Source organism: Microbacterium aerolatum (assembly GCF_007988825.1).
Taxonomy (GTDB): domain Bacteria; phylum Actinomycetota; class Actinomycetes; order Actinomycetales; family Microbacteriaceae; genus Microbacterium; species Microbacterium aerolatum.
Window position 1 is genome coordinate 170,308 of the sequence record NZ_BJUW01000004.1, and the last position, 56,182, is coordinate 226,489.

Sequence of the window (56,182 nt, forward strand, 5' to 3'; positions counted from 1 at the left end):
TCTCCACGAGCGCCGGCGAGTCGAGGTCGTCGGCGTCGTAGGCGACGATCGTGCCGTACAGGCCGCCCTGCAGCAGCACCTTCGCGCCGGGGACGGTCTTCGTCGCCTTCTCCTCCTGCTCGGCCTTCATCTGCTTCTGACGCTTGCGCGTGTTGATGAACATGAAGACGAGAAGGACGGCGAGGAGGCCGAAGAGGACGATTTCCATCAGGCGGGGCCTTTCAAAATGCGCACGCCGGAAATACGACGCGCCAGTGGGTTCGGGGGTGAAGTCTTCAGCGATTATAGGTCATCGAACAATGCGGCGACCTCGGGGTGCGGCATGCCGAGATGCCGGTACGCCTCAGGCATCGCCACTCGGCCCCGCGGTGTGCGGCCGAGGAACCCGATCCGCACCAGGTACGGCTCGACGACGCTCTCCACGGTCTCGGCCTCTTCGCCGACCGCCACGGCGAGGGTGCTGAGCCCGACGGGGCCTCCGCGAAATCGCCGCACGAGCGTGTCGAGCACGGCCCGGTCCAGGCGATCCAGCCCGATCGGATCGACGTCGTACAGTTCGAGAGCCGCGTTGACGTCCTCGATGGTCGCCGCGCCTTGGTGCTGGCCGTGTACCAGCGCGTAGTCGCGCACCCGCCGCAGCAGGCGGTTGGCGATACGGGGTGTCCCGCGCGAGCGCCTGGCGATCTCGTGACGGGCGTCTTCGGGCATCGTGACGTCGAGCACGCGGGACGATCGTTCGATGACCTTCTCCAGATCGCTGTCCTCGTAGAACTCGAGGTGCCCGGTGAAGCCGAAGCGGTCGCGCAGCGGATTGGGCAGCAGGCCGGATCGCGTCGTGGCGCCCACGAGCGTGAACGGGGCGAGATCGAGAGGGATGCTGGTGGCGCCGGCGCCCTTGCCGACCATGATGTCGATGCGGAAGTCCTCCATCGCGAGATAGAGCATCTCCTCGGCCGACCGCGCCATGCGGTGGATCTCGTCGATGAACAGCACCTCACCGGGGACGAGGCTGGACAGCAGCGCGGCGAGATCGCCGGCGTGCTGGATGGCGGGGCCGCTTGAGAGTCGGAGCGGACGCTCGCTCTCGTGGGCGACGATCATCGCCAGGGTGGTCTTGCCGAGTCCCGGAGGGCCCGCGAGGAGAATGTGGTCCGGTGGGCGATTCTGGATGCGGGCGGCGTCGAGCAGCAGCTGCAGCTGACCGCGCACCTTGGGCTGTCCGACGAACTCGCCGAGACTGCCAGGGCGCAGGGCGCCCTCGATCGCGAGTTCCGCTTCGTCGATCGGCTCTGCGGGGTTCCTGCCGTCTGCGAAGTCGTCAGCCACGCGCGCCGCCTGCCTTCGCGGGCCCCAGTGCCGCAAGCGTCTGGCGCAGCAGCGCCGGCACCGATTCGCGGTCGGCTTCGCTGGCGGAGTCGGCTGTCTCGGTCGCGGCCTCACCGGCCACCTTCTCGGACCACCCCAGCCCGACGAGCGCAGCGGTGACCTGTGCGACGACGGCATCGGCGGCGGATGCCGGGCGGCCCGCGGGCGCTGCGGCGGGAGGCTGGAGCTTGCCGGCGAGCTGCACGACGATGAGTTTCGCGGTCTTGGGGCCGATGCCGGACACCCGTCGGAACGGCGCATCGTCATCGTCGGCGACAGCGCCGGCGATCTGGTCGACCGTGAGGTGGCCGAGCACGCCGAGTGCGGACTTCGGCCCGACACCGGTGACGCTGAGCAGCTGGGTGAACACCTCGAGTTCGAGGGGCTCGGCGAAGCCGAACAGCGTGAGCGCGTCCTCGCGGACGATCAGGCTCGTGTGCAGGCGCAGCTGCTCCCCCGTCCGTGCGGTGTGTGCGACATCGGCGGGGACGAAGACGAAGAAACCCACACCGCCGACCTCGACGACGACGTGATCGGCGCCGGTGGACAGCACGGTGCCGCGCAGGGAGGAGATCATGGCTCCAGCCTATGTCGCGGATCGTATCTATGTTCGAGCGACACGCTCGGCGTCCGCCCACGCACGCTGCGCGGGGGTGAGCGAAGCGCCGCCTCCGGGGGCTGAGGCACCCCGTCGCCAGGCGTGGCACAGCGCGATGGCCAGGGCATCGGCGGCATCCGCCGGCTGAGGCGGGGCATCCAGCCGCAGGATCCGCGCGATCATCGCCTGCACCTGCTTCTTGTCCGCCGACCCGTAGCCCGTGACCGCGGCCTTCACCTCGCTGGGCGTATGGGTGGCTGCGGGCAGGCCGGCTTCGGCCGCCAGCAGCAGCGCGATACCGCTCGCCTGTGCTGTCCCCATGACGGTGTGGCTGTTGTGCTGGGCGAACACGCGCTCCACCGCGACGGCATCCGGTCCGTGCTGCCCGAGGACCGCGCGGATCCCCTCGGCCACGGCAGCCAGCCGCTCGCCGATCGGGGCATCGCTGGGGGTGCGGATCACGCCGACGTGCACCAGGTTCGCGCGTCGCGAGCGATCGACGTCGACGATGCCGACGCCGCACCGGGTCAGTCCCGGGTCGATGCCGAGTACGCGCAGAGAAGAAGCCGCCACTCCCCCAGGTTATGCGTCAGAGGAGTGACGGCTTCGACGGCGCGCTCTTACTCGTCGTTCTCGAGCTCGGCCTGCACCTCGGGTGTGAGGTCGAAATTGCTGTAGACGTTCTGCACGTCCTCGCTGTCTTCGAGGGCATCGATGAGGCGGAAGATCTTGCGCGCCGTGGCGGCATCGACCTCGACCTTGAGGTTCGGCACGAACTCGACATCGGCGGATTCGTAGTCGATGCCGGCGTCCTGCAGAGCCGTGCGGACGGTGACCAGGTCGGTGGCCTCGGTGATCACTCCGAAGCCGTCACCATGCGGCTCGACCTCCTCAGCACCGGCCTCCAGCACAGCTTCCATCACGTCGTCTTCCGTGGTTCCCTCGGAACCCACGACGATGACGCCCTTGCGCTCGAAGTTGTAAGCGACGCTGCCCGGGTCGGCGAGGTTCCCGCCGTTCCGGCTGAGAGCGGTGCGCACCTCTGCGGCCGCACGGTTCTTGTTGTCGGTCAGACACTCGATCATGAGGGCGACGCCGTTCGGTCCGTAGCCCTCGTACATGATCGAGGTGTACTCGACCGCTTCGCCGCCGATGCCGGCACCGCGCTTGACGGCCCGGTCGATGTTGTCCTTCGGGACGGACATCTTCTTCGCCTTGAACACAGCGTCGTACAGGGTCGGGTTGCCAGCCAGGTCGGGACCGCCGAGCTTCGCGGCCACTTCGATGTTCTTGATGAGCTTGGCCCACGACTTCGCGCGCCTGGAGTCGATGACGGCTTTCTTGTGCTTCGTCGTCGCCCACTTGGAATGCCCGGACATATGTCTCCGCTCGTCTCGCGTTTTGCGCGCTTCATTCTACGCGGTTCCTGCGCGGCACCCCACGCAGATCGCATCACCCCTCGAGGCTGGTGCGCCCAGACCTCTTGCGTGCGGCATCCATCTCGGCACTGTCGGGCAAGCCCACGGGCACATCCGCCTCGGGGTCCGGCGACCACCGCTCCCAGGCCTCGTCGAGCGGCCATGCGCCGGGGACGATGAGATCGTGACCGGCGTGGTCGGCGAGAACGCGCACCGCCTCGGCCTGCTCGGTGGTGAAATGGCCCTGCGCGACGACGGCATCGAGCTCGTCGGCATCCTTGAGCCAGACATCCTCTGTGACAGCGTGCTCCGCGTCGATCCAGATGTCGAGCACGAGATCGCGGGAGAAGATGCCGGGCGCGGCACCGGCGACTCTCCGGTGCGGCAGTTCCAGGTTGACGTACGTGCCGGCGGGGCCGCCGTCGGGACGCCGGAAGAACCACAGCGACCAGGGCCGCCCTGCGGGCGCGATGCGCAGGATGCCAGGACCCGTCCAGGCGGTCTCCGCCATCACCCAGGGGGTGAGGAACCGTTCGTCCAGGGGCACGTCGCGATGCCGTCGCCCGTCCGCGGGCACCGGTTCCAGGCGCGCGGACCCGGAGGGGATCCAGACCACCAGACCCCGGTCGTCATCCCGCACCACCCGCGCGGCCTCGACGTGCCTGCCGTATCGCCACAGGATCTCGTCCCCCGAGGCGAATCGGGGTGCGTGCTCACTGTCCGAGGCGACGGCATCCTCGAAGGCGGGATCCAGGTGCGACCCGTCCTGCCCGGTCGGCTCGAGCAGTGCGATCGCGCGCTGCAGGGACATCTCCCGGGTCGACACGTTCTGCCAGCGGTCACCGCGCCGGCCGATGAGGGTGACGGTCCCGCCGCTCGCACTGACGTCCATCGATCCGATCGGAAGGCGCATACGGTCACGCTATCGCGCGGACAAGCCTTGTCCGTCATGGCACACGGTGGAAGACTTCGCTCATGGATGAGCGGGAGCGCGCTCTCGACGCCGCTCACCGACACGCCGCCGGGTTCCTGGAGAGCCTCGACGACCGACCGGTGTGGCCGCGAGCGAGCCTGGATGAGATGGTGGCGGCGTTCGGCGGGCCTCTCGCCGAAGAAGGCCTGGATCCTGCGGCGGTGGTCGACGAGATCGCTGAGCGGGCGGATCCCGGGCTCGTGGCGATCCCCGGCGGACGCTTCTTCGGCTTCGTGATCGGCGGCACGCATCCGGCGGCTCTCGCCGCCGACTGGCTGGTATCCGCGTGGGATCAGAACTCCGGGTCGTCACTGCTGACGCCTGCGACCGTGGCCATGGAGCGCGTCGCCGGCAAGTGGATGCTGGAACTGTTCGGCCTGCCCTCGACGGCCAGCGTCGGGTTCGTCACCGGCGGTCAGCTCGCGAACTTCACCTGCCTCGCGACCGCGCGCACCGCCGTCCTCGCCCGGGCCGGATGGGATCTTGCCGAGCGGGGGCTGCGATCGGCGCCGCCGATCCGCTTCGTCGTCGGAGCCGACCGGCACGGGTCGGTGGACCGCGCCGCACGGTTCCTCGGCATCGGTCGTGCGGAACTCACGGTCGTCGAATCGGACGATCAGGGCCGGATGCGCCCCGACGCACTCGAAAGCGCGCTCGACTACGGGCGCGGGCCGCTGATCGTGTGCCTGCAGGCCGGGGAAGTCCACACCGGCGCCTTCGACGACTTCGGGATACTGATCCCGATCGCCCGGCGACACGAAGCCTGGGTGCACGTGGACGGCGCGTTCGGCCTGTGGGCGGCCGCCTCCCCGTCGCTGCGACCGCTGACCGCAGGGGCTGAGGCGGCGGATTCCTGGGCGACCGACGCACACAAGACGCTCAACGTGCCCTACGACTGCGGCATGGCGATCGTCCGCGATCCCCAGGACTCCATCGCCGCATTCCGGACCGGAGGCGACTATCTGATCTACTCCGGCCTCGATCCCTGGGACGTCACACCGGAGCTCTCCAGGCGCGCACGCGGCGTGCCCGCGTGGGCGGCGCTGCGCAGTCTCGGCAGGGTGGGAATCGCTCGATTGCTGGACGGCCTGCATGCGAACGCCGTGGCGATGGCGAAGGGCCTGACGTCGGTCGACGGCGTCGAAGTGCTCAACGACGTCGACTACACGCAGGTCATGTTCTGCCTCGGCGAGGATGACGCCACTCGGGCGCTCGGGGAAGCGATCCTTGCGGACGGCACCGCGGCGGTCACCGGCGCCGAGTGGCGCGGCCGTGCGGTGCTCCGCTGCTCGATGTCGTCCTGGGCGACCACCGCCGAGGACATCGACCGGACCGTCACTGCGATCCGACGCCTCGTCGCCGCCTAAGCAGCAGATCGCACGGACGCCCTGACGCGGGCCAGGAAGTGCGCGTGGAAGCGGGAGTCGCCGCCGACCTCGGGATGGAAGCTCGTGCCGAGCAGGTTCCCCTGCTGCACCGCCACGATCGCGCCGTCGGGCAGCGCCGACAGCACCTCGACGCCGGCGCCGACGCGCTCGACGATCGGTGCGCGGATGAAGGTCGCGTGAACGGGCTCATCGCCGAGAACGGGTACGGCGAGGTCCGCTTCGAACGATTCGGTCTGACGTCCGAAGGCGTTCCGCCGCACGTCGATGTCCATCCCGCCGAACGACTGCTGCCCCTCGATCCCGTCGATCACGGTGTCGGCGAGCAGGATCAGTCCGGCACACGTGCCGTACACCGGCAGCCCTGCGGCGATGGCGTCGCGCAACGGCTGCTGCAGCCCGAACTGACGCGACAGCTTGTCGATCACCGTCGACTCGCCGCCGGGGATCACCAGCCCCTGCACCTGGGCCAGCTCCTCGGCGCGTCGCACGCGCAGTGTTTCGGCGCCGAGCCCCTGCAGGACGTTCTCGTGCTCGCGCACGTCGCCCTGCAGGGAGAGGATGCCGACGAGCGGACTACCAGCCACGCTCGGCGAGCCGGTGCGGTGCGGGCAGATCGGAGACGTTGATGCCGACCATCGCCTCCCCGAGACCGCGAGAGACCTCGGCGATCACGGCGGGATCGTCGTGGAAGGTCGTTGCCTTGACGATCGCGGCAGCGCGAGCAGCGGGGTTGCCGGACTTGAAGATGCCGGAGCCGACGAAGACGCCGTCCGCACCGAGCTGCATCATCATGGCGGCATCCGCCGGGGTGGCCACGCCGCCCGCGACGAACAGGACGACAGGGAGCTTTCCTGTCTCCGCGATCTCGGCGACCAGTTCGTACGGTGCCTGCAGTTCCTTGGCCGCGACGTAGAGCTCGTCCTTGGGGAGCGCGGTGAGCGAGGCGATCTCGCCCCGGATCCTGCGGATGTGCTTCATCGCCTCCGAGACGTCGCCGGTTCCGGCCTCGCCCTTGGAGCGGATCATGGCCGCGCCCTCGTTGATGCGCCGCAGGGCCTCGCCGAGGTTCGTCGCACCGCACACGAACGGCACGGTGAAGTCGTACTTGTCGATGTGGTTGACGTAGTCGGCCGGTGAGAGCACCTCCGACTCGTCGATGTAGTCGACGCCGAGCTCCTGCAGCACCTGCGCCTCGACGAAGTGCCCGATGCGCGCCTTCGCCATGACGGGGATGGAGACGGCCTCGATGATGCTGTCGATCATGTCGGGGTCGCTCATGCGGGACACCCCGCCCTGTGCGCGGATATCGGCGGGCACTCGCTCGAGCGCCATGACGGCGACGGCACCGGCATCCTCGGCGATCTTCGCCTGCTCTGCGGTGACCACGTCCATGATCACACCGCCCTTGAGCATCTCGGCGAGACCGCGCTTCACGCGCGCCGATCCGGTGGTGGGCTTCTCGTCTGCGACCATCGTGAATCCTTCCGTGCATCCAATGCTGTTTTTGATCTATGCCAAAAGATAGCACTGCTCCCCCGCCCCCTAGACTCGGATGTCGGGAGGTGTCATGAATGATGAGATCACCGGTCGGACGGCGGCCGAGATCGTCGGCAGCGTGCGGGCGCTGCGCGAGCGCGGCGCGCTGGCACCGGGCGACCTTCTCCCCCCGGTCCGCGAGCTCGCCGCCCGCCTCGGCGTCAATCGCAACACCACGGTCGCCGCCTACCGGCAGCTCTCGCAGGCCGGGCTCGTCGTCAGCCGCGGTCGGGCGGGCACGATGCTCGTCGAGCATGACGCGGTCGCTCAGGAAGGGTACGCACAGAACACCGTGCTGCGCGACGTCGGCACGGGCAACCCGGACCCCGCGCTCATCCCCGATCCATCCGGCATCCTGGCAGGCGTCGCCGGACGGCCGGTGCTCTACGGCGAGCCGGTGATCGACCCGTCCCTGGAGGCCTGGGCGCGCGAGTGGGTCGCACCAGACCTCCCGGCATCCGACTTCCGGATCACCATCACGAGCGGCGCGGTGGATGCCGTCGAGCGTCTGCTCGCACAGGCGCTGATGCGCGACGACGCCGTGGCACTGGAGGATCCCTGTTTCCTCGCCAGCATCCACACCGTCCGCCTCGGCGGCTATCGCGCGATTCCCGTTCCGGTCGACGACGAGGGCATGACGGTCGACGGTCTGCGCGCAGCACTGGATGCCGGCGTGCGCGCGATCATCTGCACGCCAAGAGCGCAGAATCCGACCGGGGTGAGCCTCTCCCCCGCATGCGCTACGGCGCTGCGCGCACTGCTCGCGGAGCATCCGTACGTCCTCATCATCGAGGACGATCACTTCTCGATGCTCTCCGAGCGACCGTACGAGAGCCTCATCGGCTCAGGGCACCGCCGGTTCGCGATGCTGCGTTCGGTCTCGAAGTTCCTCGGCCCGGACATGTGCCTGGCCGTCGCCGCGACCGACCCGGAGACGGCCGACCGGCTCGCCATGCGGTTGAGCCCCGGCACCACCTGGGTGAGCCACCTGCTGCAGCGGCTGGCGCTCGGCATGCTCACAGACGACTCCGCGCTGGCGACGATCCGGACCGCCGGCGCGCACTACGCAGAACGCAACCGCGCCTTCGCCGAGCGACTGCGAGCGCACGGGATCGACGCCGAGTACGTCGACGGGATGAACCTGTGGGTGCGGCTCACGCAGCCGGCGCGCGTCGCCTCGCAGCAACTGATGCGCCGAGGCTGGCTCGTGCGCACGGGCGACGAGTTCCTGCTCGATGAGACCGCCGGCCCCTCGCATCACGCGCGGCTGACCGTGCACGATCTGAACGATGAGGATGCCGCGCAGCTCGCCGCGGACATCAGTTCCGCCATCGGGTGAGAAGATCGGAAGATGAAGATCCTCTCGATCCAGTCCGCCGTCGCCTACGGACACGTCGGCAACTCGGCCGCGGTGTTCCCGCTGCAGCGCATCGGTGTCGATGTGCTGCCGGTCTACACGGTGAACTTCTCCAACCACACCGGCTACGGTGCGTGGCGCGGCCCGCTCATCGACCCGAGCGACGTGCGCGACGTCATCACCGGCATCGAGGAGCGCGGGGTCTTCGGACAGGTGGATGCGATCCTCTCCGGATATCAGGGCGGCGAGGGCATCGGCGACGTCATCATCGACGCCGTCGCGCGTGTGAAGGCCGCCAATCCCGCGGCTCTCTACGCATGCGACCCGGTCATGGGCAACGCGAAGTCCGGATGCTTCGTGGCGCCGGCGATCCCGGAGCTGCTGCGCGAGCGCGTGGTGCCCGCGGCCGACATCATCACCCCGAACCAGTTCGAGCTGGGCTTCCTCACGCGCACGGAGCCGGACACACTGGAGTCGACGCTCGCGTCGGTCGATCTCGCGATGGCCATGGGCCCGAGCACGGTGCTGGTGACAAGTGTCGAGCGGCCCGATCGTGAAGAGGGCACCATCGAGATGCTCGCCGCCGACGGCGAAGGCGCCTGGATCGTGCAGACCCCGTTCCTTCCCATGAAGGCGAACGGATCCGGCGACGTCACGGCGGCGCTGTTCACCGCGCACTACGTCGAGACGGGCAGCGCGCAGGTCGCGCTCGAGCGCACGGCATCGAGCATCTTCGACCTTCTGAAGCTGACGCTGGACTCGGGTGCGCGCGAGCTGCAGCTCGTCGAGGCGCAGGAGTCCTACGCCCACCCGAGGATGCAGTTCAGCGCACGCCAGGTGCGCTGACCGCGCCCGCGCGCACGTACCTTCTCCGATCAAGCCGAGATCGCGCTCAGACACGCCGCGGGTTGCCGACGCCGCACATTCTCGTTAGCGTCGTGCCCGCATGCTCCCCTTCAACGAAGTACCCCATGCCCCTGTCCCCGACATCTCGAGGACGAGGATCCTCGCCCCTGCCGCATCGCATGGTGCAGGCATGTGGCGGGTCGCCGCAGCATCCGGCGAACTCGATCTGAACTCCTCGTACATGTATCTGGTCTTCGCGCGAGATTTCGCGGAGACGTGTCGCGTCGCGCTGGTCGATGACGAAGTCGTCGCCTTCGTGCTCGGCTACCGCCGCCCCGCGATCCCGGATCGCCTGTTCGTCTGGCAGGTGGCGGTCGACGAGCGCCACCGCGGTGCCGGACTCGCCGGTCGTCTGCTGGACGATCTCGTCTCGGCGCCCGGCGACGGGCACGCGGCCGTCGCGTACGTGGAGACGACGATCACGGACGACAACACGGCGTCCCGGCGGCTCTTCGCGAGCTTCGCGGGGCGCTGGGGCGCAGAGCTGGAGACGAGCGGACTGTTCGAGGCGCAGGACTTCCCTGATCGCCACGACGCGGAGCCGCTGCATCGGATCGGGCCGTTCCCCGCGCTCGCGCGGGCCTGACGTCCGATCCAGTCTGGGAATCCTTCCCAGCCTCGGTGTCCGCAACGACGCCGAGCTGCCGCGTACGCCGGAGCGTACGCATGCCTCAGGAGGCGATATGTCCATCAGCACCACCGCACCCACCAGTGCAGACATCGGAATCTTCGACGCCCTCGAATCTCAGGTCAGGAGCTACTCGCGATCCTGGCCGGTCGTGTTCGACCGTGCCGTCGGCAGCACGCTTTACGACGAGGACGGCCGGGGCTACCTCGACTTCTTCGCCGGCGCCGGTGCGCTCAACTACGGTCACAACAACCCGGCGCTCAAGGAGGTGCTGATCCGTTACCTGGCCGACGATCGCATCATCCACTCGCTCGACATGTTCACCACCGCGCGCCGCGACTTCCTGCAGACCTTCTCCGAGAGCATCCTCGCACCTCGCGACCTCGACTATCGCGTCGTCTTCCCCGGCCCCGGCGGCGCCAATGCCGTCGAGGCCGCACTGAAGCTCGCCAGGAAGGTCACCGGACGCGAGTCGGTCATCAACTTCACGAATGCGTTCCACGGGATGACGCTGGGCGCGCTGTCCGTGACGGGCAACTCGCTCAAGCGCGGCGGTGCCGGCGTGCCACTCGTGCACGCGACGCCTATGCCGTACGACGACTACTTCAACCAGGACTATCCGGACTTCTTCTACCTCGAGCGGCTGCTGACCGACAGCGGCAGCGGGCTGAACCTTCCGGCGGCCGTCATCGTGGAGTCCGTCCAGGGCGAGGGCGGCATCAACGCGGCCCGTGCCGAGTGGCTGCGCGGGCTGGCGGACCTCTGCCGTCGGCACGAGATCCTGCTGATCGTCGATGACGTGCAGATGGGCTGCGGCCGCACGGGCGGATTCTTCAGCTTCGAAGAGGCCGGTATCGTGCCCGACATGGTCTGTCTCTCGAAGTCGATCAGCGGTTCAGGATTGCCCATGGCGCTGACCCTCGTGCGACCGGACCTCGACATCTGGGAACCGGGCGAGCACAACGGCACCTTCCGCGGGATCGCGCCCGCATTCGCCACGGCCACCGAGGCGATCCGGACCTACTGGCAGGACGACGCGCTCGAGCGATCGACGATCCTCAAGGGAGCGCGCGTCGAGAGCCGGTTCAACGCCATCGTGTCGGAGTTCGGCGACGCCGGCATCGTCTCCAAGGGGCGTGGGCTCGCGCGCGGGCTGCAGTTCGCCGACGGCGCCACGGCCGATGCGGTCTGCCATGCCGCGTTCGAGCGCGGTCTGCTCATGGAGACCTCGGGTCCGAGCGGCGAGGTCATGAAGATCCTGCCCGCACTCACGATCACCGATGAGGAGCTCGACCGCGGTCTCGACATCATTGCCGCCTCCGTCGACGAGGCGCTCACGGCCTGAGTCCATCCCCCGCACGTTCACTTCCAGAAGAAGGGCATTCCATGCTGATTCGCACCATCGATGAGATCACCGACACCGACGCAGACATCCAGTCCGAGAACTGGCGCAGCAAGCGCATCGTCCTCGCCCGCGAGGGCGTCGGATTCTCCGTGCACGAGACCACCCTGTACGCCGGGACGGAGTCCGAGTTCTGCTACCAGAACCACATCGAGGCGGTCTTCATCGTCGAAGGCGAGGGTGAGATCGAAGACCTGGCGACCGGCGAGGTGCACCAGCTCTCCCCCGGCTCGCTGTACCTGCTGAACGACCATGATCGCCACCGGGTGCGTCCGCGCACTCAGATGCGCACCGTGTGCGTGTTCAATCCCCCGGTCACCGGTCGCGAGGTGCACGACGAGAACGGCGTGTACCCGCTGGTCACCGAACCGGTCGGCTGACACCGGCCCCATGCGGGCCGCGATCTCCGCGGCCCGCACAAGAAAGAACAGGAGAATGACGATGACGATGACAGGCACCGAGCAGGACCTGTACCCGACCCGGCTCAGCGAGGCCAGTGCTCCGCTCACCCGGCAGCATCCGACGGTCTGGGGCGACGCCGCCTCTGGGCCGTTCACCCAGGAGGAGCTCGACGCGCACGAGTCGCGCGGCTACACCGTGCTCGACGACTTCCTCGACGCCGACGAGGTCGCCCGCTACACCGCTGAGCTCGAACGGCTCTCGGAGGCGCCGGAGCTCGCGAACGACCCCCGAGTCATCCGCGAGCGGGGCACCGGCGCCGTGCGCTCGATCTTCGCCGTGCCGGCGCTCAGCGACGCGGTGGACCGGCTCACGCGCGATCCGCGTCTGCTGGATCGCGCTCGTCAGCTACTGGGCGGCGACGTCTATCTGCACCAGACGCGCATCAACTACATGCCGGGCTTCCGCGGCACCGGGTTCTATTGGCATTCGGACTTCGAGACCTGGCACGCGGAGGACGGCATGCCGATCCCCCGCGCGGTCAGCTGCTCGATCGCCCTCACCGACAACTACCCGTTCAACGGCGGGCTGATGGTGATGCCGGGTTCTCACCGGACCTACATCTCCAGCGTCGGCGAGACCCCGGCCGACAACCACACCTCATCGCTGCAGGCGCAGGAGGTGGGCGTGCCGAGCGAGGACGACATCTCGCTGCTGGCCGCGCAGCACGGCATCGACCAGTTCACCGGTGCCGCAGGCTCCGCCCTCTGGTTCGACGCGAACATCATGCACGGCTCGGGGAACAACATCACGCCGTTCCCGCGCTCGAACATCTTCATGGTGTTCAACAGCGTGGACAACGCGCTGGTCGAGCCGTACGCGGCGCCGGCGCCGCGGCCGGAGCACATCGCGCACCGCGAGAGCTTCGCCCCGCTGCGCTGAGCTCGGATGCCGCGCGTCAGGCCTCCGGCCAGGCGTGGGCGACGGTCTCCCGCACCTCGCCGAGCAGCTGCGGGAGCGCCTTCGTCTTGGCGATGATCGGAAAGAAGTTCGCATCGGACTTCCACCGCGGCACGATGTGCTGGTGGAGGTGCGCGTCGACGCCTGCACCGGCCACCGCGCCCTGATTCATGCCCAGGTTGAAGCCGTCGCAGCCGGACACTTCGCGCAGCACCCGCATCCCGGTCTGGGTGAGCGCACCGATCTCGGCGACCTCCTCGGCCGTGGCCTGGTCGTAGGTTGCGATGTGACGGTACGGGCACACGAGCAGGTGGCCGGAGTTGTACGGGAACAGGTTCAGCAGCACGTACGCCGTCTCGCCGCGGGCGACGATGAGCCGCTCGGGGTCGGCGTGCTTCGGCGCCTCGCAGAAGGGGCACTCCTCGCGCAGCGGCTCGGGCCCCGCCTGGATGTAGGCCATCCGGTGCGGGGTCCACAGTCGCTGGAACTCGTCGGGGACGCCGGCGAGGTGCCCGGCATCCTCCACCTCAGCCATTGATCGGTCCCTGAGCCTGTCGAAGGGTCATGCCAGATCCCCGGCCTTCAGCACGAGGGCGTGCGTCGCGATCGCCTGACGGATGCGGGCGACGGCATCCGCCACCGGCACACCGTTCTCCTGCGTGCCGTCGCGGAAACGGAACGAGACGGTGCCTGCCTCCCTGTCCTGCTCGCCGGCGATGAGGATCAGCGGCACCTTGTGCGTGGTGTGGTTGCGGATCTTCTTCTGCATGCGGTCGTCGGAGTGGTCGACCTCGGCGCGCACATCGCTCTGGCGCAGCTCGGCGATGATGCCGTCGAGGTACTCGCCGTACTGCTCGGCAACGGGCACGCCGACCACCTGGACGGGCGCGAGCCACACCGGGAAGTCACCGGCGTAATGCTCGAGCAGGATCGCGAAGAAGCGCTCGACCGAACCGAGCAGCGCGCGGTGGATCATGACCGGGCGGTGCTTCTGGCCGTCGGGGCCGGTGTACTCGAGCTCGAACCGCTCTGGCTGGTTGAAGTCGAGCTGGATCGTCGACATCTGCCAGGTGCGGCCGATCGCGTCGCGGGCCTGCACGGAGATCTTCGGGCCGTAGAAAGCGGCTCCGCCCGGGTCGGCGACGAGCTCGAGACCGGATGCCACGGCGACCTCGCGCAGCGTCTCGATGGCGCTCGTCCACTGCTCGGGCTCTCCGAGGAACTTCGGGTTGCCCTCCTCGTTGGTCGACAGCTCGAGGTAGAAGTCGTTCAGACCGTAGTCGCGCAGCAGATCGAGGACGAGGTTGAGGTTCGTCTCCAGCTCCTGCTTGACCTGGTCCTGGGCGACGTAGATGTGCGCGTCGTCCTGGGTCAGCCCGCGCACGCGAGTCAGACCCGAGAGCGTTCCGCTCTTCTCATACCGGTAGACCGTGCCGAACTCGGCAAGGCGCAGCGGCAGCTCACGGTAGGAGCGGCCGCGGGCCCGGTAGATGAGGTTGTGGAACGGGCAGTTCATGGGCTTCAGGTAGTAGTCCTGGCCCTGACGGGTGATGTTGCCGTCCTCGTCGACAGTCTCGTCGAGGTGCATCGGCGGGAACATGCCGTCGGCGTAGGTCTGCAGATGCCCGGAGGTCTGGAACAGATCCTTCTTGGTGATGTGCGGGGAGTTGACGACGTCGTAGCCGTTGCGCAGCAGGTGGCGGCGCAAGTTCTCCTCGATCTCGTAGCGGATGATGCCGCCCTTGGGGTGGAAGACCGCCAGTCCCGAGCCGATCTCGTCGGGGAACGAGAACAGGTCCATCTCGACGCCGAGCTTGCGGTGGTCGCGGCGCTCCGCCTCGGCGATGCGCTCCTTGTAGGCCTTAAGCTCGTCCTTGGTCGGCCACGCGGTGCCGTAGATGCGCTGGAGCTGAGGGTTCTTCTCGCTGCCGCGCCAGTAGGCGGCCGCGACGCGGGTGAGGTCCCACCCGTTGCCGATCATGCGGGTGCTGGGCAGGTGCGGCCCGCGGCAGAGGTCCTTCCAGGCGACCTCGCCGTCCTTGGTGACGTTGTCGTAGATCGTAAGCTCGCCCGCGCCGACCTCGACGGATGCGCCCTCGGCGGCATCCGCTCCGGAACCGGGACCGCCGGCGAGGTCGATGAGCTCGAGCTTGAACGGCTCGCCGGCCATCTCGGCGCGTGCCTCGTCCTCGGTGACGACGCGACGCGTGAAGCGCTGGCCTTCACGGATGATGCGCTGCATCTCCTTGTTGATGGCCTTGAGGTCTTCGGGGGTGAACGGGGTGTCCACACCGAAGTCGTAGTAGAAACCGTCGGTGACGGGCGGGCCGATGCCGAGGTTCGCCTGCGGGTTGATGCGCTGCACTGCCTGGGCGAGGACGTGCGCGGCGGAGTGTCGCAGGATCGAGAGGCCGTCGGCGCTGTCGATCGTCACGGGCTCGACCTCATCGGTCTCGGTCACAGTCGCCGCGAGATCCTTGAGTTCGCCGTTCACGCGCATCGCGACGACGGATCGGTCAGAGAACAGGGCGAAGCCGTCGCGTGCGGCGGCGTTCGACTCGTCGATTTCAGGCACAGGTCACTCCATCTGGGTCGCCCTCTAGGCTACTCGCCCCGCGGTGGTCGACTGCGCCGTTCAGGCGACGACGAAGTCCTCGGATGCCAGCACGATCCGGCGTACGCAGACAGCGGCGGCGTACGCGTACGCCGTGGTGTATCGCGAATCCGTGTCTCGACGCCGGCCGAGCTCTTCCAGCAGCGCGTTCAGCGCGTCGGATGCGCCGGCGAGTTTCTCCTCCGCGTGCGGGTCGTCTGTGGCGGCTCCGACGATGTCCGCGCAGGTACGGACCGCTCGTGCGAGAGCGCCGCGGATCGCGGCATCCGGCACGATGTCCTCATCGGCCACCTGAACGAGCGCCGCGGCGAGATCGCGTGTGGCGTTCGCCGTGCGCTCCAGCGCCCTCATCCGACGCTCGTTGAGCTCTTTGTCCGCGAGTCGGCGCCTGCCGCGAGGGTTCGCTCGGCTGCTCTCATCAGCCTGCTGCACCTCTTCTTCGACGGTCGAGAGCATGGTGGGCAGGTCGCTGGTGGCGTCCGTGATCCGCCGTGGATCGACCGGATCCTCTTCAAGCGCATCGGCAAGCTCATCGAGCGTGCCGCGCACCCGCTCCCTCAGCATCGTCAGCTGCTCGGATGCCCGTCGCAGATACAGCGGTGGGACGACGATCAGGTTCATCCCGATACCCACCACGACGCCGAACGCCATGGTGAGCAGGTAAGACAGTGTGAACTCGTCGCCGGCGGGGCCGCCGATCAGCAGGACGAAGAGGCCCGCGATGGCAACCCAGTCCCGGCCGTCGCCCAGCGCTTCGATGCCACCTAGCGCGATGCCCACCGCGATGACCATGGCGACCGCGACGATCCCAGGCGCACCGGCGGCGACCAGGGTCAGCCCGCCGAGGCCCAGCACGATGCCGAGTGCCAGTCCTACGAGTGCCTGTAATCCGGCTCGTGCGGAGCCCACCACCGTCGGATACATGCTGACCAGGACGCCGAGCGGGGCGTAGTAAGAGTACTCGCTGTCGGCGAAGGGGACGAACGGCGCGAGATACCAGGCGATCGCGGCGGCTACCGCGGTCTTTGCCGCGAGGATCAGCCGGTCGCCGTTTGTCGCCTCCTTGCCCCATCCGATGACGGTGCGCCCACGAGCGAGCAATCCGTTACGGAAGGTCCTCGATGTCGATCTCATCGGCGTCCGAGTCATCCTCTTCGTCCGCGCGCTCCTCCGAGGCGGGAGCTTCATCGCCGATGTTCATGTCGGGGTCGGTGCCGACGATGGTCGGACGTTCCTCATTCTGCGCATCCATGGGGTTCGACATCTCTGCTCCGATCGTTGTCTTCCGTGCGACGTTAGAACACCCACCGAACATCTGCGCGAGGGTGGCGCACCGCGTGGAGGCGGCGTATGCTCAGCCGCCTTCTTCGACGATCGCGAGGACGTCCTCGAACCTGCGCGGCGTTCGTCCGACGGGTTGCTGAGGCGGAGGCCCGGGGTCCGCCGACGGCGGTGTGTCGACGACCACGGGGCGACCGGGCTCGAGGCTCAGCTCCTCGTCGAAGTGACGCACCGTCAATGGGCGCTCGCCCCGCAGCAGGTATGTCGTGCGGGCAGGTGTGATGGTCAGTCGCAGGGTCTGCCCACGGACCTGGAGACCGAAGCTCATACTCGGCACCTGCGGTGGTAGCCGCGGGCGGAACCGAAGCCCCTCCTCGCTGTCGCGCAGACCGCCGAAACCGGCTGTGAGCGCCGTCCACACTCCTGCCAGGGCTGCGATGTGCAGCCCCTGTTCGGTGTTGTCGTGCAGGTCATCGAGGTCGATCATGGCGGACTCGGCGAGGTAGTCGGAAGCCAGCCCGAGATGGCCGACCTCCGCCGCGATCACTGCCTGCGGTGTCGACGACAGCGACGAGTCGCGGACGGTGATCGCCTCGTAGTAGCGGAATGCGGCCGCCTTCTCGGGAAGACTGAACATGTCCGGTGCGAAATACAGTGCGAGGACGAGGTCTGCTTGCTTCACGACCTGCTTGCGATACAGGTCGAAGTAGGGGAAGTGATCCTGCAGCGGGTAGTCCTCCGAGCCGGTGTGCTCGAAGTCCCAGCGGGCATGATCGGTGTAGCCGACCGACTGCGAGTGCACGCCCCGTCGCTGGTTGTATGGCACGGTCATGGCGGCTGCTGCGTCGTCCCATGCAGTGGTCTCAGCGTCTGTCACCCCGAGGCTGCTGGCGATGTCGGCGTGCCGGCGCGCCGCCGCCGCCGCGCCGCGCAGGTTCATGCCGGCCATCACGTTGGTGTAGAGATTGTCGTCTGCGATCGCCGAGTACTCGTCGGGGCCGGTGACGCCGTCGATGTGGAACTTCCCGAGCTCATCCCAGCGGCCGAGAGATGTCCAGAGCCGTGCGGTCTCGACGAGGATCTCGACCCCGGCTTCCCGCTCGAACGGCTCATCGCCGGTCATGCGCACGTAGTGGATCACTGCACCGGCGACCGCGGAGTTGACGTGGAACGCGGCCGTGCTCGCGGGCCAGTACCCCGAGCTCTCCCGCCCGTCGATCGTCCGCCACGCGAACGCGGCGCCCTTCAGATGCAGCTGCCTGGCCCGCTCGCGGGCATGCTCCAGCGTCGAGTGGCGCCATCGCAGCGCCTCCTTCGCCGCGTCCGGCGACGTCGCCGTCAGCACCGGCAGCACGAAGGCCTCGAAATCCCAGAACGTATGACCTTCGTAGCCGGCACCGGTGAGTCCCTTGCCAGGGACCGAACGCCGTTCGGCCCGCACGGACGCCTGGAAGACCTGGAACAGCGCGAACCGCACCGCCTGCTGAAGACGCAGGGCCCCCTCCAGCTGCACGTCAGCACAAGCCCAGTACTCCGCGAGACGCTCGCGCTGCATGCCGAGGAGCCGCACCCATCCGACGCGGAGCGCGTCGGCCACGGCCGTCTCCGCCCGGTCGCGGAGCGTGGACGCCCCGAGCGTGTCAGACCACTCGTGTCCGACCATCTTGACGACCTCCAGGTGTTCGCCGCGCTCCAGCGTCACCGTGATCGTCGTCCGGGCGAGGTCATCACCGGCTTCGGTCCGGATCTGCGGCTCCCCCGTTCCAGAAGCGGCCACGATGTGGTCCATCGAGACGGCCGCGAGGATGCCGCTGGCCTTGGTGCGGTGTGAGACCGTGGCCATAGTTCCGAGCACGGCGGCATCGACGCTCGTCCACGGAGCAGCCAGCAGTTCCTGCACCCGCGGGTCGTCATGGGTGATCGGGAGCGGTTCGTTGGCGAGGATCTCGGAGAGGAGCGTGATCGTGACAGGCTCATCGATGGCGTGCACTCGATAGCGGATGGCTGCCACCGAGCGATGACTGAACGAGACGATCCGCGAAGACTCGATGTGCACGCTGCGTCCGGCGGGAGAGGTCCATCGGACTGAGCGCGTCAGCGCTCCGTCGCGCAGATCCAGCGTCCGCGTGTGTTCGTTCATCTCGCCGTGTCCGACATCGAAGGCTTCATCGTCGACGAGGAGTCGCATGATCTGGCCGTTCGCGACGTTGATGACGGCTTGGCCCTTCTCGGGATATCCATATCCTTCTTCGGCGTACGGCATCGGATGCTCCTCGAAGACGCCGTTGAGATAGCTTCCGGCAACCCCGCGCGGATCTCCCTCGTCGAGATTTCCGCGCCAGCCGATGTGACCGTTGGACAGGCCGAACACCGACTCCTCCTGGGCGAGATGCTCGATGTTCAGGCCGCGGACCCCGACTGTCCACGGATCCGCATCGAACTGCGCGCCGCTCACAGGAGGTCCCGCAGCGCCGGCAGCAGCTCGGCTTCGCAACGGCGCAGGAAGGCGCGCTGGTCCTGACCCACATGATTGAGATAGATGTGATCGAACCCCTCGGCGAGGCGAGCCAGGCGCTCCGCCATCCGCTCAGTTGAGGAGTCGATCACCACGGCCTCGCGGAGGGCCTCGTCGGACGCACCGATTCGCGCCTCGAACTCCTCAGGCTCGTCGAGTTCTGGCAACAGCTCCTCCGGGATGGTCGAGTGCGCCCACTGGGCGCGTGCAGCGGCGAGAGCCTCATCATCGCTGTCCCCGAGGCTGAGGTGAATCTGCAGGCGGGCTTCGCCGGCTCCGCGCGCTGCTCGATAGCGCCCGAGGACCGCGCGGGCCCTCTCCGGCGTCGCCCCGACGGTGATCAGCCCTTCGCTCCAGCCGGCGACCCAGCCGGCAGTCTCAGGGCTCACCGCAGCCCCCAGGAGCGGTGAGGTTCGCACAGGCAGGCTCCAGATCCGCGCGTCATGCGCTCGAATCGCGCCGTCGACACTGACTCGCTCGCCTGCCAGGAGGGACCGGATCAGCGCGACGGATTCGACGAGCCGCTGCTGCCGCTCGACCTTCGCCGGCCATGCGTCGCCCGTGACGTGTTCGTTGAGCGCCTCACCGCTCCCGAATGCGACCCAGAACCGTCTCGGGAACATCTGCTCGACGGTGGCGATCGCCTGGGCGATGATCACCGGGTGATACCGCTGCCCGGGTGCGTTGACGACGCCGAACGGAATCGAGGTCGTCGCCATCGCCGCTCCGAGCCAGGTCCACGCGAAGCCGGAGTGTCCCTGGCCGCGCGTCCACGGGGCGAGGTGATCGGAGCACATCGCCGACTCGAAGCCCGCCGCTTCAGCGAGCTGCGCCAGGGTCAGCAGCTCCCCCGGAGAATGCTGTTCATGCGATGCGTGATAGCCGATGACGACCACGGGATGACCTCGCTACGGCTCGATCGGCGGGTCCGGAAGATCTTCGTCGTGCAGCAGGTGACTGGCCTGCTCATCCTCGTCGTGCTTCTCACGACGTTCTTCGTCGACCACGTCGGAATGTTCGGCGTCGACGGGCTGCGCATCTGGTGGTGTGTTCGGATCGGACATGACCGATAGCCTCACAGCATCGACGCCGCTCGTCGCACCCTTTGACACTCCGCCGACTGGATGCCAGAATCGCGCATCTTCAGGGACGACGTCTACGAAGAAAGCCCCCGGAAATCCGGGGGCTTCATGCTGTGCGCGATACTGGGATCGAACCAGTGACCTCTTCCGTGTCAGGGAAGCGCGCTACCGCTGCGCCAATCGCGCCCGTTGGGGCTTTTCAGTTGTGCGGTGAGGTGGCGACGGGATTCGAACCCGTGTAAACGGCTTTGCAGGCCGGTGCCTAGCCGCTCGGCCACGCCACCGTGTGGATTGACCCCACGTGCCGTGAGCCTCTCGGAGGAGACTCTCTGCACTCGAGCGGATGACGAGATTCGAACTCGCGACCCTCACCTTGGCAAGGTGATGCGCTACCACTGCGCTACATCCGCATTTCGTGTTCCGGCGTCCCGGGCACTTGTAAAACATTAGCCGAAGATTCCCGACGAGCAAAACTCGACACGGATCTCGCGCGTGTCCTCGGGATTGGTCAGGACCGGCTCGATCGTTCCGGTAGTATCGATTCTCGACCCCAGGTCACCTGGGCGATTGGCGCAGTTGGTAGCGCGCTTCCTTCACACGGAAGAGGTCATCGGTTCGAGTCCGGTATCGCCCACCACACCATCACCTCTCACGGCGTTCGAATGTCGGCATCCGCGGGTATCGTTCACCGCGTGTCCAACGCCCACACCTTGCCGGGATCATGCCACCTCTGCGGCGGCAGTCGGGGCACACGCGTATCCGGCGCCTGGGTGTGCGCAGACTGCGACTGGCGGTACGGAGACGCGCCAGACGCCGAGTTGCCGCTCCCCCGCATCGATGTCGTGTACTACCTGCGTTTCGACCGGCGGGTGAAGATCGGCACGAGCATGCGACCGCGCCAGCGTCTTGCCAGCATCCGCCACAACGAACTGCTGGCGTTCGAACGCGGCGATCGCACGATCGAACGCCAGCGCCACCGGCAGTTCGCGACGCTGCGCGAGGGCGGCGAGTGGTTCACCTTCACCGCCGAACTCGAAGCGCACGCTTCGGCGCTGCGTTCCGCGGGCGACCCCTGGCAGCTCTACGCGCGCTGGCTGAGCGAGGCGCTGCGCGCGTGACGAGGTAGCGTGAGCGGATGATCCGGCACATCGCGCGATGGACACTGGCATCGGGACTTTCGGCCATGGGCGTCCTCCACTTCACACAGACCAAAGGGTTCCGCGGTCTGATCCCCTCCTGGGCGACCAAGGCGACCGGGCTGGACGAAGAGGGCGTTGTCATCGCATCCGGCGCCGTCGAACTCGCACTCGCTGCCAGCCTCGTCGCCCTCCCGAGGGAGCGCCGACGCGTCGGCTGGGCGACGGCGGCCTTCTTCGTCGCGGTGTTCCCCGGCAACGTGCAGCAGTGGCGCCGGCGCTGGACCGCCCCGGGCCTGGACACCGACACCAAGCGATTCGTGCGCCTGTTCTTTCAGCCGATCCTGATCGCCTGGGCGCTGTGGAGCACGAGTCCGAGCCCGACGGCGAATCCGCGCCGCCGCTGAGCGCACGGCGACTCTCATCGAGAAGACCGCTGCGATCCACGGCGACAGGGCGAGGAACAGACTCGGAAGCCTCAGCGGGCTTCGCCGTCGGCCTCCGGCATTCCGGGTCCCGGACCGGGACGCACCTCAGCGCCCTCCGCCACTTCGACCCGCGTCACGCCGTCGCGCTCGGTGACCTCCATGCGCGGTGCGGCATCGGCCTCGGTCGCATCCGGCGCGGTGGTCAGCTGATCGTGGCGCTTCTGCTCATCGGTCATCTCCTGGCCTGTCATCTGCTGTCCTTTCCTCGGAACCCTGACAGTACCTGCAAGAGATCACGCCCGACTGGGGCTTGACTCGCAGACTTCACTGCTACGGTGAGCGAAGTCGGCATCTTGCCGGCATCAGGGAAGACTTCTTGTCGACCAACGGGCTGTTGCCAGCCATTTCGTTCTCCGTCGCCTCCTCTGTCCGAGTCCGAGGAGATCCGATTCCCGTGTACGCGCACCCCCTTTCCCCCGCACTGCCTGCCGGTTCGACGGCCATCGTCTACTGCGAAGCGCAGTTCGGCGAGCAGGACGGGAAGACCGCGAACGGTCTTGTCCGCCACTCCGAGAAGTACGAGATCCTCAGCGTCATCGACAGCCGACACGCGGGCGTCGACTCCGGGTCGTTCCTCGACGGCAGCGCCAACGGCATCCCGATCCTCGCGAGCCTTCGCGAGGCCCTCTCGCACGCCGGGCGGATCCCGGACTACCTGATCTGCGGTGTCGCCCCTGCGGACGGGCTGCTGTCCGACGCGCAGCGCATCGTGCTGCTCGACGGCATCGCGCGCGGCATGCACATCATCAACGGCCTGCACGAGTTCCTCAATGACGACCCGGAGTTCGCAGCGGCCGCAGTCCTCGCGTCGGTCACGATCACCGACGTCCGCCGCCCGAAGGAGAAGAAGGACCTCCATCTGTTCTCCGGCCGCATCTTCGACGTGACCTGCCCCCGGATCGCCGTCCTCGGCACCGACGGGGCGATCGGCAAGCGCACGACGGCGACCCTCCTGGTCACGGCGCTGAACGATCGCGGCATCCGGGCCGTCATGGTCGGCACCGGCCAGACCACGATCATCCAGGGAGGCCGCTACGGCGTGGCACTGGATGCCCTCGTTCCGCAGTTCTGCTCCGGCGAGGTCGAGAACCAGATCGTCGCGGCCTTCGAGGGCGAGGATCCCGACATCATCATCGTCGAGGGCCAGGGCGCGCTCAGCCACCCCGCGTACCTCACCTCCGCGCACATCCTGCGCGGGAGCCGGCCCGAGGGCGTGATCGTGCAGCATGCACCAGGACGCCGAGTCCTCGGCGACTTCCCGATGATGCCGATGCCGACGGTCTCCGCCGAGGTCGCCCTCATCGAAGCGTTCGCAGACACCAGGGTGATCGGTGTGACCGTCAACCACGAGAACCTCACCGGCGCACAGCTGGCTGCGGCGATCGACGAGATCGAGCTCGAACTCGCCGTCCCGACGACTGACCCCCTGACGCGTCCGGCGGACGAACTCGTCGAGATGGTGCTGCAGGCGTTTCCTGCGCTCACGGCTGCCCCCGCGTTCCGGGCCGCCTGAACCGTCAACTGCGCGTCGCCCAGCCGTATCGGCTCACGAGCGCATCGGCCACCCGGTCGTACCGCGTGCGATCGAGGACGGCCGCCTCGCGCCGCATCCCGTCCACGTGCACGCTGTACAGCTGCTCGATGTCGACCCAGGACGGGCGCCCCTGCGAGTCCCAGCCCCCACTGCCGATCGGCAGGTAGTCACGGTCTCGGTCATGCGCCTTGCTCGTCATCCGCACGGCGAACACCCGGTCTGCGGACTGCCGGCCGATGACGAGGACAGGCCGGTCCTTGCCGCGGCCGTCGTTCTCCTCGTAAGGCACCCAGGTCCAGATCACCTCTCCGGAGTCCGGCGCACCATCCTTCTTCGGCGAGTAGTCGACGCGCAGCTCGCGAATGCCGCCGGGATCGATCCGTACCGTCTCGCTCGCCTGCGCGCGCCCCGGCTCGCTGTACGGCTCGGACGCGGCAGAACGTCCCGGCTCCTGGTTCGGAGTCCGGGACGTTCTGGTCGTCAGTGACTTGAGGACGATGTCGGCCAGCTGACGGAGGATGCTCTTGGAGGAACTCACCCCGTCACACTATCGACGGGATATCCTCGCGCATTCACGCGTCGACGAGTGCGTATCCCTCCTCGCCGTGGACGACCGAGTCGACTCCGGCGATCTCGTCCTCGTTCGTGATCCGGAAGCCGATCGTCTTCTGGATCACCCAGCCGATGGCGAAGGCGATGATGAACGCGTAGATCAGCACGCCGAGCGCTGCGATCACCTGGACAGCGAGCTGGCGGGCGTCGCCTCCGACGAACAGGCCGGTCTCGGTGGCGAAGAAGCCGAGGTAGATCGTGCCGAGCAGACCGCCGACGAGGTGGATTCCGACGACGTCGAGCGAGTCGTCGAAGCCGAGGCGGAACTTCAGCTCAACGGCGAGGGCACAGAGCACGCCGGCCAGGGCGCCGAGCAGCAGCGACCAGCCGGGAGTGAGGTTCGCGCAGGCCGGGGTGATCGCCACGAGACCGGCGACCGCACCCGACGCCGCACCGACCGAGGTGGGCTTGCCGTCCTTGATGCGCTCCACCAGGATCCAGCCGAGGATCGACGCAGCCGTCGCGCCCAGCGTGTTCAGCCCGATCAGGCCCACACCGCCCATGTCTTCGGCCAGCCACTCGGCGCCGGCGTTGAATCCGAACCAGCCGAACCAGAGGAGAGCGGCGCCGAGCAGCGTCAGCGGCACATTGTGCGGCTTGAGGATGCCCTTCTGGAAGCCGATGCGCTTGCCGAGGACGAGTGCCAGGGCGAGCGCTGCCGCACCGGCGTTGATGTGCACGGCGGTACCGCCGGCGTAGTCGATGACGGCGATGCCGCTGTCCTCACCGAACAGCGTCGTGCCCAGGTTCATGACCCAGCCCCCGCCCCACACCCACGCGGCGATCGGGAAGTAGCCGACGGTGGCGAAGACGCCGGCGAAGATCAGCCAGCTGCCGAACTTGGCACGATCCGCGATCGCACCGGAGATCAGGGCGACGGTGATGATCGCGAACGTCGCGCCGTACGCGACACCGAGCAGAGCGACGTTCGATCCCTCACCTGCCGCGAGCGAGCCGAGCCCGAAGTCCGCGAACGGGTTGCCGGCGAAAGCGGTCGGGCTCTCCGCCGCGCTCATCGAGAAGCCGAACAGGATCCACAGCACAGCGACGAGGCCGATCGAGCCGAAGCTCATCATCATCATGCTGACGACACTCTTGGCCTTGACGAGACCGCCGTAGAAGAACGCGACGCCTGGCGTCATGAGGAGCACGAGCGCCGTGGCGGTAATACCCCACGAGATGTTGCCGGGAGCATCCATAGGAAAACCTCACATCCGAAGTAATTGAGAGCTTCAGTGTGGCGAGGCCCCGTTTCCGGGATGCGCGTCCTGTGTTTCCGCCGCGTTACACCCGCGGGCGACGCGTGAACATCGTGTTACGGCGCGCTTTGCAGCTGCGCTGAATGCGTGAGTGCGTTGAGCCGGGATATGGCGCGCAGGTACTTCTTGCGATATCCGCCGCCGAGCATCTCTTCGGCGAACACCTGATCGAGGCTCACGCCGGTGGCGACGATCGGTACCTGAGCGTCGTACACGCGGTCGACGAACGCGACGAATCGCAGCGCCTCCGACTGGTCGGTGAGCACGTGCACGTCGCGCAGACCGACCAGCGAGATCCCGTCGATCAGACGGATGTAGCGCGAGGGGTGGACCCTGGCGAGGTGGCGGACGACGTCGCCGAAGACGTCATCGGATGCCGTCCCCTCCGCTGCCGCGAGCTCACGCTCGTACGCGGAGTCATCGAGGGTCACGGCCTTGCCGTCGAGGGCACGCTGCCGGAAGTCGACGCCGTCGATGCGGATCGTCTCGAAGCTGTCGGACATGGCGTGGATCTCGCGGAGGAAATCCTGGGCCGCGAACCGCCCCTCGCCGAGGGCATTCGGCGGAGTGTTGGAGGTCGCGGCGAGCTTCGTGCCCGAGGAGACCAGCTCACCGAGCAGCCGGGTCATCACCATCGTGTCGCCCGGGTCGTCGAGCTCGAACTCGTCGATGCACAGCAGGTCGGAGCCGCGCAGCAGATCGACGGTGTTCTTGTAGCCGAGCGCGCCGACCAGCGCGGTGTACTCGATGAACGAGCCGAAGTACTTCCGGCGGGCGGGCATCGCGTGGTAGATCGACGCGAGCAGGTGGGTCTTGCCGACGCCGAACCCGCCGTCGAGATAGACGCCGGGCTTGACCGCCGGCTCCTTCTTCGCACGGCTGAACAGTCCCCCACGCTTGGCGGGCGCTCCGCGGCCGGCGAACCGCTGCAGCAGTTCCTTCGACTGGGCCTGTGAGGGGTACGCGTCATCCGATCGATAGCTCTCGAAGGTCGCGTCGTCGAACTGCGGCGGGGGAACGAGGCTCGCCAGCATCTCGGGGCCGGTGACCACGGGCTCGCGCGTGGTGAGATGCGCGACGTTCGTGCTGTTCGTGTCGGTCATGCCATTCCTGTGTCGAAGTCTTACGGATCGGGTACTGGGCGCACCGAACGGCTCTATGGTCGAAGGGGACGGCTCAACATTACGCCGTCCGCATCAGAGCCCCGTCTCGTATACCCGCCGAGGAGCGCCACATGTCCGTCGAGTTCGACACGTCCGTCCCGAAGTTCGCCGAGTACTCCGAGCCCGGCCGCCTCGTCAGCACCGAATGGCTCGCCGCACACCTGGGACAGCCCGGGCTCGTGGTCGTGGAGTCCGACGAGGACGTGCTGCTCTACGAGACGGGCCACATTCCCGGCGCGGTGAAGGTGGACTGGCACACCGAGCTCAACGACCCGGTGGTCCGCGACTACGTCGACGGCGAGGGTTTCGCCGCGCTGCTCAGCCGCAAGGGCATCTCCCGTGACGACACGGTCGTCATCTACGGCGACAAGAACAATTGGTGGGCGGCGTACGCCCTGTGGGTGTTCTCGCTGTTCGGGCACGAGGACGTGCGCCTGCTCGACGGCGGACGCGACCGCTGGATCTCCGAGGGCCGGGAGATCACCACTGAGACGCCGAAGCCCGTTCCCACCGACTATCCGGTCGTTGAACGCGACGACTCGGTGCTCCGCGCCTACAAGGACGACGTCGTCGCCTTCATCGGCTCCGGGCCCCTCATCGACGTGCGCTCCCCCGAGGAGTACAGCGGTGAGCGCACCACGGCCCCGGCATACCCCGAAGAGAGCACGCTGCGGGCCGGCCACATCCCCACCGCGCAGAGTGTGCCGTGGGCGAAGGCCGTCGCCGAGGACGGCGGCTTCAGGACCCGCGCAGAGCTCGACGCGATCTACCGCGACGGGGTCGGCATCTCCGACGGCGACGACATCGTCGCGTACTGCCGCATCGGCGAGCGCTCCAGTCACACCTGGTTCGTCCTCAGGCACCTGCTCGGCTTCGACAAGGTTCGCAACTACGACGGCTCTTGGACCGAGTGGGGCAGCGCCGTACGCGTCCCGATCGTCACGGGTGCAGAGCCCGGCACGCTCTGACCGTGTGAGAATTGCTGGGATGAGCACCACGCACGTTCCAGACGTACTCGCGGAGATCCGCGACGACTTCCTCGAGCTGCCGGAGGCCGAGCGGCTCCAGCTCCTCCTGGAGTTCTCGAACGAACTCCCGGCGGTCTCCGAGGAGGTCTCGAAGCATCCCGAGATGTGCGAGCGCGTCGCGGAGTGCCAGTCTCCGGTCTACATCTACGTCGAGGTGCAGGACGACGTCGTGACGATGCACGCGACGGCGCCGCCGGAGGCTCCGACCACGCGCGGCTTCGCCAGCATCCTCGCCCAGGGGATCAGCGGTCTGACCACCGGTGAAGTCCTCGCCATCCCGGACGACTACCCGCAGTCCATCGGTCTCACGCGGGCGGTGTCACCGCTGCGGATCGCCGGAATGACCGGGATGCTGATGCGCGTGAAGCGCCAGGTGACCCAGAAGCGCTGATCAGGCAGAGGCGTTGAACCCCTGCGCGCTCATCCAGTCGGTGATCGCAGCCGTCCAGCCGATCTGGTCGTAGTTCCACAGCTTGGTGTGCCTGGCGACCGTGAAGCGCGGCATCGTGACCAGATCCGGCCGCGCCGCAGCCAAGGCGTGTGACGCATCGGCAGGGACGAAGCCGTCGTCGTCGCTGTGCAGAACGAGGATGGGAACGGTCAGCTCGTCCGCCCTGGCCACCATGTCGAGCCGGTCGAACGGGATCGCATCCTCCGAACCGCTGAGCCGTGCGGTCAGCGGCGAGGACAGCGCGTTCATCGCGAGCGCGGGAAGAGGATCGCGGATGCCGGATGCGTGGGCCTGGAACTTCAGCACCGTCCGCCAGTCGACGACCGGCGAGTCGAGCACGAGCCCGGCGATGGCCTGGCGGTTGCCCGACGACAGTGCGGTCTGCAGGGCGATCGCGCCCCCCATCGACCAGCCCATCAGCAACACGCGCTCAGCGCCGTGGCGCAGGGCGTAGGCGATCGCGGCATCCACGTCACGCCATTCCGATGCCCCCAGCGCGTAGGAGCCGCCGCGGCTGCGCGGCGCCTCACCGTCGTTGCGGTACGAGACGAGAAGGTTCGGCAGCCCCATGGCGTGGAACACCGGAACCGCGCGCAGGCACTCGGCTCTGGTGACCCCGCGTCCGTGCACCTGGATGACCCACGTCGATGCCTTCGCGGGGAAGAACCAGGCGGGGCACGGACCGGCAGGGGACCCGATCAGCACCGGCTCCCATGGCAGATGCAGCTCCGTCGGCGAGGAGTAGTACCAGCCGCTGAACCCGGCTGGCCGGTCGATCTTCGCGCCGGGCTCGATCTTGGTCAGCAGCTTGCGCCGCACGCGAGTCGCATCAGCACTCAGCACGGCACCGAGCTTGACGTAGCCGTACGTGCCGGTGGTGAACAGTCCGTAGCGGCCGGGCAGCTCGGTGTCGGGCGTTCTCGTCAGCTCGATCGTCTGGGCGCCGGTGTCGACGGCGAGGATCTCGGTGTCGGCGATACGCGCCCTGGGGGTGACCACGCGCCGGCCGATCGAGAACACCAGAAGGGCCGCTCCCGTCAGCAGCGCGATCAGCGCAGGTAGCAGCAGCGCAACGGCGTGCCTGAGACTCTTCATCGCTTCCTGACTCTAGCCTGTCACCGTGAGCGCACACCCCGACGCCGGAGCGCAGTTCGCACGCGTTGCCGACGAACTGCGCAAGACAACGTTCAGAGCGGACATCGTGGTGCGTGAGATCCCCGCACCACAGGGTCTCGCGCCGTTCTCCATCGCACTCGCCGCCGACGTCCGCCCGGACGATCACGGCGACTCGATCTACGGCACCGGCCGGTTCGTCCTCCTGCACGATCCCGATGAACCCGGCGCGTGGGGTGGCCCCTGGCGGATCGTCGCGTTCGCGCAGGCGCCGCTGGAACCCGAGATCGGCACCGATCCCCTGCTCGCCGACGTCACGTGGTCCTGGCTCGTGGACGCGCTCGACTCCCGCAGCGCCGGCTATCACTCGGCATCCGGCACGTCGACGAAGACCATCTCGAAGGGCTTCGGCTCGCTGGCTGCCGAAGGCGACGGCGCCCAGATCGAACTACGCTCTTCTTGGACGCCGGAAGAGCCTTTCCGGCCGCACGTGGAAGCATGGGCCGAACTCGTCGGCATGCTGGCCGGTCTCCCGCCCGGCTCCGAGAACATCGCCGTGTTCGGCGCGCGAAAGGCAGGTCGTGACTGAGTACTCCGTCATCGACGATTTCCCCGCATTCGAAGAAGCATGCCGCACCCTCGCCGCGGGCACCGGTCCCGTCGCCGTCGACGTGGAGCGCGCATCCGGCTTCCGGTACTCCCAGCGGGCGTATCTGGTCCAGGTGTTCCGCCGCGACGCCGGTGTGTTCCTCTTCGACCCGCCGGCTCTCGGCGATTTCTCGCCGCTGCGGGCGGCGATCGGCGATGTCGAGTGGGTCTTCCACGCCGCCAGCCAGGATCTGCCCTCGCTGCGTGAGCTGGGACTCGAACCCGCGACGCTGTTCGACACTGAGCTGGCCGCGCGCCTGCTCGGCCACGAACGCGTCGGACTCGCAGCCGTCGTCGAGGACACCATCAGCGTCACGCTGAAGAAGGAGCACTCGGCGGCCGACTGGTCCACCCGCCCGCTCCCGGCAGCATGGCTCGAGTACGCGGCCCTTGACGTCCTCCACCTCGTCGACGTGCGCGATCGGATCGCCGCCGAGCTCGAGGAGCAGGACAAGGTCGACTTCGCGGCCCAGGAGTTCGCGGCGACACTCGCGCAGCCTCCGCGTCCGCCGCGCGAAGATCCGTGGCGGCGTTTGAGCGGCCTGCACCAGGTGAAGGGGGCGCGCAATCTCGCCGTCGCCCGTTCCTTGTGGGAGGCGCGTGAGGAGTACGCGCAGCAGCAGGACACCTCCCCCGGGCGCCTGGTGCCCGACCGGTCCCTGGTCGCCGCGGTGCTCGCGAACCCGCAGTCCAAGCAGGCGCTGGCCGGTGTCCAGGCTTTCAACGGGCGCGCGAGCCGCACCGAGCTCGACCGCTGGTGGGCAGCCATCGTCCGCGGCCGCGAGAGCCAGACGCTGCCGCGGGAGCGGGTTCCGAGCGACGCTCTGCCGCCCGCGCGCGCATGGTCCGACCGCAACCCCGAGGCCGATGCACGTCTCAAACTGGCCCGCCCCGTGGTCGAGGAGATCGCGGAGGGGCTGAACATGCCGACCGAGAACCTCCTGAAGCCTGAGTCTCTGCGCCGGATCGCCTGGACTCCCCCGGCCCTGACGGTGGATGCCGTATCCGAAGCGCTCTCCGCGCTCGGAGCACGTCCGTGGCAGATTGAGCAGACTGCACAGAAGATCCTGGATGCCTTTGTAGAAGCAGCGCAATCGCCCGACCCGGCCATCGCGGCCGAGTCGTAGGTTCGAACCAAGCGATTCCTATCGCCTCCGGACGGCTCCTAGGCTGAAGCCACACCTAACTTTGGAGGCAGAGTGGCCGAGATCTCGGACGTCTACTTCGTCGATGGCATGCGCACCCCGTTCGGACGCGCCGGCGAAAAGGGCATGTACTGGAACACCCGCGCGGACGACCTCGCCGTGAAGGCGACGATCGGTCTGATGGAACGCAACTCCGCCGTTCCCGCGGACCGCATCGACGACGTCGCCATCGCCGCGACCTCGCAGACCGGCGACCAGGGGCTCACGCTCGGTCGCTCGGTCGCGATCCTCGCCGGACTCCCGAACACCGTCCCCGGACTCGCCGTCGAGCGCATGTGCGCCGGCGCGATGACCAGTGTGACGACCATGGCGGCATCCATCGGCATCGGCATGTACGACTTCGCCCTCGCCGGCGGCGTCGAGCACATGGGACACCACCCGATCGGCGGCAACGCCGACCCGAACCCCCGCTTCGTCGCCGAGAAGATGGTCGACCCTGGGGCGCTCAACATGGGCGTCACCGCCGAGCGCATCTTCGACCGCTTCCCGCACCTCACGAAGGAGCGCTCGGACCGCTTCGGCATGCTGAGCCAGCACAAGGTGCAGGTCGCGTACGACGCGGGCAAGATCCAGCCCGACCTCGTTCCGGTCGCCGTGAAGGATGCCGCCGGCGCCTGGGGCCTCGCTACCGAGGATGAGGGCCGTCGCCCGCAGACCACGATGGAGGACCTCGCGGGGCTGAAGACGCCGTTCCGCCCGCACGGGCGCGTGACGGCCGGCACCTCGTCGCCGCTCACCGATGGCGCGACGATGTCGCTGCTTGCCGGTGGCGGCGCTGTGAAGGAGTTCGGCCTGCAGCCCAAGATGAAGCTCGTCTCGTTCGCGTTCGCCGGCGTGCAGCCCGAGATCATGGGCATCGGCCCGATCCCGTCGACCGAGAAGGCGCTCAAGAAGGCTGGGCTGAAGATCTCCGACATCGGCCTGTTCGAGCTGAACGAGGCGTTCGCGATCCAGGTGATCTCCCTGCTCGATCACTTCGGCATCGCCGACGACGACCCGCGCGTCAACCAGTGGGGCGGCGCAATCGCGGTCGGGCACCCGCTCGCGGCATCCGGTGTGCGTCTGATGATCCAGCTCGCTGCGCAGTTCGCGGAGCGGCCCGATGTCCGCTACGGCCTGACCGCCATGTGCGTGGGTCTCGGCCAGGGCGGTTCGGTCATCTGGGAGAACCCGTTCTACGACGGCAAGAAGCGGAAGTGAGTGCTGGAATGACCGACTACGAAAAGATCGACTTCTCCCCCATCGTCGAGATCGCCGGCGACGAGGTCGTCACCCACTCCACCGTGCGCGACGTCCGCCTCGCATCCGGCAAGGTGCTCGCGCTGATCACACTCGACAACGGACGCGACCACACCCGGCCGAACACGCTGGGACCGGCGACCCTCACCGAGCTCGGTGAGACGCTCGCGGGTGTCAAGGCACGCGCAGCCGCCGGAGAGATCCAGGCGGTCGGAATCACCGGCAAGCAGTACATTCTGGCCGCCGGCGCCGACCTCTCGGACATCACCAAGCTGAACTCGAAGGATCAGGCGCGGCTCATCGCCCAGCTCGGTCACAAGGTGATCGGATCGCTCAGCGACCTCGGAGTGCCATCGTTCGCGTTCGTGAACGGTCTCGCGCTCGGCGGCGGTCTCGAGATCGCGCTGAACTCGACGTACCGTACCGTGGATGCCTCGGCGGCCGCGATCGCCCTGCCCGAAGTGTTCCTTGGGCTCATTCCCGGCTGGGGCGGCGCCTATCTGCTGCCGAACCTCATCGGCATCGAGAACGCTCTCGAGGTCGTCATCTCGAACCCGCTCAAGCAGAACCGGGTGCTGAAGCCGCAGCAGGCGTTCGACCTGGGCATCATGGACGCGATCTTCCCGGCCTCGAACTACCTGGAGAACTCGCTCGCCTGGGCGGACGGCGTTCTGAACGGCAAGGTCAAGGTCGAGCGCAAGAACGAGCCCGGCAAGATCGAGCGGCTCACCAAGTGGCCGATCGCGATCAAGGTGGCGCGCGGGATGCTGGAGTCGAAGATCGGCACCGTGCCGCGTTCGCCCTACCTGGCGCTCGAGCTGCTCGACAAGGCGCGCAGCGGCACGAAGGCCGAGGGCTTCGCCCGCGAGGACGAGGCACTCACCGAGCTCGTCGCCGGCGACCAGTTCGCGGCATCCATGTACGCGTTCGACCTGGTGCAGAAGCGCGCCAAGCGTCCCGTCGGCGCGCCCGACAAGACGCTGGCGAAGAAGGTCACCAAGGTCGGCATCATCGGTGCAGGGCTCATGGCCAGCCAGTTCGCGCTGCTGTTCGTGCGCAAGCTGCAGGTGCCGGTGCTGATCACCGACCTCGATCAGGCGCGCGTCGACAAGGGCGTCGCCTACATCCACGAAGAGATCGGCAAGCTCGAGCAGAAGGGCCGGCTGGATGCCGACGCGGCGAACAAGCTCCGCGCCCTCGTGACCGGCACGACCGACAAGTCCCTGTATGCGGACTGCGACTTCGTGATCGAGGCCGTGTTCGAGGAGGTCGGAGTCAAGCAGCAGGTGTTCGGCGAGATCGAGCAGATCATCGCCGAGGACGCGATCCTCGCGACCAACACCTCGTCGCTGTCTGTCGAAGAGATCGGCGCCAAGCTCGCACACCCCGAGCGGCTGGTCGGATTCCACTTCTTCAACCCGGTGGCGGTCATGCCGCTCATCGAGATCGTGAAGACGCCGCAGACCTCCGAGGCGGCGCTGTCGACCGCGTTCGTCGTGGCGAAGGGCCTCGGCAAGAACGCCGTGCTCACCGCCGACGCTCCGGGGTTCGTCGTGAACCGTCTGCTGGCGAAGGTCATGGGCGAGGCTGCTCGCGCCGTGTACGAGGGCACGCCGGTGGCCGAGGTCGAGAAGGCCTTCGGCCCGCTCGGACTGCCGATGGGACCGTTCCAGCTGATCGACCTCGTCGGCTGGAAGGTCGCCGCGCACGTGCAGGACACCATGGTGCGCCACTTCCCGGACCGCTTCTACGCGAACGAGAACTTCCACGCTCTCGCCGAGCTCGATCAGGTCGTCGAGAAGGACAAGGGCGGCCGCGTCACGGGCTGGACGAAGGCGGCGGAGAAGGTGCTCAAGGGCAACGTCGGGTCGTCGCCGGCATCCGCCGAGACCATCCTCACCCGCGTGCAGGACGGACTCGCGCAGGAGATCAAGCTCATGCTCGATGAGAAGGTGGTCCCTGAGGTCGAGGACATCGACCTGTGCCTCATCCTCGGTGCCGGCTGGCCGTTCATCGATGGCGGCGCTTCGCCGTACCTCGATCGCGAGGGCGCCTCCGAGCGCGTTTTCGGAGCGACGTTCCACAACCCGCCGATCCGCGGCATCGGCGGCTGACGCGTCGAGCTGAAAGGCGGGGTCGGGCGTTCGCCCGGCCCCGCCTTTCGCTTGCTCAGTGGCGTTCGGCTGCTGAAGGAAGGCTTCGACTCCCTGCGGTCGCTCACCCCGTTTCGTCTGCGGCGCTCCGCGCCTCCGCTCAACGACCCGCAAAAGGCCTCTTCCGGCAGGGGCTCTTCCCGCAGGACTCCCCGCAGGACGCGGGGTCAGCGGCGCTCGCGCAGGGGGAGGTCGATCGCGCCGGTCTCGCCGGCGTGGCGGGCCACGGGGATCCGTGTGCCGAGAACCTGGGCGACGACATCCTGTGCGATCTTCGACGCCGTGAGCCCGGCATCCGCCAGAATCTGGTCGCGCGACGCGTGGTCGATGAACTCGTCCGGAAGTCCCAGTTCATCCACGGCCGTGTCGATACCGGCCTCGCGCAGTACCTGACGCACTCGCGTGCCGATGCCGCCGACGCGGATGCCGTCCTCCAGAGTGATCACCAGGCGATGGCGGGCGGCGAGCTCGACGATCGACGGCTGCACCGGGATGGCCCAGCGCGGGTCGATGACCGTCGCACCGATGCCCTGCGCGCGCAGTCTCGCCGCGACATCCATCGCCAGCGCCGCGAACGGCCCGATCCCGACGATCAGCACGTCCTCGGACTCGCCGCGTGAGAGCACGTCGACGCCGTCATCCAGGCGTTCGATCGCCTCGATGTCGTCGGCGACGCCGCCCTTCGGGTATCGGATCACGGTGGGCGCGTCATCGACCGCCACTGCCTCTTCGAGGGCCTCGGCGAGGCGGGCGCCGTCGCGGGGTGCGGAGATGCGGATGTGCGGCACGATCTGCAGCATCGCCAGATCCCACATGCCGTGGTGGCTCGGACCGTCGGGACCGGTGACCCCGGCACGATCGAGCACGAAGGTCACGCCGGCCTTGTGGAGGGCGACGTCCATCAGCACCTGGTCGAAGGCGCGTCCCATGAAGGTCGCGTACAGCGCGACGACCGGGTGCAGTCCGCCGTATGCGAGTCCTGCGGCGGAGGCGACGGCGTGCTGCTCGGCGATCCCGACGTCGTACACCCGCTCGGGGAAGCGCTCGGCGAACGGGGCGAGACCCGTCGGGCGCAGCATCGCGGCGGTCATGGCGATGACCCGCGGATTCTGCTCCCCCACACGCACCAGCGCGTCGGAGAACACATCCGTCCAGCCCCGCGAGCTCGAGCCGAGCGGCTCGCCGGTGACCGGGTCGATGCGGTTCACAGCGTGGAACTGATCCGCTTCGTCGTCGCGGGCCGGCTGGTATCCGCGCCCCTTCTCGGTGATCGCGTGCACGATGACCGGCGCCCCGTAGGACTTCGCGAGCTCGAGCGTTTCGATCAGGGTGGGGATGTCGTGGCCGTCGACCGGGCCCAGGTACTTGATGTCGAGGTTCGAATACAGCGCCTCATTGTTCGTGAAGCGTGAGAGGAACCCGTGGGTTCCGCCGCGGACGCCGCGGAACAGCGCACGCCCGACGGGCCCGAACGCACGGAAGAACCGATCGGAGCGGTGGTGCAGGTCCTTGTATGCGCCGGCAGTGCGAACGCGGTTCAGATAGCGCGACATGCCTCCGATGGTCGGGGCGTAGGAGCGTCCGTTGTCGTTGACGACGATCACGAGGTTGCGATCATTGTCATCGGTGATGTTGTTGAGCGCCTCCCACGTCATGCCTCCTGTGAGAGCTCCGTCGCCGACGACCGCGACGACGTGGCGATCGTCACGCCCGGTGGCCGACAGGGCGCGTGAGATGCCGTCTGCCCAGCTCAGCGAGCTCGATGCGTGCGAGGACTCCACGACGTCGTGCACGCTCTCGCTGCGCTGAGGGTAGCCGGCGAGACCGCCCCGTACGCGCAGCGCGGAGAAGTCCTGTCGCCCGGTGAGCAGCTTGTGCACGTACGACTGGTGCCCCGTGTCGAAGACGAACGGGTCGTCCGGGGACTCGAACACGCGATGCAGCGCGATCGTGAGCTCGACGACGCCGAGGTTCGGACCCAGGTGTCCCCCGGTCTGCGACACGTTCTCGACGAGGAACGTGCGGATCTCCTCAGCCAGTTCGGTCAGCTGCGATCGGCTGAGCCCATCGAGATCACGCGGTCCGGTGATGCCGGGAAGAATGGGCATCAGCACCTCCTGAACGTCTTCACCAGCCGCCTCCCCTGGGTTGGACGACGACCATTCGATGTTACCGCCGGTGCCAGGGAATACCCCGAGCGCGCACCGCGTATAGGCGTGTGCATTGTCAGCCGCCGGCCTCTATGCCAGGCTCAAGCCGATGAACCGCTCCCAGAAGGTTGCGGCGGCCGCGTCCGTGCTCACTGTCGCCGGCATTGCCGCTGTCGCTGCCCCTGCTGTCGCCTCCGTCGTGTCAGAGCTCGGCGGCTGGGCACTGTTCAACCAGCCCGCAGCCACTCCCACGGCTGCACCGACCGCTTCTGCATCTACAACGGGATGGCGCTCGACCTGCTGAACGGCTACAGCCACGGTGCTGTAATCCAGCCCCGTGACGTGCTCACGCTCAATGCGAACCTTGTGACCGACTGGGTTTACCCGCACGCAGACGAGTAGGCACAACGCACAACGCCCCGCCCGGCCGGAGCCGAACGGGGCGCTTCATGGCGCAGAGACTAGACCAGCGAACGCAGCACGTACTGCAGGATGCCGCCGTTGCGGTAGTAGTCGGCCTCACCGGGGGTGTCGATGCGGACGACAGCGTCGAACTCGATCGTCTGCTTGCCCTCGGGCGAGTGCTCGCTCGGCTCGGCGCTCACGCGGACGGTCTTGGGCGTGTTGCCGTTGTTGAGCTCTTCCAGGCCCGTGATCGAGACGATCTCGGTGCCGTCGAGGCCCAGCGACTCCCAGCTCTCGCCGGCGGGGAACTGCAGCGGGACAACGCCCATGCCGATGAGGTTGGAGCGGTGGATGCGCTCGAAGCTCTCGGTGATGACCGCCTTGACGCCCAGCAGGCTGGTGCCCTTGGCCGCCCAGTCACGGGAGGATCCCGAGCCGTACTCCTTGCCGCCGAAGACCACCAGCGGAGTGCCTTCGGCCGCGTAGTTCTGGCAGGCGTCGAAGATGAACGACTGCGGAGCGTCGGGCTGGGTGAAGTCGCGCGTGAAGCCACCCTCGACCTCTGCACCGTCGTTGACGGCGCGCACGAGCTGGTTCTTCAGGCGGATGTTCGCGAAGGTGCCGCGGATCATCACCTCGTGGTTTCCGCGACGCGAGCCGAAGGAGTTGAAGTCCTTCTGGCGGACGCCGTGCTCCTCGAGGTACTTCGCCGCGGGCGTGCCGATCTTGATGTTTCCGGCCGGGCTGATGTGGTCGGTGGTCACCGAGTCGCCGAGCGTCGCCATGACGCGTGCGCCGGTGATGTCAGACACGGGGGTCAGATCCATCGACATGCCATCGAAGTACGGCGCCTTGCGCACGTAGGTCGAGTTGTCGTCCCACTCGAAGATCGGACCGGTCGGGGTGGGCAGGCTCGTCCAGCGCTCGTCGCCGTCGAAGACGGTGGCGTACTGTTTGATGAACTGCTCACGCGAGATCGACGAGTCGATGATGTCCTGGATCTCGCCGGGTGCCGGCCAGATGTCCTTCAGGAACACGTCGTTGCCGGCCTGGTCGGTGCCCAGAGCATCCGCCTCGAAGTCGAAGTGCATGGAACCGGCCAGCGCGTAGGCCACCACGAGCGGCGGCGAGGCGAGGTAGTTCATCTTGACGTCGGGGCTGATGCGGCCCTCGAAGTTGCGGTTGCCCGAGAGGACAGCCGTGACGGCGAGGTCGTGGTCGTTGACCGCCGCAGACACCTCGTCGATCAGCGGTCCGGAGTTTCCGATGCAGATCGTGCAGCCGTAGCCCACGGTGTAGAAGCCGAGGCCCTCGAGGTCCTTGTCGAGGCCGGACTTCTCGTAGTAGTCGGTGACGACCTTCGAGCCGGGGCCGAGCGTGGTCTTGACCCACGGCTTCTGCTTCAGGCCCTTCTCGCGCGCCTTGCGAGCGAGGAGACCGGCGGCGATCATGACCGACGGGTTCGAGGTGTTCGTGCACGAGGTGATCGCCGCGAGCGTGACCGCGCCGTGGTCGAGGATGTAGCTCTCGCCGTCGGGGGTCGTGACCGGAACCGGCTTCGACGAGCCGTTCACACCGCTGGAGATGTGCACCGGGCGGGTGTCGTGGTCCTCTTCACCGGGAACGGCGCCCGGGTCGGATGCCGGGAACGAGTGCTTCGACTCGAGGTCGACGAGGTCGTCCGAGGTCGAGGGCGTCGCGTAGTTGACGATGTCCTGCTCGAACTGGCTCTTGGCCTCGGAGAGGAGGATGCGGTCCTGCGGGCGCTTGGGACCGGCGATCGACGGCACCACGGTGCCGAGGTCGAGCTCCATGTACTCGCTGAAGACGGGCTCGTTGTCCGCGTCGTGCCACAGGCCCTGCAGCTTCGCGTACTCCTCGACGAGGGCCACTGCCTGGTCGTCGCGGCCGGTCAGGCGCAGGTACTCAGTGGTGACGTCATCGATCGGGAAGATCGCGGCGGTCGAGCCGAACTCCGGCGACATGTTGCCGATCGTGGCGCGGTTCGCCAGCGGCACGGATGCCACACCCGCACCGTAGAACTCGACGAACTTGCCGACGACGCCGTGCTTGCGGAGCATGTCGGTGATCGTGAGGACGACGTCGGTCGCGGTGACGCCGGCGGGGATCTCCCCGGTCAGCTTGAAGCCGACCACACGCGGGATGAGCATCGACACGGGCTGGCCGAGCATGGCCGCCTCTGCCTCGATGCCGCCCACGCCCCAGCCGAGCACGCCGAGGCCGTTGACCATGGTGGTGTGCGAGTCGGTGCCGACACAGGTGTCGGGGTACGCCTGGAGGACGCCGCCGTTGGTGCGGTCGTAGATGACTTTTGCCAGGTGCTCGATGTTGACCTGGTGGACGATGCCGGTTCCCGGCGGGACGACCTTGAAGTCGTTGAACGCGGTCTGGCCCCAGCGCAGGAACTGGTAGCGCTCGCCATTGCGCTCGTACTCGATCTCGACGTTGCGCTCCAGCGCGTTCTCGGAACCGAACAGGTCGGCGATGACGGAGTGGTCGATGACCATCTCGGCCGGCGAGAGCGGGTTGATCTTGTTCGGGTCGCCGCCCAGTGCGGTGACAGCCTCACGCATGGTGGCGAGGTCGACGATGCAGGGCACACCGGTGAAGTCCTGCATGACCACGCGGGCCGGCGAGAACTGGATCTCGGTGTTGGGCTCGGCCGTGGCATCCCACGATCCGAGCGCCTCGATCTGCGCCTTCGTGACGTTCGCACCGTCCTCGGTGCGGAGCAGGTTCTCGAGGAGCACCTTCAGGCTGAACGGCAGCTTGTCAAAGCCGGGAACCGTGTCGATCCTGAAGATCTCGTAGTCGGTGCTGCCGACCGTCAGGGTGCTCTTGGCACCGAAGCTGTTCACCGTGGACACGAATCCGTCTCCTTCTGATCTGGGGAGCGACAGGCGCTTCCATCTTGCTCGCCTGGGCCGCCGGCGGCTAGCAAGGCGCACCTAACAGTGTGCGCCCGGCCAGGCCTCGGCGGAAGACCACAATTTATCTTGATATCAAGATAAATCTATCACGAACGGGATGCCGGATCCTTCGGCGACTCGCGGGGGTAGAGGGCGCGCACGACGAGCCAGGTGACGGCGATGAGCGGGGCGAACAGCGGCAGCCCCATGATCAGCTTGAGGGTGCCGAGTGCGGTGACCTGGTCAGTCAGGTACAGCGGCAGCTGCACAGCCAGCCGCGCGAAGAACAGCACGGCCCAGGCGATTCCGAGCCAGGTGAACGCGCGGCGCTTGCGCTTGTCGGCGCGCCACCCTGTGGCATCCCCCATGAGGAATCCGGCGGCGATCCCGATCAGCGACCAACCGACCAGCGCGGCGACGAGGAACACCGTGCCGTAGACGGCGTTGGTGATCAGGCCCGGCACGAAGTTGTCCGCACCGCGACCGGTCCACAGCGCGAGTCCGGCCGCCGCGCCGGCGGCGATCAGGCCGCCCAGCGCCGCCGCGGGCGGAGACTTCTGCACCAGGCGCACGACGGTGAACACGGCGGCGAGCCCGACCGAGACGCCGAGCGACAGGATGAGCGGGTCGGGACGAAGCGTGAACAGGACGACGAACGCCAGGCTCGGCAACACGGATTCGAGGACGCCCCGCCATCCGCCGATCGCCGACCAGACGACCGTCTGCGTGTTGGCGTCGCCTGCCGGGTCGAGTCCCGCGCGACGAGCAGCACCACCCAGTGCCGCGCCGATAAGGTCCGAAGCGGATGCGGAATCGCGGTCCGCGTCAGGACCCTGGGCCTCCGGCGTGCTCACGCGGATCCGGGAGTGGCGGGCATCTTGAGCGGGATCAGATCGCGCGGCGGCATCGGAGATCCTCCGCGCACTACGACGATGGAGCGGAAAAGGTCCTCGACCTTGGCCGCCGCCTCAGGATCGGATGCCGCGGCGCCGCCGATCACACCGCGCAGGAACCAGCGCGGTCCGTCGACGCCGACGAAGCGGGCGAGGTTCAGCGTGGAGCCCTCGGAGGCGGGCCCCGGCACCTCCGCCAGAAGTTCCTTGCCCAGCGGTCCTTCGCGCTCTTCGACCCGGCCGCCCTGCTGACGCACCTGATCGATCAGCTGCATCCGCGTCTCGTGCCAGAGGCCGAGCGTGCGCGGTGCGGCGAACGGCTGGACCTGCAGCGAGGAGTCCGCGTAGTCGAGCCCGACGGCCACGATGCGCTTGGTCTGCTCTTCGACCTCGAGGCGCAGGTTGAGTCCTTCGCGAGGGAGGATCTTGATGCCGCCGAGGTCGATGTACGGACGGATCGGGTTCGCCTCGGACTCGTCGAACGGGCCCTCAGCGGCGCGGTTCGCCGGCGCCGACTTCGACGAGGGCTGGGTGATCTCTTCAGTCATTTCGTGCTTCCTGCCTGCTCGGCGACAGGGGTCGCCGTCTGGTATCCGGTCGAGCCGAACCCGCTCGCACCGCGCGCACTGTCCGGAAGCTCGTCGACCGGGATGAAGTTCGCGCGGGTCACCGGCATGATGATCAGCTGAGCGATACGGTCCCCGACGGCCACATCGTACGCGCTCGAGCTGTCGGTGTTCAGCAGGCTCACCTTGATCTCACCGCGATAGCCGGCATCGACGGTTCCCGGAGAGTTGACGATCGTGATGCCGTGCTTGGCCGCCAGACCGCTGCGCGGAACGACGAACGCCGCGAACCCCTCCGGCAGAGCGATGCGGACCCCGGTCGCCACCAGCGCGCGCTCACCGGGCTCGAGACGGACGGCCTCGGCGGCGACGAGATCCGCTCCGGCGTCACCGGGATGGGCGTAGTGCGGCATGACAGACGCGATAATGGGAAGATCAACGGAATCGCTCACCAGACGAGGCTAGTGCAGAACCCCATGACCGACACGCGCATCCGCTATCGCGAACGTCTTTCGCCGAGCCTGTGGATGCTGGTGACCGCCGCCGTCGCCGCTCCGATGCTCGCGCTGACGTTCACGCCCTACGGCGCACTGCCTGCGCTGCTCATCGGCGTCGCCGTCGCCGTGCTGCTGATCACGGCGCTCATCGCCGGCTCGCCCGCCATCCGCGTCGAGGGAACGGTCCTGCGCGCTGGTCGCGCGCACATCGACGCCCGCTGGCTCGGCGAGGTGACCGAGCTGAGCGGAGAGGACGCAAGAACCGCGCGTGGCTCAGGGCTGTCGGCGCGCGGCTGGCACCTGCTGCGCGGAGGCATCGACGGCGTCGTGGTCGTGCAGAACACCGACCCCGATGATCCAGTGACTTCCTGGACGATCTCGACGCGCACGCCCGACCGTCTCGCCGCTGCCATTCGCGACGCGGAGAGCGCGGCAGCGCGCGTCTGAGAACCGCGCATACGTGCGCGCGACGGGCGCACGCGCCGCGCATACGACAATGCGCCCCTGGCCGGGTGGCCGGGGCGCATGAACGTGAGTGCGACTGCGGTCAGGCAGCGCACTCCTTGCAGATGGGGCCATCTGCTCCCTCGTGGTCGAGCTGCGAGCGGTGCTTCACGAGGAAACAGCTCATGCAGGTGAACTCGTCCTGCTGCGCGGGCAGCACGACGACATCGAGCTCGAGGTCGGAGAGGTCGGCTCCCGGGAGGTCGAAGCTGGACGGGTTGTCCGAGTCCTCATCACCGGTCGCGCCGGACAGTTTGTCCGGCACACGCTCCTTGAGGGCTTCGATCGACTCGGAGTCGTCTTCGCTCTTTCGGGGGGCGTCGTAATCGGTTGCCATGCGGTAGATCTCCACTTTCATGGTGCTAGTGGGCGGTGCGCCGTCGGGTACGCGGCGGGCATAGTTTGCACGATGACGGAGCATTTCGCAAATGCCGTTCGCGCCACAGATCAAACTGACGGCGCGCCCAGGGTATTCCCCGGTCCATGCGTGCACACGTGACACGATGTTCGCACACCCATCAGAGGGGCATTCGCATGGAAAACGTCACAATCGTCGGCACAGAAGACGACCTGCTGATCCTCGCCACCGGTTCCGGCGAGCGGTTCGCGCTCGCCATCGACGACGTTCTGCAGCGCGAGATCCGTCGCGCCCGTCGCCGGAACGCCGACGAGGCGCCTCGCGTCAACGTCAGTCCTCGCGAGATCCAGGCGCACATCCGCTCCGGTCTCTCCGCGGCCGAGACTGCAGAGCTGCTCGGCATCGGCGTCGACGACGTCGCACGCTTCGAGGGTCCCGTGCTCGCCGAGCGCGAGCACATCGTCGGACAGGCGCTCGCGGTGCCCGTCCTCATCGGCAGCGAGGTCGAACCAGACGCGCAGCCCACCTTCGGCGCCGCGATCCGCGCCAAGCTCGTCGACCTGAACGCCTCCGCCGAGCGCTGGGCGAGCTGGAAGGGAGACTCCGGCTGGATCGTGAAGCTGGAGTTCACCGCCGCAGAGGTCTCGCACGACGCCCGCTGGAGCTTCGACCCGCGCCACAGTGCGCTGTCGCCGCTCAACGCGGACGCCACGCAGCTGTCCCGCCAAGGCTCGCTCCCAGAAGGGCTCATCCCGCGCCTGCGCGCCGTTGAGGGCGCCCGTCAGGAATCGCCGTACAAGGACGACAGTCGATTCGATTCCGGCGCGTTCGGCCCACGGCTGCTGCCCCCGCAGGAGACCGTCGATGAGCCGATCCTGCCGGAGCGCTCCGACCCCGCCGCGCAGAACGCCGCGACCAATCGTGCCCCCGATCAGAGCACGACCAGCCCGGAGACGGCCGATCTGCTCGAAGCGCTGCGTCGCCGCCGCGGGCAGCGCGAGAGCGCGCCACTCGTGAGCGACTTCGACGACGACGCTCAGCAGCCTTCCCACGCGTCCAGCCCGATCGCGCTGTTCGACTCCTTCGGCGCCGACACCGACATCGATTCCGATGACGAGCACGATGAGAAGCCCGCGCCAGAGCCCCAGGACACGTCCAGCCGTCGCCGCAGGCGCAACGCGATGCCCTCCTGGGACGAGATCGTGTTCGGCGCCCGCACGGACGACTGACCCGCCCCGCTCGCCCTACCCGCTTCGCTCACTGAGCCTGTCGAAACGTCAGCGACCGCCGGAGCTGAAGGCTCCCCGCCGGATGTACGGCACCTGACGCTCCTCCGGCGTCAGCGCGCCGTGCTGACCGACCATTCCGCGTGAGCGCTGGTCCTCGGCAGTGCCGTCGTAAAACGCTCTGTTGCCGCGAGACACGACCACCAGGTCGCCGATCCGCCCCGCGGCGTCGGCCGTCGTCTGTGCGCCGTAAAGCCCTGCGGCCAGCACTTCTGCACGACTGAGGACGTCGGCTTCTCCCTCGCTCGCGGATCGCCACGTGTCGAGGACGGCGGCGGCGTCGGCGTCCGGATCGAGGTAGACGTGCAGCATCCGCGGTTCGCCGCCGAAGTGCCGCACCCCGTCGAGGCGGGCGTCCCCCGCCTCGAGCACGACGTGACGGTGGGCGGGCACGTCGACCATGCCGTGATCCGCCGTGATGAGCACCCCGACCTGCCGGGGAGGTTCGCTCGCGAGAGCGTGGTCGATGTCTTCGAGGGCGGCGATCCACTCGGCCGAGTCGACGCCGTACTGGTGCCCCGCCTTGTCGACCTCCGGCAGGTAGCAGTAGATCAGCGAGCCCGGGATGTCGGCCGCGAGCTGATAGGCGATCTCAACGCGCTCTGACGGCGACTTCGCGGCAACGAACTCCGCACCGCGCAACGTCGCCTTCGTGAATCCGCTGCGTGCGTACTTCGCGATGCCGAGCGCGTATGCCGGATGACCTGCGGCGACTGCGCGCTCGAACACGGTGGGCTGGGACTGCCATGCGAGCGGGTCGATCCCGTCGGACTCCCAGCCGGAGAGCAGGTTCACCAGCCGGTCGCGAGCACGATCGAGCACGCGGTAGCCGACCAGGCCGTGCGCTCCTGGCTCGACGCCGGTGAGGATCGTCGTCAGTGCCGCAGCCGTCGTCGTGGGGAACACCGAGTACGCGACGTCCTTCTTCCCGACGCCCGCGATGAGGTGCCGGGCGTGCCCGGAGTGCGCGCGCAGCTGAATGGCGCCGAGTCCGTCGATCACGATCACGACGACCGACCGGGCCGGAGCCAGAGCTCCAGGTCCGCCCCGCAGAGCGGACAGAAGGTCATCCGCCACCCCGCTGATGTTCCGGGCTGAGGCGGGCGCGGTCGGTAGAATCAGAGACATCCGAGCCAGTCTCCCACAGGCTCACCCGCGTCCCCAGGAAGTCCATGCCCCGCACCGAATCAGCCGAGCCCGCCGAGGAGCGCATCCAGGACATCGATCTGTCCAGCGAGATGCAGGGTTCGTTCCTCGAGTACGCCTACTCGGTGATCTACTCCCGCGCGCTCCCCGACGCACGTGACGGGCTCAAGCCCGTGCAGCGCCGCATCCTGTACCAGATGGCCGAGATGGGGCTGCGGCCCGAGCGCGGTCACGTCAAGAGCGCGCGCGTCGTCGGCGAGGTGATGGGAAAGCTGCACCCGCACGGCGACTCGGCGATCTACGACGCTCTGGTGCGTCTCTCCCAGGACTTCGCGCTGCGCGTCCCGCTCGTCGATGGCCACGGAAACTTCGGGTCGCTCGATGACGGCCCTGCGGCGTCCCGCTACACCGAGGCACGCCTGGCATCGTCCGCGCTCTCACTCACGGAAAGTCTCGACGAGGACGTCGTCGACTTCATCCCGAACTACGACGGCCAATTCCAGCAGCCGTCCGTGCTGCCTGCCGCGTTCCCGAATCTGCTCGTCAACGGCGCCAGCGGCATCGCCGTCGGCATGGCGACCAACATGGCGCCGCACAACCTCATCGAGGTCGTCGCCGCCGCCACGCATCTGCTCGAGCACCCGGATGCCACGACCGAAGAGCTCATGGAGTACGTGCCGGGCCCCGACTTCCCCTCCGGCGGCATCCTGATGGGCCTGGACGGGGTCAAGGACGCCTACGCGAACGGCCGCGGCGCCCTCCGTGTGCGCGGCAAGGTCTCCGTCGAACCGCTCGGCCCTCGCCGCACCGGCATCATCGTTACGGAGCTGCCGTACATGGTCGGGCCGGAGCGTCTGATCGAGAAGATCCGCGACGCCGTGCAGGCGAAGAAGCTGCAGGGCATCAGCGACGTCAATGACCTCACCGACCGGCAGCACGGACTCCGCGTGGCGATCGGCATCAAGACGGGCTTCGACCCGAACGCGGTGCTCGAGCAGCTGTACCGGCTGACGCCGCTGGAGGACTCCTTCAGCATCAACAACGTCGCCCTCGTCGAGGGCCAGCCGCGCACGCTCGGCCTCAAGGAGATGCTGAGCGTCTACGTCGGACACCGGCTAGAGGTCGTCACCCGCCGCAGCCGCTACCGCCTCGCCCGACGCGAAGAGCGACTGCACCTGGTCGAGGGACTCCTCATCGCGATCCTCGACATCGACGAGGTCATCCAGGTCATCCGCTCCTCTGAGGACTCGGATGAGGCCCGCACGCGCCTGCGCCAGGTCTTCGATCTGTCGGAGCTGCAGGCGGAGTACATTCTCGAGCTGCGTCTGCGCCGCCTCACGAAGTTCTCGCGTATCGAACTCGAGGCAGAGCGCGACAAGCTGCTGGCCGAGATCGCCGAGCTTCGCGAACTGCTCGGCGACGAGGCGCTGCTGCGCGCCCAGGTAGCCATGGAGCTGGATGCCGCGGCAGAGGCCCACGGCACGCCCCGGCGCACCCTTCTCCTGAACGCCGCGCCGCCGAAGCCGCGCAGCACCAAGGGCCCCGTAGACCTCCAGATCGCCGACAGCCCGACCACGGTGGTCCTGTCCACCACCGGCCGCGCCGTGCGCGTCGATCTTGCGGACGGGCAGCTGCTGCAGCCGGCGGCGCGACGAAGCAAGCATGACGCTGTGCTCGCTTCGCTGCTGACGACGACGCGGAGTGAGATCGGCGCGGTCACGACGGCGGGACGCGTGCTGCGCTTCTCCCCCGTCGACCTGCCATCGGTCCCCTCTTCATCCGTGCACCTTTCGGCAGGCGTGCATCTGCGCGATTACATCGGGCTGCTCGACAAGAGTGAGCGCGTCGTCGCGCTGCTGCGCTTCGACGACGACACACCGTTCGCCATGGGCACGCGTTCGGGCATCGTCAAGCGCGTCGTCCCGTCCGCGCTGCCCGTGCGTCCGGAGACCGAGGTCATCGGGCTGAAGGCCGGCGACGCGGTGGTGGGCGCGGCATCCGCACCGGATGCCGCCGAACTGGTGTTCGTCACCTCCGATGCGCAGCTGCTGCACTATTCGGCGTCGACCGTGCGGCCGCAGGGCGGACCTGCCGGCGGCATGGCCGGTGTCAAGGTGGGCACAGGCGCCGAGGTCATCTCGTTCTCTGTCATCGCGGCCCCGGACGCGGCCGTCGTCGTCACGGTCTCCGGCGCCGACGGCACGATCGCCGGAACCGATGCCGGACGGGCCAAGGTGTCGCTGTTCGCCGAGTTCCCCGCCAAGGGACGCGCCACCGGCGGAGTGCGCGCGCACTCGTTCCTGAAGGGCGAGGACCGTCTGCGCCTGGCGTGGGTCGGACCGGAGGGCGCCCTCGCCGTCGGCACCGACGGTGCGGCGCGCACGCTCCCCGAGGCCGGTGCCAAGCGCGATGCGTCCGGTCAGCCCCTGGACGCCGTCATCGGATCGGTCGGCACGGTCCTCGGCGCCTGAGGTTTCCGGCCGGCTTCGGACTCCTGGAATGGAACCAGGCTTCGACTCGTCGCTGCGCTCCTCGCTCAACCCGTTTCGTCTCGCTGCGCTCGCTCAACGCCCCGCGAGAAGTTCCCCGCACGCTCGCGCAGGTTCGAACCGCAGACCCAAGCTGCGGGTCGTTGAGCGGAGGCGGCGAAGCCGCCGAAGACGAAACGGCTTGAGCGAGCGAAGCGAGTCGAAAGCACTCCCCGCCAGCAAACCGCCGATCAGGCGTCGATGGACTCGCGCGAGAGCTGGTCGGACGATTCGACGATGAACTCGCGACGCGGCGCGACCTCGTTGCCCATCAGCAGCTCGAACACCCGCCCGGCGGCCTCGGCATCCTCCATGCGCACCCGGCGCAGCAGTCGGCCTGACTTGTCCATCGTCGTGTTCGCCAGCTGATCGGCATCCATCTCACCGAGACCCTTGTACCGCTGGATCGGCTCGTGCCAGCGCTTGTTCGCCTTGCGGAGCTTCGCGAGCAGCGCGTGCAGCTCCTGCTCCGAGTAGGTGTAGATCGTCTCGTTCGGCTTGGAGCCGGGGTTGATGACGATCACGCGATGCAGCGGCGGAACAGCGGCGAACACGCGGCCGGCCTCGATGAGCGGGCGCATGTACCGGAAGAAGAGTGTGAGCAGCAGCGTGCGGATGTGCGCGCCGTCGACGTCGGCATCGCTCATCAGGATGATCTTGCCGTAGCGGGCCTGATCGATGTCGAAGGTGCGGCCGGAGCCCGCTCCGATGACCTGGATGATCGCGGCGCACTCGGCGTTGGAGAGCATGTCGCCGATCGACGCCCGCTGCACGTTGAGGATCTTGCCGCGGATCGGCAGCAGCGCCTGCACTTCGCTGTCGCGGGCACGGCGGGCCGTGCCGAGCGCCGAGTCGCCCTCGACGATGAACAGCTCGCTGCGCGAGACGTCGTTGGAGCGGCAGTCCACGAGCTTCGCGGGCAGCGACGACGATTCGAGCGCGTTCTTGCGCCGCTGGGTCTCCTTGTGCGCGCGTGCGGAGACGCGCGCCTTCATCTCGGAGACGACCTTGTCGAGCAGCTGGCTGGCCTGATTCTTGTCATCGCGCTTGGTGGAGGTGAACCGGGCGCCAAGCTCCCTGCGCAGCACCTGTGCGACGATCTGCCGCACGGCGGGCGTGCCCAGCACCTCCTTGGTCTGCCCCTCGAACTGCGGTTCCGGAACCTCGACGGTCAGCACGGCGGTGAGGCCCGCGAGCACGTCGTCCTTCTCGAGCTTGTCGTTTCCGACCTTGAGGCGTCGAGCGTTCTGCTCGACCTGCGAGCGGAGGACCTTCAGCAGCTCCTGTTCGAAGCCCTGCTGGTGGGTGCCGCCCTTGGGCGTTGCGATGATGTTGACGAAGGATCGCGTGACGCTGTCGTAGCCGGTCCCCCAGCGCATCGCGAGGTCGACACGGCATTCGCGCTCGACCTCGGTCGAGGCCATGTGCCCGTCGGGCTGCAGCACCGGCACGGTCTCCTTGAACGTGCCGGAGCCCTGGATGCGCCAGGTGTCGGTGATCGGAGCATCCATCGCGAGATAGTCGACGAACTCCGAGATGCCGCCCTCGTAGAGGAACGAGGTCTCCTTCGGCTCCTCTTCTCGCTCATCGCGGATGACGAGTTCGAGCCCCGGCACCAGGAAGGCGGTCTGACGCGATCGCGTCTCGAGCTCGCCGAGCTGGAACGCGGCATCCTTCGTGAAGATCTGACGGTCCGCCCAGTAGCGCACCCGCGTTCCGGATACTCCGCGCGGCGCCTTGCCGACCACGCGCAGCTCACTGCTCTTCTCGAACGGGGTGAACGGGGCGTCGGGGCGCTTCTCGCCGGAATCCTTGAACAGGCCGGGCTCACCGCGGTGGAACGACATCGCGTAGGTCTTGCCTCCGCGGTCGACCTCGACGTCGAGACGCTCCGAGAGCGCGTTGACGACGGAGGCGCCGACACCGTGCAGACCGCCGGATGCCGCGTAGGAACCGCCGCCGAACTTGCCGCCGGCGTGCAGCTTCGTGAAGACCACCTCGACCCCGGTCAGGCCGGTGCGCGGTTCGACGTCGACGGGGATGCCGCGGCCGCGGTCGTGCACCTCGACACTGCCGTCGGCGTGCAGGATCGTCTCGATGCGGGAACCGTTGCCGCCGACCGCCTCGTCCACGGCGTTGTCGATGATCTCCCAGAGGCAGTGCATGAGCCCCGGCGAGCCGTTCGAGCCGATGTACATGCCGGGACGCTTTCGGACCGCTTCGAGCCCTTCGAGCACCTGAAGATGATGGGCGGAATACTCGGCGGTCACGAGAATCAATCCTATTCGCCAGGCGGCGTGGCGTCCCGCAGACACTCCCCGAACACCGAGCACCCGTGAGCAGTCCGTACGCGGTGAGCGAAACACGCCGCCTTCCGGGCATTACTCACATGAGAGCGTGGTTGTATTGAGCACATTCAAAGAAACGGACGCCGATACCCGAGGAGGCACCGAGATGAACGCTACAACCGAACGTGAGACCTCCACCGTCGAGTACCGCCTGACGGCTGCGGATCGCTGCGACTCCTGCGGAGCGCAGGCCTACATCGCCGCTGAGGTGAACGGCTCCGAGCTCCTGTTCTGCGCGCACCACGGCCGCAAGTACGAGGAGAAGCTGCGCAGCATCGCCACGTCGTGGCACGACGAGACCGCGCGTCTTGTCGACGCCGTCTGAGCTCCCGCCGCCGGTGAGGTTCAGACCGGCACGCGTTGCACAGTCGAGCTGAGCCTCGTCAGGATCTCCTCGCCCACAGTGTCGATGCGCTCCGCGAGCGCAGTCGCGTCGGATTCCCCCGACTCCCCCGGACCGAAGACGCTGACGAGATCGCCGACCTGCGCGCCGTCCCAGCTGTCCATCGTGGTCGCGACATCACCGACCGCGCGAATCCGGCGGACTCCGGCCGGCGTTCCGACCGGGGCGCCTGCGAGGACCGACGGCAGCCCGTGCAGCGCGCCGATCCCAACGGTCGCCTCGCCCTCGCGGACCTCGACGACGCGAGCGCGCAGAGTGGCGACGGGCCGGATGCCCGGGATCTCGGGTCCGTCGGCCGACCGGATGCCGTAGCAGAAGGCTCCGATGCGGCAGACGGTGCCGCGGAGCTCGGGTCGCCACCAGGACGCGGCGGAAGCCGTGAGGTGCGTGTCGCGGGGGCTCAGGCCCGCGGCACGGACCGCGTCCACCGCGCGACGGAAGGCTGCGGCCGCCTCGTCGTCCTCCGCGTCGCTGGCCTCGGCAAGATGACTCCACACGCCGATGACGTTCAGGAGACCGGCGCGCTGCGCTTTCGCCGCCTCGGCGACGAACTCACCCCAGTCCTCTGGACGGACGCCGTTGCGGCGCAGCCCGGTGTCGATCTTCAGATGCACATCCGCCGCTCGGCCGCGACCGCGCGCCCCGGAGATCACGCGCTGCAGGTACTCCGCCGTCCCGATTCCGAGCTCGAGTCCGGCATCCAGCGCCGCCGCGATCTCGTCATCCGCCGATGTCGTCCAGGCGAACACCCGGGCGTCCGGACGGCACTCTCGGATGCGCAGACCGGTGTCGACGTCGAAACTGCCGAAGTGGTTCAGCGCGCTGTCGGAAGCGAGGGCGTCGAGCACCCATGCGATCCCGTGGCCGTATGCATCGTCCTTCATGGCAAGCATCAGCCGCGACGGCGCGATGTGGTCCCGCACCGCGGCGACGTTCCGAACGAGCTGCGCGGCCGAGAGCTCCAGCACAGGTGTCGTCACCGTGTCCATTCCCGCACCGCCTTCGCTCCTGCGACCGCGACGAGCTCGGTCGCACGCATGCCGGTCGCCTGCACCCAGGTCGCGAGTGCCTCTCGAGCGGGCCCCGTCCCCCCGAAGTACACGACCTCATCAGAACTGTCTTCGGCCGCCTCAGCAGTCTCCAGATCGACGACGCAGACATCCATGGCGACCCTGCCGACGACGGGACGCATCTCTGCGCCGACCCCGACCCGTGCGTGATTGCCGAGTGCACGGACGATCCCCTGGGCGTACCCGCCTGTCACCAGCGCGATAGTCGTATCGCGCTCAGCACGGTGCGTGTACCCGTACGAGACGGCCTCCCCGGCGCGCAGCAGCTTTCGCGACAGAATCCGGCCGGTGAGCGTCATGGCCGGGATCATCCCCGAGCCGGGCAGGCCGTAGAGCAGGATGCTGTCGATGTCGGGTACTCCGGCTGTGACGGCATCGATCCCCTCCGCCGTGAGTGTTTCGGCGAGTTCGGCGTCGTCGACGAGGACGCGACGGGCACCGGCATCCCTGACCGCCAGCGCAGTCTCGTATGCTCCGTGCCCGTACCCATCGGCACGCAGATCGGCGATCTCTCCCCCGGCGCCCACCGCCGCACTCGCCGAGGCGCGGAGCGCGTCCGACGAGATGATCGCCCGCGGAAGGCTGCCGGGAACCGTCACCGCCGGCTGGCCTCGATCACAGGGCGATGCTTGGCACGGCTGCCGGTGCGGATGCCGGTGGCGCTGACGCGGGTCTCATACAGCCCCGGCGTCCAGTTGCCCTCGATCAGCAGCGGGCCTTCGGGGGTGACCGCGACATCCCAGCCGATGTAAGGCACCGAGGGCACTTCTTGGGCGGCCCGGGTGACGAGCTCCACGACGCGATCCCACATCGGAACCTCGAACTCGACGATCGACTTGCCGGAGTCCGGGTGCGTCTCGTAGCGCGACTTGTGCTTGCCGGTGTGGCCCGGTCCGAACGAGCGTCCGTGCTCGTCGATCATGGTGAAGAAGCCGCCCCAGGTGAACTGGTCGCTGACGGCGCCGCGGCCGAACTTCTGGGCGGCCATGAGGACGTGCACCTTCTCGCCGTCGAAGAAGGTCGCGACACGGGTGGTGTTGACCGTACCGGCGCAGTACTCGGCCAGATACGGGTGCTGGACGATGTTCTGCTCGATCAACCGCTGGCCCTTGTCGCGCAGTTCGTCGCGGAACGCGTTCCAGTCGGCGACATCCGACGCCTCGTAGCGGAACACGCCCTTGCCCTCGCGTCCGACCGGTGTCTTCGCGATGAACACCGGGTTCTTCTCCGCGAAGGCCTTGAGCGTCTCGGCATCCGCCTGGTCCAGGTCGAGCCAATCGCGGCCGAGGTACTCGGCGAACCGCCGGTTGAAGTCGAGCTTGTTCTCAAAATTGTGGATGTCCGCGCGCTTGTTCACCGCCTGAGCCAGATGATGCTGGATCAGGGAGGTCATGAAGGTCTTGCGCTCGGCTTTGCTGAGCAGCGCGAAGTCGGCTTCGTAGTAGTCGATGTACGCCGTGTCGTGGAACGCCGCCCAGATCAGCATGTCGCAGAACACGCGCGGAGCCCACTTGCCCTGCTCCTCGGCGATCTGGGAGGCGAAGGACCACACCCGGCTCAGATCGAACGACGTCAGTCGCTTCAGGATGTACTTCATGCGCGCAGTCAGCGCGACGTCTCGAGACAAAACGACCCTTTCGAGATGGACAGTCCGACCTCCCATCGTAGTCGTTCGCCTCGCAGAACCCCCGAGAGCCGCGTGTTAGCCTGGCTGAGTGGATCAGAAGCGCTTACGCGTTCGGTATCTCTTCGACCGGGCACGGCGACTGAATCCGACGCAGTTGATTGAACTCGCCCGTCAGGTGAAGCGAGTGTCGAAGGCCCCGGTTCCCGTCATCGTCGCCGACATGCTCTGGTGTTCGGTTCGCTACGAGATGGGCTTCCGCGACTACGCCGTGTGGGACATCCGTCTCCTGAACGGCCGTGAACGCGCGACGTGGATGACGCACCCGAAGGCGTTCCGTCTGAACAAGACGCTCAACGGCCCGGACTCCAAGGTCATCCTCGGCGACAAGGCGCGCTTCCTCACGGACTTCGCCGATCTGGTGCGCCGCGAGTGGATCGACGCGGCCGCCGCGACGGACGACGAGGTGGCCGCGTTCCTGCAGCGGCACCCGCGCGTGATCGCCAAGCCGGCCGCCGGCGAGGGCGGGGCAGGAATCGCCATCTTCGAAACCGCGCAGATCGAAGACGTCGCAGCATGGCGCGCCGAGCGGATCGAGAAGGATCAGACGCTGCTCGAGCAGGTGCTCACGCAGCATGACGATCTGAACGCCATTTATCCGGACAGCGTCAACACGGTGCGGATGATCACCTACCGCGACCCCGCGGGCGAACTCCATGTGATCGCCTCAGTGCTGCGGATCGGCAACGGTGCTGTGATCGACAACTTCGCCTCCGGCGGCATGTTCACGATGCTGGACGACGACGGCGTCGCCCAGTACCCGGGCGTCGACAAGCAGTCGAACATCTACCGACAGCATCCCGTCACCGGCACGACGATCCAGGGCGTCCGCGTGCCGTTCTATCCCGAGGTCGTCGAGATGATCGCCGAGGCCGCCAAGCGTCTGCCCACCGTGCCGTACGTCGGCTGGGATGTCGCGATCACGCCCGAGGGGCCCGCTCTCATCGAGGCGAACCACAACTCCAGCGTGTTCCAGATGAAGCCATCGGCATCCGGGATCCGGACGGGTCTGCTGCACCGCTATCGCGACGCCATCGGCGCCGACGTCGTCGACAACCGGCGCTGATCGCGGTCCCCCGCGGATCCGGACGCGGTCAGCCGCGACGCCGCCGCACGGCGTCGACGGCGACGGTGAGCTCCGGCGCGCGGAACAGCGCGAGCAGACCGACGTAGACGAGAACGCTCACCACGGCGATCGCGCCGGCACCGAGTATGCCCTGCAGCATACCCTGCAGCATCCAACCCTCGGTTCCGCCGGCGATCATGAACACGGCCCATCCGGCTGCTCCGGCAGGGATCGCCATCAGGATGAAACGCGTAAGTGCCCACCACGTGCTGCCCAACCCGAGCGGACCGATCTTGCGGCGCAGCAGAACGACGGCGATGATCGTCTGCACGATGCCGGACAACGACTGCACCAGCGCGACTGTCGCGGCCAGCCGCTCGATCGGCGTCGTCGCTGCGACGACGAGGGTCAGCACGAGCACCAGCGACCCCTGCACGACGGTGAACACGAACGGTGTGCGCGCATCGCCGTAGGCATAGAAAGTGCGCTGGATGATGAAGAGCACTCCCATCGGCACCAGGCTCACGAGATACGCGATCAGCACCGGAGCCATCGCACCGGCCTCTGCCGGGCTGTTCGTGAACACGCGCGACGCAGGCACGGCAGCAGCGGTCACGGCGGCGACGGCGATGACGGTGAACAGGCCGAGGATCCGGATCGACTGCCCCACGTCGGCTCGCAGTTCGGTGTGCCGTTTCGCCGCAGAATGCTCGCTGATCCGAGTGAAATACGGGGTTCCGATCGCCAGGATGATCATTGAGTACGGCAGCATGTAGACGAGCCATGCATACTGTGACGCGGCGACAGAGGCGTACTCTCCGGACGCGGTCGACGCCGTGGTGATCGTACGCGACTGCACGATGCCTACCGCCTGACCGATGAGCGTCGTCAGCAGCGTCCACGTCGCGAGCTTGCCCATGTGGCCCAGGCCCATTCCGCGCCAGCGGAAATCGAACTTCAGTGGAATGCCGGCCCGCCGCCAGAAGAACACCAGCACGACGGTCTGCGCGACGACGCCGAGGGTCGCGGTGCCGGCGAGGGTGATCACCATCGAGGTGTCCCAACCCTCGAGCGTGTTGCGGTTCTGCCCGAACAGCACGATGAACAGGATGAAACCCGCGATGGATACGAAGTTGTTGACGATCGGCGCCCACGCGTACGGTGCGAACATCTTGCGGGCGTTGAGGATCTCGCCGAGCAGCGCGAACATGCCGTAGAAGAACAGCTGCGGGATGCACCAGTACGCGAACTGTGTCGCCAGTGCGTGCTCTGCGGGACCGAAGTTCGCAAAGAGGCTGATCAGCAGCGGTGCGCACAACGTCGCGACGAGTGTGACAACGCCCATGATGAGCGCACCGAGCGTCAGCAGCTTCGCGAGGAAGTCGTGACCGCCATCCTTCTGTGCACTGACCCGCACGACCTGCGGCACGATGACGCCGGTGAGGACGCCAGCCGAGATCACCATGTAGATGCTGTTCGGCAACTGATTGGCGACTCCGAACGCATTCGGCGCCTGGCCGAATGAGTTGATCGCCACCACGAGCACGACCGTGCGCAGCAGACCGGTGATGCGGGACGTGAAGGTGCCCGCTGCGATCATCGCACTGGCGCGGCCGAGCCCCATGCGTGCCCCTCTCAGTTCCGGCGAGACGCCGTCAGCGGTTCAGACGGCGCGGATGATGCCCATCGGCGTCGACTGGTGGCCCTGTCCGAGCGGATTGTCCTGCAGGATCCGCACCAGGCGATCGTCACCGGCGCGGTCGAGCGTCGATCCGAGGATGTTGCCGCCGAGGTCGTTGATGTCGACGACCGCGACGTCGGCGGTGCCGCCGATCAGCTTCTTCAGATGGGCTGCCACGGCACGGGGGTTCTCGGGTCCGAGCACGACCGCCTGGTT

Annotated in this window: 55 protein-coding genes and 4 tRNA genes (2 of these 59 running past the window's edge); 23 read left to right on the top strand and 36 right to left on the bottom strand. The window is 67.8% G+C overall.

Annotated features, from left to right (window positions below):
* The 6 genes from MAE01_RS06225 to MAE01_RS06250 all read right to left on the bottom strand — a co-directional run.
* Nucleotides 1-208, bottom strand: partial view of a preprotein translocase subunit YajC gene (locus MAE01_RS06225; RefSeq protein WP_147038694.1) — the 5' portion only. It extends 194 nt beyond the left edge of the window; the window shows 208 of its 402 coding nt (coding positions 1-208); the start codon lies at nt 206-208; its stop codon lies off the left edge, out of view.
* A gap of 74 nt (nt 209-282) precedes the next feature.
* Entirely contained in the window at nt 283-1,326 is a 1,044-nt protein-coding gene (ruvB, locus tag MAE01_RS06230; protein WP_147038695.1) for a Holliday junction branch migration DNA helicase RuvB, read from the bottom strand.
* Complete coding sequence (gene ruvA, locus MAE01_RS06235) at nt 1,319-1,942, bottom strand: Holliday junction branch migration protein RuvA (RefSeq protein WP_147038696.1); 624 nt, start codon at nt 1,940-1,942, stop codon at nt 1,319-1,321. Before ruvA ends, ruvB begins: the two co-directional genes overlap by 8 nt.
* Nucleotides 1,943-1,969: 27 nt before the next feature.
* Nucleotides 1,970-2,536, bottom strand: a complete 567-nt coding sequence (ruvC, locus tag MAE01_RS06240) for a crossover junction endodeoxyribonuclease RuvC (protein ID WP_147038697.1) — start codon at nt 2,534-2,536, stop codon at nt 1,970-1,972.
* A gap of 47 nt (nt 2,537-2,583) precedes the next feature.
* Nucleotides 2,584-3,342, bottom strand: coding sequence for a YebC/PmpR family DNA-binding transcriptional regulator (locus MAE01_RS06245; protein ID WP_147038698.1), 759 nt, complete (start codon nt 3,340-3,342; stop codon nt 2,584-2,586).
* Between the two features lie 73 nt (nt 3,343-3,415).
* Nucleotides 3,416-4,294 carry a ribonuclease FAU-1 family protein gene (locus MAE01_RS06250; RefSeq protein WP_147038699.1) on the bottom strand — a complete coding sequence of 293 codons (879 nt, stop codon included), beginning with the start codon at nt 4,292-4,294 and terminating at the stop codon, nt 3,416-3,418.
* A 62-nt stretch (nt 4,295-4,356) separates the two neighbouring features.
* Here MAE01_RS06250 and MAE01_RS06255 point away from each other — a divergent pair, with 62 nt between their 5' ends.
* Entirely contained in the window at nt 4,357-5,721 is a 1,365-nt protein-coding gene (locus MAE01_RS06255; protein WP_147038700.1) for a pyridoxal phosphate-dependent decarboxylase family protein, read from the top strand.
* On the opposite strand, the gene pdxT is transcribed toward MAE01_RS06255, so the two are convergent.
* Nucleotides 5,718-6,326, bottom strand: coding sequence for a pyridoxal 5'-phosphate synthase glutaminase subunit PdxT (gene pdxT / locus MAE01_RS06260; RefSeq protein ID WP_147038701.1), 609 nt, complete (start codon nt 6,324-6,326; stop codon nt 5,718-5,720). The genes MAE01_RS06255 and pdxT overlap by 4 nt on opposite strands.
* Nucleotides 6,316-7,215, bottom strand: coding sequence for a pyridoxal 5'-phosphate synthase lyase subunit PdxS (gene pdxS / locus MAE01_RS06265; protein WP_147038702.1), 900 nt, complete (start codon nt 7,213-7,215; stop codon nt 6,316-6,318). Before pdxS ends, pdxT begins: the two co-directional genes overlap by 11 nt.
* Before the next feature lie 94 nt (nt 7,216-7,309).
* Here pdxS and MAE01_RS06270 point away from each other — a divergent pair, with 94 nt between their 5' ends.
* The 6 genes from MAE01_RS06270 to thpD all read left to right on the top strand — a co-directional run bounded on the left by MAE01_RS06270 (nt 7,310) and on the right by thpD (nt 12,912).
* The gene (locus MAE01_RS06270) at nt 7,310-8,617 is read left to right on the top strand and encodes an aminotransferase class I/II-fold pyridoxal phosphate-dependent enzyme (RefSeq protein WP_147038703.1); all 1,308 of its coding nucleotides are present in this window, start codon (nt 7,310-7,312) and stop codon (nt 8,615-8,617) included.
* Between the two features lie 12 nt (nt 8,618-8,629).
* Nucleotides 8,630-9,481: a pyridoxal kinase PdxY gene (pdxY, locus tag MAE01_RS06275; protein WP_147038704.1), complete on the top strand. Its 852-nt coding sequence runs from the start codon at nt 8,630-8,632 to the stop codon at nt 9,479-9,481.
* 100 nt (nt 9,482-9,581) lie between these two features.
* A complete protein-coding gene (ectA, locus tag MAE01_RS06280; protein ID WP_147038705.1) occupies nt 9,582-10,127 on the top strand; it encodes a diaminobutyrate acetyltransferase in 546 nt (181 codons plus the stop codon).
* 97 nt (nt 10,128-10,224) lie between these two features.
* A complete protein-coding gene (gene ectB / locus MAE01_RS06285; protein ID WP_222591656.1) occupies nt 10,225-11,514 on the top strand; it encodes a diaminobutyrate--2-oxoglutarate transaminase in 1,290 nt (429 codons plus the stop codon).
* Between the two features lie 41 nt (nt 11,515-11,555).
* The gene (locus MAE01_RS06290; RefSeq protein WP_147038706.1) at nt 11,556-11,951 is read left to right on the top strand and encodes an ectoine synthase; all 396 of its coding nucleotides are present in this window, start codon (nt 11,556-11,558) and stop codon (nt 11,949-11,951) included.
* A gap of 61 nt (nt 11,952-12,012) precedes the next feature.
* On the top strand, nt 12,013-12,912 hold the full coding sequence (gene thpD, locus MAE01_RS06295; protein ID WP_147038707.1) for an ectoine hydroxylase: 900 nt from the start codon (nt 12,013-12,015) through the stop codon (nt 12,910-12,912).
* Between the two features lie 16 nt (nt 12,913-12,928).
* Here thpD and MAE01_RS06300 read toward each other — a convergent pair whose 3' ends face one another.
* The 10 genes from MAE01_RS06300 to MAE01_RS06335 all read right to left on the bottom strand — a co-directional run bounded on the left by MAE01_RS06300 (nt 12,929) and on the right by MAE01_RS06335 (nt 20,832).
* Entirely contained in the window at nt 12,929-13,465 is a 537-nt protein-coding gene (locus MAE01_RS06300) for an HIT family protein (protein WP_147038708.1), read from the bottom strand.
* A gap of 27 nt (nt 13,466-13,492) precedes the next feature.
* Complete coding sequence (thrS, locus tag MAE01_RS06305; RefSeq protein WP_229718215.1) at nt 13,493-15,430, bottom strand: threonine--tRNA ligase; 1,938 nt, start codon at nt 15,428-15,430, stop codon at nt 13,493-13,495.
* A 135-nt stretch (nt 15,431-15,565) separates the two neighbouring features.
* Complete coding sequence (locus tag MAE01_RS06310) at nt 15,566-16,645, bottom strand: aromatic acid exporter family protein (RefSeq protein ID WP_147038710.1); 1,080 nt, start codon at nt 16,643-16,645, stop codon at nt 15,566-15,568.
* A 4-nt stretch (nt 16,646-16,649) separates the two neighbouring features.
* A complete protein-coding gene (locus MAE01_RS15910; protein ID WP_186806140.1) occupies nt 16,650-16,808 on the bottom strand; it encodes a hypothetical protein in 159 nt (52 codons plus the stop codon).
* Nucleotides 16,809-16,898: 90 nt separating this feature from the next.
* On the bottom strand, nt 16,899-19,280 hold the full coding sequence (locus MAE01_RS06315; protein WP_147038711.1) for a glycoside hydrolase family 65 protein: 2,382 nt from the start codon (nt 19,278-19,280) through the stop codon (nt 16,899-16,901).
* Nucleotides 19,277-20,236 (bottom strand): TIGR03557 family F420-dependent LLM class oxidoreductase, encoded by a 960-nt coding sequence (locus tag MAE01_RS06320; RefSeq protein ID WP_147038712.1) that lies wholly within the window; start codon nt 20,234-20,236, stop codon nt 19,277-19,279. Before MAE01_RS06320 ends, MAE01_RS06315 begins: the two co-directional genes overlap by 4 nt.
* 12 nt (nt 20,237-20,248) lie before the next feature.
* Nucleotides 20,249-20,404, bottom strand: coding sequence for a hypothetical protein (locus MAE01_RS15915; protein WP_186806141.1), 156 nt, complete (start codon nt 20,402-20,404; stop codon nt 20,249-20,251).
* A gap of 132 nt (nt 20,405-20,536) precedes the next feature.
* Nucleotides 20,537-20,608 (bottom strand) — tRNA-Val (locus MAE01_RS06325).
* 27 nt (nt 20,609-20,635) lie between these two features.
* Nucleotides 20,636-20,706, bottom strand: a tRNA-Cys gene (locus MAE01_RS06330).
* Nucleotides 20,707-20,760: 54 nt separating this feature from the next.
* Nucleotides 20,761-20,832, bottom strand: a tRNA-Gly gene (locus MAE01_RS06335).
* Between the two features lie 151 nt (nt 20,833-20,983).
* Between MAE01_RS06335 and MAE01_RS06340 the strand changes: the two genes are divergently transcribed.
* From MAE01_RS06340 to MAE01_RS06350, 3 genes are all read left to right on the top strand, one after another.
* A tRNA-Val gene (locus tag MAE01_RS06340) sits at nt 20,984-21,059 on the top strand.
* 25 nt (nt 21,060-21,084) lie between these two features.
* The gene (locus MAE01_RS06345; RefSeq protein WP_147038713.1) at nt 21,085-21,540 is read left to right on the top strand and encodes a GIY-YIG nuclease family protein; all 456 of its coding nucleotides are present in this window, start codon (nt 21,085-21,087) and stop codon (nt 21,538-21,540) included.
* A gap of 17 nt (nt 21,541-21,557) precedes the next feature.
* Nucleotides 21,558-21,965 carry a DoxX family protein gene (locus tag MAE01_RS06350; RefSeq protein ID WP_147038714.1) on the top strand — a complete coding sequence of 136 codons (408 nt, stop codon included), beginning with the start codon at nt 21,558-21,560 and terminating at the stop codon, nt 21,963-21,965.
* Nucleotides 21,966-22,036: 71 nt separating this feature from the next.
* Here MAE01_RS06350 and MAE01_RS06355 read toward each other — a convergent pair whose 3' ends face one another.
* A complete protein-coding gene (locus MAE01_RS06355) occupies nt 22,037-22,237 on the bottom strand; it encodes a multidrug transporter (RefSeq protein ID WP_147038715.1) in 201 nt (66 codons plus the stop codon).
* A gap of 203 nt (nt 22,238-22,440) precedes the next feature.
* Between MAE01_RS06355 and MAE01_RS06360 the strand changes: the two genes are divergently transcribed.
* A complete protein-coding gene (locus MAE01_RS06360) occupies nt 22,441-23,559 on the top strand; it encodes an N-acetyltransferase DgcN family protein (protein WP_229718188.1) in 1,119 nt (372 codons plus the stop codon).
* A gap of 4 nt (nt 23,560-23,563) precedes the next feature.
* Here MAE01_RS06360 and MAE01_RS06365 read toward each other — a convergent pair whose 3' ends face one another.
* From MAE01_RS06365 to zapE, 3 genes are all read right to left on the bottom strand, one after another.
* Nucleotides 23,564-24,118: a type II toxin-antitoxin system PemK/MazF family toxin gene (locus MAE01_RS06365; RefSeq protein ID WP_147038716.1), complete on the bottom strand. Its 555-nt coding sequence runs from the start codon at nt 24,116-24,118 to the stop codon at nt 23,564-23,566.
* Between the two features lie 34 nt (nt 24,119-24,152).
* Nucleotides 24,153-25,391, bottom strand: a complete 1,239-nt coding sequence (locus MAE01_RS06370) for an ammonium transporter (protein WP_147038717.1) — start codon at nt 25,389-25,391, stop codon at nt 24,153-24,155.
* A 116-nt stretch (nt 25,392-25,507) separates the two neighbouring features.
* Nucleotides 25,508-26,554 (bottom strand): cell division protein ZapE, encoded by a 1,047-nt coding sequence (gene zapE, locus MAE01_RS06375; RefSeq protein WP_147038718.1) that lies wholly within the window; start codon nt 26,552-26,554, stop codon nt 25,508-25,510.
* Nucleotides 26,555-26,685: 131 nt separating this feature from the next.
* Here zapE and MAE01_RS06380 point away from each other — a divergent pair, with 131 nt between their 5' ends.
* Together MAE01_RS06380 and MAE01_RS06385 are read left to right on the top strand one after the other, a co-directional pair.
* Nucleotides 26,686-27,582, top strand: a complete 897-nt coding sequence (locus MAE01_RS06380) for a sulfurtransferase (RefSeq protein ID WP_147038719.1) — start codon at nt 26,686-26,688, stop codon at nt 27,580-27,582.
* A 19-nt stretch (nt 27,583-27,601) separates the two neighbouring features.
* Nucleotides 27,602-28,033 (top strand): SufE family protein, encoded by a 432-nt coding sequence (locus MAE01_RS06385; RefSeq protein ID WP_147038720.1) that lies wholly within the window; start codon nt 27,602-27,604, stop codon nt 28,031-28,033.
* Here MAE01_RS06385 and MAE01_RS06390 read toward each other — a convergent pair whose 3' ends face one another.
* Entirely contained in the window at nt 28,034-29,188 is a 1,155-nt protein-coding gene (locus tag MAE01_RS06390) for an alpha/beta hydrolase family protein (protein WP_147038721.1), read from the bottom strand.
* Nucleotides 29,189-29,213: 25 nt separating this feature from the next.
* Here MAE01_RS06390 and MAE01_RS06395 point away from each other — a divergent pair, with 25 nt between their 5' ends.
* The 4 genes from MAE01_RS06395 to MAE01_RS06410 all read left to right on the top strand — a co-directional run bounded on the left by MAE01_RS06395 (nt 29,214) and on the right by MAE01_RS06410 (nt 34,412).
* Nucleotides 29,214-29,795, top strand: coding sequence for a DUF3000 domain-containing protein (locus MAE01_RS06395; protein ID WP_147038722.1), 582 nt, complete (start codon nt 29,214-29,216; stop codon nt 29,793-29,795).
* Nucleotides 29,788-30,981, top strand: coding sequence for a ribonuclease D (locus MAE01_RS06400; protein WP_147038723.1), 1,194 nt, complete (start codon nt 29,788-29,790; stop codon nt 30,979-30,981). The genes MAE01_RS06395 and MAE01_RS06400 overlap by 8 nt, the downstream gene beginning before the upstream one ends.
* Before the next feature lie 72 nt (nt 30,982-31,053).
* Complete coding sequence (locus MAE01_RS06405) at nt 31,054-32,259, top strand: thiolase family protein (RefSeq protein WP_147038724.1); 1,206 nt, start codon at nt 31,054-31,056, stop codon at nt 32,257-32,259.
* Nucleotides 32,260-32,267: 8 nt separating this feature from the next.
* Nucleotides 32,268-34,412 carry a 3-hydroxyacyl-CoA dehydrogenase NAD-binding domain-containing protein gene (locus MAE01_RS06410; protein WP_147038725.1) on the top strand — a complete coding sequence of 715 codons (2,145 nt, stop codon included), beginning with the start codon at nt 32,268-32,270 and terminating at the stop codon, nt 34,410-34,412.
* 206 nt (nt 34,413-34,618) lie between these two features.
* Here the strand turns inward: MAE01_RS06410 and dxs are convergent, their stop codons facing one another.
* Nucleotides 34,619-36,559, bottom strand: coding sequence for a 1-deoxy-D-xylulose-5-phosphate synthase (gene dxs / locus MAE01_RS06415; protein WP_147038726.1), 1,941 nt, complete (start codon nt 36,557-36,559; stop codon nt 34,619-34,621).
* 151 nt (nt 36,560-36,710) lie between these two features.
* On the opposite strand from dxs, the gene MAE01_RS06420 reads away from it, so the two are divergent.
* Nucleotides 36,711-36,905, top strand: a complete 195-nt coding sequence (locus tag MAE01_RS06420; RefSeq protein ID WP_147038727.1) for a hypothetical protein — start codon at nt 36,711-36,713, stop codon at nt 36,903-36,905.
* Nucleotides 36,906-37,062: 157 nt separating this feature from the next.
* Here MAE01_RS06420 and MAE01_RS06425 read toward each other — a convergent pair whose 3' ends face one another.
* From MAE01_RS06425 to dut, 4 genes are all read right to left on the bottom strand, one after another.
* The gene (locus tag MAE01_RS06425) at nt 37,063-39,894 is read right to left on the bottom strand and encodes an aconitate hydratase (protein ID WP_147038728.1); all 2,832 of its coding nucleotides are present in this window, start codon (nt 39,892-39,894) and stop codon (nt 37,063-37,065) included.
* A 149-nt stretch (nt 39,895-40,043) separates the two neighbouring features.
* Nucleotides 40,044-40,790: a DUF3159 domain-containing protein gene (locus MAE01_RS06430; RefSeq protein WP_147038729.1), complete on the bottom strand. Its 747-nt coding sequence runs from the start codon at nt 40,788-40,790 to the stop codon at nt 40,044-40,046.
* Complete coding sequence (locus tag MAE01_RS06435) at nt 40,787-41,377, bottom strand: DUF3710 domain-containing protein (protein WP_147038730.1); 591 nt, start codon at nt 41,375-41,377, stop codon at nt 40,787-40,789. The genes MAE01_RS06430 and MAE01_RS06435 overlap by 4 nt, the downstream gene beginning before the upstream one ends.
* On the bottom strand, nt 41,374-41,847 hold the full coding sequence (gene dut / locus MAE01_RS06440; RefSeq protein ID WP_186806142.1) for a dUTP diphosphatase: 474 nt from the start codon (nt 41,845-41,847) through the stop codon (nt 41,374-41,376). The genes MAE01_RS06435 and dut overlap by 4 nt, the downstream gene beginning before the upstream one ends.
* A gap of 24 nt (nt 41,848-41,871) precedes the next feature.
* Here dut and MAE01_RS06445 point away from each other — a divergent pair, with 24 nt between their 5' ends.
* The gene (locus MAE01_RS06445; protein ID WP_147038731.1) at nt 41,872-42,339 is read left to right on the top strand and encodes a DUF3093 domain-containing protein; all 468 of its coding nucleotides are present in this window, start codon (nt 41,872-41,874) and stop codon (nt 42,337-42,339) included.
* Between the two features lie 100 nt (nt 42,340-42,439).
* Here MAE01_RS06445 and MAE01_RS06450 read toward each other — a convergent pair whose 3' ends face one another.
* Entirely contained in the window at nt 42,440-42,733 is a 294-nt protein-coding gene (locus MAE01_RS06450; protein WP_147038819.1) for a DUF4193 domain-containing protein, read from the bottom strand.
* 197 nt (nt 42,734-42,930) lie between these two features.
* Here MAE01_RS06450 and sepH point away from each other — a divergent pair, with 197 nt between their 5' ends.
* Nucleotides 42,931-43,983 carry a septation protein SepH gene (sepH, locus tag MAE01_RS06455; protein WP_147038732.1) on the top strand — a complete coding sequence of 351 codons (1,053 nt, stop codon included), beginning with the start codon at nt 42,931-42,933 and terminating at the stop codon, nt 43,981-43,983.
* A gap of 48 nt (nt 43,984-44,031) precedes the next feature.
* Here the strand turns inward: sepH and MAE01_RS06460 are convergent, their stop codons facing one another.
* Nucleotides 44,032-45,168 (bottom strand): alkaline phosphatase family protein, encoded by a 1,137-nt coding sequence (locus MAE01_RS06460; protein WP_229718187.1) that lies wholly within the window; start codon nt 45,166-45,168, stop codon nt 44,032-44,034.
* 44 nt (nt 45,169-45,212) lie between these two features.
* Between MAE01_RS06460 and MAE01_RS06465 the strand changes: the two genes are divergently transcribed.
* Complete coding sequence (locus MAE01_RS06465) at nt 45,213-47,657, top strand: DNA gyrase/topoisomerase IV subunit A (RefSeq protein WP_147038733.1); 2,445 nt, start codon at nt 45,213-45,215, stop codon at nt 47,655-47,657.
* A 248-nt stretch (nt 47,658-47,905) separates the two neighbouring features.
* On the opposite strand, the gene MAE01_RS06470 is transcribed toward MAE01_RS06465, so the two are convergent.
* Entirely contained in the window at nt 47,906-49,984 is a 2,079-nt protein-coding gene (locus MAE01_RS06470) for a DNA gyrase/topoisomerase IV subunit B (protein ID WP_147038734.1), read from the bottom strand.
* 184 nt (nt 49,985-50,168) lie between these two features.
* On the opposite strand from MAE01_RS06470, the gene MAE01_RS06475 reads away from it, so the two are divergent.
* On the top strand, nt 50,169-50,387 hold the full coding sequence (locus MAE01_RS06475) for a DUF7455 domain-containing protein (RefSeq protein WP_147038735.1): 219 nt from the start codon (nt 50,169-50,171) through the stop codon (nt 50,385-50,387).
* A gap of 20 nt (nt 50,388-50,407) precedes the next feature.
* On the opposite strand, the gene MAE01_RS06480 is transcribed toward MAE01_RS06475, so the two are convergent.
* The 3 genes from MAE01_RS06480 to MAE01_RS06490 are packed head-to-tail and all read right to left on the bottom strand — an operon-like array spanning nt 50,408 to nt 53,132.
* Nucleotides 50,408-51,454, bottom strand: a complete 1,047-nt coding sequence (locus MAE01_RS06480; RefSeq protein ID WP_147038736.1) for an alanine racemase — start codon at nt 51,452-51,454, stop codon at nt 50,408-50,410.
* Nucleotides 51,442-52,134, bottom strand: a complete 693-nt coding sequence (locus MAE01_RS06485) for an alanine racemase (RefSeq protein WP_229718186.1) — start codon at nt 52,132-52,134, stop codon at nt 51,442-51,444. The genes MAE01_RS06480 and MAE01_RS06485 overlap by 13 nt, the downstream gene beginning before the upstream one ends.
* Entirely contained in the window at nt 52,131-53,132 is a 1,002-nt protein-coding gene (locus tag MAE01_RS06490) for a sugar-transfer associated ATP-grasp domain-containing protein (RefSeq protein ID WP_186806143.1), read from the bottom strand. The genes MAE01_RS06485 and MAE01_RS06490 overlap by 4 nt, the downstream gene beginning before the upstream one ends.
* 118 nt (nt 53,133-53,250) lie before the next feature.
* On the opposite strand from MAE01_RS06490, the gene MAE01_RS06495 reads away from it, so the two are divergent.
* On the top strand, nt 53,251-54,285 hold the full coding sequence (locus tag MAE01_RS06495) for a sugar-transfer associated ATP-grasp domain-containing protein (protein ID WP_147038738.1): 1,035 nt from the start codon (nt 53,251-53,253) through the stop codon (nt 54,283-54,285).
* A 28-nt stretch (nt 54,286-54,313) separates the two neighbouring features.
* On the opposite strand, the gene murJ is transcribed toward MAE01_RS06495, so the two are convergent.
* Complete coding sequence (gene murJ / locus MAE01_RS06500; RefSeq protein WP_147038739.1) at nt 54,314-55,909, bottom strand: murein biosynthesis integral membrane protein MurJ; 1,596 nt, start codon at nt 55,907-55,909, stop codon at nt 54,314-54,316.
* A 39-nt stretch (nt 55,910-55,948) separates the two neighbouring features.
* Nucleotides 55,949-56,182, bottom strand: the 3' portion of a protein-coding gene (locus tag MAE01_RS06505; RefSeq protein WP_186806144.1) for a coenzyme F420-0:L-glutamate ligase. It continues 459 nt past the right edge of the window; 234 of the gene's 693 nt are visible here — the last part of the coding sequence; its start codon lies beyond the right edge, outside the window — the gene reads right to left on this strand; its stop codon occupies nt 55,949-55,951.

Excerpts from the sequence above, each read along its gene's own strand:
- MAE01_RS06290 (WP_147038706.1), top strand. The coding sequence starts at position 11,556 with ATGCTGATTCGCACCATCGATGAGATCACCGACACCGACGCAGACATC.
- MAE01_RS06475 (WP_147038735.1), top strand. The coding sequence starts at position 50,169 with ATGAACGCTACAACCGAACGTGAGACCTCCACCGTCGAGTACCGCCTG.
- MAE01_RS06250 (WP_147038699.1), bottom strand. The coding sequence starts at position 4,294 with ATGCGCCTTCCGATCGGATCGATGGACGTCAGTGCGAGCGGCGGGACC.
- MAE01_RS06490 (WP_186806143.1), bottom strand. The coding sequence starts at position 53,132 with ATGAAGTACATCCTGAAGCGACTGACGTCGTTCGATCTGAGCCGGGTG.
- MAE01_RS06345 (WP_147038713.1), top strand. The coding sequence starts at position 21,085 with ATGTCGGCATCCGCGGGTATCGTTCACCGCGTGTCCAACGCCCACACC.
- MAE01_RS06460 (WP_229718187.1), bottom strand. The coding sequence starts at position 45,168 with ATGTCTCTGATTCTACCGACCGCGCCCGCCTCAGCCCGGAACATCAGC.
- MAE01_RS06355 (WP_147038715.1), bottom strand. The coding sequence starts at position 22,237 with ATGACAGGCCAGGAGATGACCGATGAGCAGAAGCGCCACGATCAGCTG.
- MAE01_RS06385 (WP_147038720.1), top strand. The coding sequence starts at position 27,602 with ATGAGCACCACGCACGTTCCAGACGTACTCGCGGAGATCCGCGACGAC.
- murJ (WP_147038739.1), bottom strand. The coding sequence starts at position 55,909 with ATGGGGCTCGGCCGCGCCAGTGCGATGATCGCAGCGGGCACCTTCACG.
- zapE (WP_147038718.1), bottom strand. The coding sequence starts at position 26,554 with ATGACCGACACGAACAGCACGAACGTCGCGCATCTCACCACGCGCGAG.
- MAE01_RS06445 (WP_147038731.1), top strand. The coding sequence starts at position 41,872 with ATGACCGACACGCGCATCCGCTATCGCGAACGTCTTTCGCCGAGCCTG.
- MAE01_RS06465 (WP_147038733.1), top strand. The coding sequence starts at position 45,213 with ATGCCCCGCACCGAATCAGCCGAGCCCGCCGAGGAGCGCATCCAGGAC.
- pdxY (WP_147038704.1), top strand. The coding sequence starts at position 8,630 with ATGAAGATCCTCTCGATCCAGTCCGCCGTCGCCTACGGACACGTCGGC.
- ruvA (WP_147038696.1), bottom strand. The coding sequence starts at position 1,942 with ATGATCTCCTCCCTGCGCGGCACCGTGCTGTCCACCGGCGCCGATCAC.
- ectB (WP_222591656.1), top strand. The coding sequence starts at position 10,225 with ATGTCCATCAGCACCACCGCACCCACCAGTGCAGACATCGGAATCTTC.
- ectA (WP_147038705.1), top strand. The coding sequence starts at position 9,582 with ATGCTCCCCTTCAACGAAGTACCCCATGCCCCTGTCCCCGACATCTCG.
- MAE01_RS15910 (WP_186806140.1), bottom strand. The coding sequence starts at position 16,808 with ATGTCGAACCCCATGGATGCGCAGAATGAGGAACGTCCGACCATCGTC.
- thpD (WP_147038707.1), top strand. The coding sequence starts at position 12,013 with ATGACGATGACAGGCACCGAGCAGGACCTGTACCCGACCCGGCTCAGC.
- dxs (WP_147038726.1), bottom strand. The coding sequence starts at position 36,559 with ATGCCCATTCTTCCCGGCATCACCGGACCGCGTGATCTCGATGGGCTC.
- MAE01_RS06435 (WP_147038730.1), bottom strand. The coding sequence starts at position 41,377 with ATGACTGAAGAGATCACCCAGCCCTCGTCGAAGTCGGCGCCGGCGAAC.
- MAE01_RS06370 (WP_147038717.1), bottom strand. The coding sequence starts at position 25,391 with ATGGATGCTCCCGGCAACATCTCGTGGGGTATTACCGCCACGGCGCTC.
- MAE01_RS06420 (WP_147038727.1), top strand. The coding sequence starts at position 36,711 with ATGAACCGCTCCCAGAAGGTTGCGGCGGCCGCGTCCGTGCTCACTGTC.
- MAE01_RS06300 (WP_147038708.1), bottom strand. The coding sequence starts at position 13,465 with ATGGCTGAGGTGGAGGATGCCGGGCACCTCGCCGGCGTCCCCGACGAG.
- MAE01_RS06450 (WP_147038819.1), bottom strand. The coding sequence starts at position 42,733 with ATGGCAACCGATTACGACGCCCCCCGAAAGAGCGAAGACGACTCCGAG.
- MAE01_RS06390 (WP_147038721.1), bottom strand. The coding sequence starts at position 29,188 with ATGAAGAGTCTCAGGCACGCCGTTGCGCTGCTGCTACCTGCGCTGATC.
- MAE01_RS06270 (WP_147038703.1), top strand. The coding sequence starts at position 7,310 with ATGAATGATGAGATCACCGGTCGGACGGCGGCCGAGATCGTCGGCAGC.
- thrS (WP_229718215.1), bottom strand. The coding sequence starts at position 15,430 with ATGCGCGTGAACGGCGAACTCAAGGATCTCGCGGCGACTGTGACCGAG.
- MAE01_RS06480 (WP_147038736.1), bottom strand. The coding sequence starts at position 51,454 with ATGGACACGGTGACGACACCTGTGCTGGAGCTCTCGGCCGCGCAGCTC.
- sepH (WP_147038732.1), top strand. The coding sequence starts at position 42,931 with ATGGAAAACGTCACAATCGTCGGCACAGAAGACGACCTGCTGATCCTC.
- MAE01_RS06245 (WP_147038698.1), bottom strand. The coding sequence starts at position 3,342 with ATGTCCGGGCATTCCAAGTGGGCGACGACGAAGCACAAGAAAGCCGTC.
- pdxS (WP_147038702.1), bottom strand. The coding sequence starts at position 7,215 with ATGGTCGCAGACGAGAAGCCCACCACCGGATCGGCGCGCGTGAAGCGC.
- MAE01_RS06380 (WP_147038719.1), top strand. The coding sequence starts at position 26,686 with ATGTCCGTCGAGTTCGACACGTCCGTCCCGAAGTTCGCCGAGTACTCC.
- MAE01_RS06255 (WP_147038700.1), top strand. The coding sequence starts at position 4,357 with ATGGATGAGCGGGAGCGCGCTCTCGACGCCGCTCACCGACACGCCGCC.
- MAE01_RS06410 (WP_147038725.1), top strand. The coding sequence starts at position 32,268 with ATGACCGACTACGAAAAGATCGACTTCTCCCCCATCGTCGAGATCGCC.
- MAE01_RS15915 (WP_186806141.1), bottom strand. The coding sequence starts at position 20,404 with ATGTCCGATCCGAACACACCACCAGATGCGCAGCCCGTCGACGCCGAA.
- MAE01_RS06350 (WP_147038714.1), top strand. The coding sequence starts at position 21,558 with ATGATCCGGCACATCGCGCGATGGACACTGGCATCGGGACTTTCGGCC.